The organism is Loktanella sp. Alg231-35 (genome assembly GCF_900143545.1).
GTDB lineage: Bacteria > Pseudomonadota > Alphaproteobacteria > Rhodobacterales > Rhodobacteraceae > Yoonia.
Map to the genome: position 1 here is coordinate 1 of NZ_FREV01000006.1, position 54,912 is coordinate 54,912.

The 54,912-nt window shown below is 55.8% G+C and carries 62 protein-coding genes, 1 tRNA gene, 1 pseudogene and 1 riboswitch (1 of these 65 only partly in view); of the genes and pseudogenes, 36 read left to right on the plus strand and 28 right to left on the minus strand.

The genetic code is table 11. The annotated features are described in order from the left end of the window. Positions 1-223 precede the first annotated feature (223 nt). The 3 genes from DHN10_RS14580 (at position 224) to DHN10_RS14590 (ending at position 1,353) form a co-directional block, all read left to right on the plus strand. Positions 224-649 carry a hypothetical protein gene (locus DHN10_RS14580; RefSeq protein WP_108816092.1) on the plus strand — a complete coding sequence of 142 codons (426 nt, stop codon included), beginning with the start codon at positions 224-226 and terminating at the stop codon, positions 647-649. A 59-nt stretch (positions 650-708) separates the two neighbouring features. After that, positions 709-957 carry a hypothetical protein gene (locus DHN10_RS14585; RefSeq protein WP_108816331.1) on the plus strand — a complete coding sequence of 83 codons (249 nt, stop codon included), beginning with the start codon at positions 709-711 and terminating at the stop codon, positions 955-957. A 75-nt stretch (positions 958-1,032) separates the two neighbouring features. Next, positions 1,033-1,353 carry a hypothetical protein gene (locus DHN10_RS14590; RefSeq protein ID WP_108816093.1) on the plus strand — a complete coding sequence of 107 codons (321 nt, stop codon included), beginning with the start codon at positions 1,033-1,035 and terminating at the stop codon, positions 1,351-1,353. Positions 1,354-1,416: 63 nt separating this feature from the next. Here DHN10_RS14590 and DHN10_RS14595 read toward each other — a convergent pair whose 3' ends face one another. Continuing rightward, positions 1,417-1,653, minus strand: a complete 237-nt coding sequence (locus DHN10_RS14595; RefSeq protein ID WP_108816094.1) for a hypothetical protein — start codon at positions 1,651-1,653, stop codon at positions 1,417-1,419. Positions 1,654-1,829: 176 nt separating this feature from the next. Between DHN10_RS14595 and DHN10_RS14600 the strand changes: the two genes are divergently transcribed. The 7 genes from DHN10_RS14600 to DHN10_RS14630 all read left to right on the plus strand — a co-directional run bounded on the left by DHN10_RS14600 (position 1,830) and on the right by DHN10_RS14630 (position 7,404). Further along, positions 1,830-2,483: a hypothetical protein gene (locus tag DHN10_RS14600; RefSeq protein WP_108816095.1), complete on the plus strand. Its 654-nt coding sequence runs from the start codon at positions 1,830-1,832 to the stop codon at positions 2,481-2,483. 193 nt (positions 2,484-2,676) lie between these two features. After that, positions 2,677-3,036 (plus strand): hypothetical protein, encoded by a 360-nt coding sequence (locus DHN10_RS14605; protein WP_108816096.1) that lies wholly within the window; start codon positions 2,677-2,679, stop codon positions 3,034-3,036. Further along, positions 3,036-5,108, plus strand: a complete 2,073-nt coding sequence (locus DHN10_RS14610) for a type IV secretory system conjugative DNA transfer family protein (protein WP_199910688.1) — start codon at positions 3,036-3,038, stop codon at positions 5,106-5,108. The genes DHN10_RS14605 and DHN10_RS14610 overlap by 1 nt, the downstream gene beginning before the upstream one ends. A 20-nt stretch (positions 5,109-5,128) precedes the next feature. Next, positions 5,129-5,977 carry a replication-relaxation family protein gene (locus tag DHN10_RS14615; RefSeq protein WP_108816097.1) on the plus strand — a complete coding sequence of 283 codons (849 nt, stop codon included), beginning with the start codon at positions 5,129-5,131 and terminating at the stop codon, positions 5,975-5,977. A gap of 150 nt (positions 5,978-6,127) precedes the next feature. Further along, positions 6,128-6,313, plus strand: a complete 186-nt coding sequence (locus tag DHN10_RS14620; RefSeq protein ID WP_108816098.1) for a hypothetical protein — start codon at positions 6,128-6,130, stop codon at positions 6,311-6,313. Positions 6,314-6,502: 189 nt separating this feature from the next. Next, on the plus strand, positions 6,503-6,847 hold the full coding sequence (locus DHN10_RS14625; RefSeq protein WP_108816099.1) for an H-NS histone family protein: 345 nt from the start codon (positions 6,503-6,505) through the stop codon (positions 6,845-6,847). Positions 6,848-6,930: 83 nt separating this feature from the next. Further along, positions 6,931-7,404, plus strand: a complete 474-nt coding sequence (locus tag DHN10_RS14630; protein ID WP_159087012.1) for a UPF0149 family protein — start codon at positions 6,931-6,933, stop codon at positions 7,402-7,404. Positions 7,405-8,099: 695 nt separating this feature from the next. Here the strand turns inward: DHN10_RS14630 and DHN10_RS14640 are convergent. From DHN10_RS14640 to DHN10_RS14660, 5 genes are all read right to left on the minus strand, one after another. Then, the gene (locus DHN10_RS14640; RefSeq protein WP_108816102.1) at positions 8,100-8,834 is read right to left on the minus strand and encodes a class I SAM-dependent methyltransferase; all 735 of its coding nucleotides are present in this window, start codon (positions 8,832-8,834) and stop codon (positions 8,100-8,102) included. A 1-nt stretch (position 8,835) separates the two neighbouring features. Further along, complete coding sequence (locus DHN10_RS14645; RefSeq protein WP_159087013.1) at positions 8,836-9,777, minus strand: hypothetical protein; 942 nt, start codon at positions 9,775-9,777, stop codon at positions 8,836-8,838. 403 nt (positions 9,778-10,180) lie between these two features. After that, entirely contained in the window at positions 10,181-10,498 is a 318-nt protein-coding gene (locus DHN10_RS14650) for an antibiotic biosynthesis monooxygenase family protein (protein WP_108816104.1), read from the minus strand. Positions 10,499-10,803: 305 nt separating this feature from the next. Beyond that, positions 10,804-11,328 carry a TlpA disulfide reductase family protein gene (locus DHN10_RS14655; RefSeq protein WP_108816105.1) on the minus strand — a complete coding sequence of 175 codons (525 nt, stop codon included), beginning with the start codon at positions 11,326-11,328 and terminating at the stop codon, positions 10,804-10,806. Positions 11,329-11,380: 52 nt separating this feature from the next. Continuing rightward, on the minus strand, positions 11,381-12,139 hold the full coding sequence (locus tag DHN10_RS14660) for a hypothetical protein (RefSeq protein WP_108816106.1): 759 nt from the start codon (positions 12,137-12,139) through the stop codon (positions 11,381-11,383). 87 nt (positions 12,140-12,226) lie between these two features. On the opposite strand from DHN10_RS14660, the gene DHN10_RS14665 reads away from it, so the two are divergent. Continuing rightward, complete coding sequence (locus DHN10_RS14665; protein ID WP_108816332.1) at positions 12,227-12,769, plus strand: MarR family winged helix-turn-helix transcriptional regulator; 543 nt, start codon at positions 12,227-12,229, stop codon at positions 12,767-12,769. Next, positions 12,766-13,458 (plus strand): MOSC domain-containing protein, encoded by a 693-nt coding sequence (locus DHN10_RS14670; RefSeq protein ID WP_108816107.1) that lies wholly within the window; start codon positions 12,766-12,768, stop codon positions 13,456-13,458. The genes DHN10_RS14665 and DHN10_RS14670 overlap by 4 nt, the downstream gene beginning before the upstream one ends. A gap of 231 nt (positions 13,459-13,689) precedes the next feature. Here the strand turns inward: DHN10_RS14670 and DHN10_RS14675 are convergent, their stop codons facing one another. Both DHN10_RS14675 and DHN10_RS14680 read right to left on the minus strand, forming a co-directional pair. Continuing rightward, complete coding sequence (locus DHN10_RS14675) at positions 13,690-14,769, minus strand: ABC transporter substrate-binding protein (RefSeq protein ID WP_108816108.1); 1,080 nt, start codon at positions 14,767-14,769, stop codon at positions 13,690-13,692. Further along, positions 14,756-16,498 carry a chloride channel protein gene (locus DHN10_RS14680; protein WP_108816109.1) on the minus strand — a complete coding sequence of 581 codons (1,743 nt, stop codon included), beginning with the start codon at positions 16,496-16,498 and terminating at the stop codon, positions 14,756-14,758. The genes DHN10_RS14675 and DHN10_RS14680 overlap by 14 nt, the downstream gene beginning before the upstream one ends. A 473-nt stretch (positions 16,499-16,971) precedes the next feature. Here DHN10_RS14680 and DHN10_RS14685 point away from each other — a divergent pair, with 473 nt between their 5' ends. The 3 genes from DHN10_RS14685 to DHN10_RS14695 all read left to right on the plus strand — a co-directional run bounded on the left by DHN10_RS14685 (position 16,972) and on the right by DHN10_RS14695 (position 21,370). Next, positions 16,972-18,855, plus strand: coding sequence for an SLC13 family permease (locus DHN10_RS14685; protein ID WP_108816110.1), 1,884 nt, complete (start codon positions 16,972-16,974; stop codon positions 18,853-18,855). A 45-nt stretch (positions 18,856-18,900) separates the two neighbouring features. Then, positions 18,901-19,692: a polyphosphate kinase 2 gene (ppk2, locus tag DHN10_RS14690; RefSeq protein WP_108816111.1), complete on the plus strand. Its 792-nt coding sequence runs from the start codon at positions 18,901-18,903 to the stop codon at positions 19,690-19,692. Positions 19,693-19,777: 85 nt separating this feature from the next. Continuing rightward, entirely contained in the window at positions 19,778-21,370 is a 1,593-nt protein-coding gene (locus DHN10_RS14695) for an FMN-binding glutamate synthase family protein (protein ID WP_108816112.1), read from the plus strand. Between the two features lie 401 nt (positions 21,371-21,771). On the opposite strand, the gene DHN10_RS14705 is transcribed toward DHN10_RS14695, so the two are convergent. Further along, positions 21,772-21,960, minus strand: a complete 189-nt coding sequence (locus tag DHN10_RS14705; RefSeq protein ID WP_108816333.1) for a helix-turn-helix transcriptional regulator — start codon at positions 21,958-21,960, stop codon at positions 21,772-21,774. A 208-nt stretch (positions 21,961-22,168) separates the two neighbouring features. Further along, positions 22,169-22,244, minus strand: a tRNA-Thr gene (locus DHN10_RS14710). A 194-nt stretch (positions 22,245-22,438) separates the two neighbouring features. Between DHN10_RS14710 and DHN10_RS14715 the strand changes: the two genes are divergently transcribed. Beyond that, entirely contained in the window at positions 22,439-23,320 is an 882-nt protein-coding gene (locus tag DHN10_RS14715) for a hypothetical protein (protein ID WP_108816334.1), read from the plus strand. 2 nt (positions 23,321-23,322) lie between these two features. Here DHN10_RS14715 and DHN10_RS14720 read toward each other — a convergent pair whose 3' ends face one another. Continuing rightward, the gene (locus DHN10_RS14720; protein ID WP_108816114.1) at positions 23,323-23,580 is read right to left on the minus strand and encodes a DUF2312 domain-containing protein; all 258 of its coding nucleotides are present in this window, start codon (positions 23,578-23,580) and stop codon (positions 23,323-23,325) included. Between the two features lie 109 nt (positions 23,581-23,689). Here DHN10_RS14720 and DHN10_RS14725 point away from each other — a divergent pair, with 109 nt between their 5' ends. Next, positions 23,690-23,905 carry a hypothetical protein gene (locus tag DHN10_RS14725; RefSeq protein WP_108816115.1) on the plus strand — a complete coding sequence of 72 codons (216 nt, stop codon included), beginning with the start codon at positions 23,690-23,692 and terminating at the stop codon, positions 23,903-23,905. Here the strand turns inward: DHN10_RS14725 and DHN10_RS14730 are convergent. Continuing rightward, entirely contained in the window at positions 23,902-24,951 is a 1,050-nt protein-coding gene (locus DHN10_RS14730; protein WP_108816116.1) for a phosphotransferase family protein, read from the minus strand. The genes DHN10_RS14725 and DHN10_RS14730 overlap by 4 nt on opposite strands. A 97-nt stretch (positions 24,952-25,048) precedes the next feature. On the opposite strand from DHN10_RS14730, the gene DHN10_RS14735 reads away from it, so the two are divergent. Continuing rightward, complete coding sequence (locus tag DHN10_RS14735; RefSeq protein ID WP_108816117.1) at positions 25,049-26,278, plus strand: acyl-CoA dehydrogenase family protein; 1,230 nt, start codon at positions 25,049-25,051, stop codon at positions 26,276-26,278. On the opposite strand, the gene DHN10_RS14740 is transcribed toward DHN10_RS14735, so the two are convergent. After that, positions 26,251-26,568 carry an ArsR/SmtB family transcription factor gene (locus DHN10_RS14740; RefSeq protein WP_108816118.1) on the minus strand — a complete coding sequence of 106 codons (318 nt, stop codon included), beginning with the start codon at positions 26,566-26,568 and terminating at the stop codon, positions 26,251-26,253. The genes DHN10_RS14735 and DHN10_RS14740 overlap by 28 nt on opposite strands. Before the next feature lie 86 nt (positions 26,569-26,654). On the opposite strand from DHN10_RS14740, the gene DHN10_RS14745 reads away from it, so the two are divergent. From DHN10_RS14745 to DHN10_RS14760, 4 genes are read left to right on the plus strand one after another with little or no spacing between them, the layout of a single operon-like run. Continuing rightward, positions 26,655-27,518 carry an MBL fold metallo-hydrolase gene (locus tag DHN10_RS14745; RefSeq protein ID WP_108816119.1) on the plus strand — a complete coding sequence of 288 codons (864 nt, stop codon included), beginning with the start codon at positions 26,655-26,657 and terminating at the stop codon, positions 27,516-27,518. Between the two features lie 25 nt (positions 27,519-27,543). Beyond that, positions 27,544-27,969 (plus strand): YeeE/YedE family protein, encoded by a 426-nt coding sequence (locus DHN10_RS14750; RefSeq protein WP_108816120.1) that lies wholly within the window; start codon positions 27,544-27,546, stop codon positions 27,967-27,969. Then, the gene (locus DHN10_RS14755; protein WP_108816121.1) at positions 27,969-28,400 is read left to right on the plus strand and encodes a DUF6691 family protein; all 432 of its coding nucleotides are present in this window, start codon (positions 27,969-27,971) and stop codon (positions 28,398-28,400) included. Before DHN10_RS14750 ends, DHN10_RS14755 begins: the two co-directional genes overlap by 1 nt. Before the next feature lie 9 nt (positions 28,401-28,409). Next, positions 28,410-28,835, plus strand: coding sequence for a TIGR01244 family sulfur transferase (locus tag DHN10_RS14760; protein WP_108816122.1), 426 nt, complete (start codon positions 28,410-28,412; stop codon positions 28,833-28,835). 61 nt (positions 28,836-28,896) lie between these two features. Here the strand turns inward: DHN10_RS14760 and DHN10_RS14765 are convergent, their stop codons facing one another. From DHN10_RS14765 to DHN10_RS14785, 5 genes are all read right to left on the minus strand, one after another. Continuing rightward, positions 28,897-29,922, minus strand: a complete 1,026-nt coding sequence (locus DHN10_RS14765) for a FliM/FliN family flagellar motor switch protein (protein ID WP_108816123.1) — start codon at positions 29,920-29,922, stop codon at positions 28,897-28,899. Positions 29,923-29,967: 45 nt separating this feature from the next. Next, complete coding sequence (locus DHN10_RS14770; protein ID WP_108816124.1) at positions 29,968-32,664, minus strand: ATP-binding protein; 2,697 nt, start codon at positions 32,662-32,664, stop codon at positions 29,968-29,970. Continuing rightward, positions 32,661-32,945, minus strand: a complete 285-nt coding sequence (locus tag DHN10_RS14775) for a hypothetical protein (protein ID WP_108816125.1) — start codon at positions 32,943-32,945, stop codon at positions 32,661-32,663. Before DHN10_RS14775 ends, DHN10_RS14770 begins: the two co-directional genes overlap by 4 nt. Beyond that, positions 32,942-33,310, minus strand: a complete 369-nt coding sequence (locus DHN10_RS14780) for a response regulator transcription factor (RefSeq protein ID WP_108816126.1) — start codon at positions 33,308-33,310, stop codon at positions 32,942-32,944. Before DHN10_RS14780 ends, DHN10_RS14775 begins: the two co-directional genes overlap by 4 nt. Positions 33,311-33,390: 80 nt before the next feature. Next, positions 33,391-34,695 (minus strand): short-chain fatty acyl-CoA regulator family protein, encoded by a 1,305-nt coding sequence (locus DHN10_RS14785; protein WP_108816127.1) that lies wholly within the window; start codon positions 34,693-34,695, stop codon positions 33,391-33,393. A 206-nt stretch (positions 34,696-34,901) separates the two neighbouring features. Here DHN10_RS14785 and DHN10_RS14790 point away from each other — a divergent pair, with 206 nt between their 5' ends. The 9 genes and pseudogenes from DHN10_RS14790 to aat all read left to right on the plus strand — a co-directional run bounded on the left by DHN10_RS14790 (position 34,902) and on the right by aat (position 42,987). Beyond that, a complete protein-coding gene (locus tag DHN10_RS14790) occupies positions 34,902-36,248 on the plus strand; it encodes a substrate-binding protein (protein ID WP_108816128.1) in 1,347 nt (448 codons plus the stop codon). 128 nt (positions 36,249-36,376) lie between these two features. Further along, positions 36,377-37,408 carry a branched-chain amino acid ABC transporter permease gene (locus DHN10_RS14795; RefSeq protein WP_108816129.1) on the plus strand — a complete coding sequence of 344 codons (1,032 nt, stop codon included), beginning with the start codon at positions 36,377-36,379 and terminating at the stop codon, positions 37,406-37,408. 4 nt (positions 37,409-37,412) lie between these two features. Beyond that, positions 37,413-38,612, plus strand: coding sequence for a branched-chain amino acid ABC transporter permease (locus DHN10_RS14800; RefSeq protein ID WP_108816130.1), 1,200 nt, complete (start codon positions 37,413-37,415; stop codon positions 38,610-38,612). Positions 38,613-38,624: 12 nt separating this feature from the next. Further along, positions 38,625-39,143 (plus strand): annotated as a pseudogene (locus DHN10_RS20200) (ABC transporter ATP-binding protein); the annotation flags it as partial. Positions 39,144-39,248: 105 nt separating this feature from the next. Beyond that, positions 39,249-39,383: a hypothetical protein gene (locus DHN10_RS20205; protein WP_373412707.1), complete on the plus strand. Its 135-nt coding sequence runs from the start codon at positions 39,249-39,251 to the stop codon at positions 39,381-39,383. A gap of 67 nt (positions 39,384-39,450) precedes the next feature. Beyond that, the gene (locus DHN10_RS14810) at positions 39,451-40,200 is read left to right on the plus strand and encodes an ABC transporter ATP-binding protein (protein ID WP_108816132.1); all 750 of its coding nucleotides are present in this window, start codon (positions 39,451-39,453) and stop codon (positions 40,198-40,200) included. Between the two features lie 274 nt (positions 40,201-40,474). Further along, the gene (gene accB / locus DHN10_RS14815; protein WP_108816133.1) at positions 40,475-40,969 is read left to right on the plus strand and encodes an acetyl-CoA carboxylase biotin carboxyl carrier protein; all 495 of its coding nucleotides are present in this window, start codon (positions 40,475-40,477) and stop codon (positions 40,967-40,969) included. 11 nt (positions 40,970-40,980) lie between these two features. After that, positions 40,981-42,330, plus strand: coding sequence for an acetyl-CoA carboxylase biotin carboxylase subunit (accC, locus tag DHN10_RS14820; RefSeq protein WP_108816134.1), 1,350 nt, complete (start codon positions 40,981-40,983; stop codon positions 42,328-42,330). Positions 42,331-42,405: 75 nt separating this feature from the next. Further along, on the plus strand, positions 42,406-42,987 hold the full coding sequence (aat, locus tag DHN10_RS14825; RefSeq protein WP_234417158.1) for a leucyl/phenylalanyl-tRNA--protein transferase: 582 nt from the start codon (positions 42,406-42,408) through the stop codon (positions 42,985-42,987). Here aat and DHN10_RS14830 read toward each other — a convergent pair. The 5 genes from DHN10_RS14830 to DHN10_RS14850 form a co-directional block, all read right to left on the minus strand. Next, positions 42,951-43,415, minus strand: a complete 465-nt coding sequence (locus DHN10_RS14830) for a DUF2155 domain-containing protein (RefSeq protein ID WP_306419270.1) — start codon at positions 43,413-43,415, stop codon at positions 42,951-42,953. The genes aat and DHN10_RS14830 overlap by 37 nt on opposite strands. Positions 43,416-43,425: 10 nt before the next feature. Further along, the gene (locus tag DHN10_RS14835; RefSeq protein WP_108816136.1) at positions 43,426-43,809 is read right to left on the minus strand and encodes an NADH:ubiquinone oxidoreductase subunit NDUFA12; all 384 of its coding nucleotides are present in this window, start codon (positions 43,807-43,809) and stop codon (positions 43,426-43,428) included. Between the two features lie 61 nt (positions 43,810-43,870). After that, positions 43,871-44,254, minus strand: coding sequence for a RidA family protein (locus DHN10_RS14840; RefSeq protein WP_108816137.1), 384 nt, complete (start codon positions 44,252-44,254; stop codon positions 43,871-43,873). Positions 44,255-44,258: 4 nt separating this feature from the next. Continuing rightward, positions 44,259-45,524 (minus strand): ATP-dependent Clp protease ATP-binding subunit ClpX, encoded by a 1,266-nt coding sequence (clpX, locus tag DHN10_RS14845; protein ID WP_108816138.1) that lies wholly within the window; start codon positions 45,522-45,524, stop codon positions 44,259-44,261. Between the two features lie 217 nt (positions 45,525-45,741). After that, complete coding sequence (locus DHN10_RS14850) at positions 45,742-46,362, minus strand: ATP-dependent Clp protease proteolytic subunit (RefSeq protein ID WP_108816139.1); 621 nt, start codon at positions 46,360-46,362, stop codon at positions 45,742-45,744. A 133-nt stretch (positions 46,363-46,495) separates the two neighbouring features. On the opposite strand from DHN10_RS14850, the gene DHN10_RS14855 reads away from it, so the two are divergent. The 3 genes from DHN10_RS14855 (at position 46,496) to DHN10_RS14865 (ending at position 48,105) form a co-directional block, all read left to right on the plus strand. After that, positions 46,496-46,813, plus strand: coding sequence for an ArsR/SmtB family transcription factor (locus DHN10_RS14855; RefSeq protein ID WP_108816140.1), 318 nt, complete (start codon positions 46,496-46,498; stop codon positions 46,811-46,813). Next, entirely contained in the window at positions 46,810-47,259 is a 450-nt protein-coding gene (locus DHN10_RS14860) for an SRPBCC domain-containing protein (protein ID WP_108816141.1), read from the plus strand. Before DHN10_RS14855 ends, DHN10_RS14860 begins: the two co-directional genes overlap by 4 nt. A gap of 84 nt (positions 47,260-47,343) precedes the next feature. Then, positions 47,344-48,105 (plus strand): fumarylacetoacetate hydrolase family protein, encoded by a 762-nt coding sequence (locus tag DHN10_RS14865; protein ID WP_108816142.1) that lies wholly within the window; start codon positions 47,344-47,346, stop codon positions 48,103-48,105. A 22-nt stretch (positions 48,106-48,127) separates the two neighbouring features. Here DHN10_RS14865 and folE2 read toward each other — a convergent pair whose 3' ends face one another. Continuing rightward, on the minus strand, positions 48,128-49,231 hold the full coding sequence (gene folE2, locus DHN10_RS14870; protein ID WP_199910696.1) for a GTP cyclohydrolase FolE2: 1,104 nt from the start codon (positions 49,229-49,231) through the stop codon (positions 48,128-48,130). A 173-nt stretch (positions 49,232-49,404) separates the two neighbouring features. Next, positions 49,405-50,580 (minus strand): O-succinylhomoserine sulfhydrylase, encoded by a 1,176-nt coding sequence (metZ, locus tag DHN10_RS14875; RefSeq protein WP_108816337.1) that lies wholly within the window; start codon positions 50,578-50,580, stop codon positions 49,405-49,407. 63 nt (positions 50,581-50,643) lie between these two features. Continuing rightward, positions 50,644-50,721: riboswitch (SAM riboswitch) on the minus strand. A 101-nt stretch (positions 50,722-50,822) separates the two neighbouring features. On the opposite strand from metZ, the gene DHN10_RS14880 reads away from it, so the two are divergent. Beyond that, entirely contained in the window at positions 50,823-51,530 is a 708-nt protein-coding gene (locus DHN10_RS14880; RefSeq protein WP_108816338.1) for a glutathione S-transferase N-terminal domain-containing protein, read from the plus strand. Between the two features lie 59 nt (positions 51,531-51,589). Beyond that, positions 51,590-51,919, plus strand: coding sequence for a PilZ domain-containing protein (locus tag DHN10_RS14885; RefSeq protein WP_159087014.1), 330 nt, complete (start codon positions 51,590-51,592; stop codon positions 51,917-51,919). Positions 51,920-52,015: 96 nt separating this feature from the next. Here DHN10_RS14885 and DHN10_RS14890 read toward each other — a convergent pair whose 3' ends face one another. From DHN10_RS14890 to ftsY, 3 genes are all read right to left on the minus strand, one after another. Further along, positions 52,016-52,630, minus strand: a complete 615-nt coding sequence (locus DHN10_RS14890) for an inner membrane-spanning protein YciB (protein ID WP_108816144.1) — start codon at positions 52,628-52,630, stop codon at positions 52,016-52,018. Between the two features lie 92 nt (positions 52,631-52,722). After that, on the minus strand, positions 52,723-53,634 hold the full coding sequence (locus DHN10_RS14895; protein WP_108816145.1) for a DMT family transporter: 912 nt from the start codon (positions 53,632-53,634) through the stop codon (positions 52,723-52,725). Between the two features lie 32 nt (positions 53,635-53,666). Next, on the minus strand, positions 53,667-54,912 hold the 3' portion of the coding sequence (gene ftsY, locus DHN10_RS14900; RefSeq protein WP_108816146.1) for a signal recognition particle-docking protein FtsY. The gene runs 77 nt beyond the window's last position; only the last 1,246 of its 1,323 coding nucleotides appear in the window; the start codon falls outside the window, past its right edge — the gene reads right to left on this strand; it ends in the stop codon at positions 53,667-53,669.

Consider the following 54,912-nt stretch of genomic DNA (forward strand, 5'->3'; position numbering starts at 1 on the left):
GTCTGGGGCAGCTGCATTGCGTCGATTTGACTGTGCAACACTATTCCCAATTTTGGTGCAGGCGGTCGGATAAGCCAATGAATCCAGCGGCTTGCCTGCGCTGAATATTAGCCTAGATGCTGAGATTCCTTCGCGCAATCACAAAATAGCCTGCAATCTCAACAGTGTACAAAATTGGGAATAATGGTGCAAATCCAGCACCGTGGATTGTGGATATTTGAGAATGGTTTTTGGAGAGTTTGCTGTGCGTGGCGGGGGTGAACCTCCGCATCGGTGGGGGCGTAATCTTGTCGGTGCGGCGGTTCTGGCGCTGGCGCTCATTGCCAATTCGGCCAAAGCGGATCCCCTGGAGAATGATGATGTTGCAGTTGCTTTGCAGATGTCCCTCAGCGGTGCAGTCAGCCAAGGAACACCGGTCGCAGCCAATCCCCGTATTGTGGATGTATACTACCGCACCCCCACAGAAATGACGGTGTTCTTTGTGGCCCGCAACCGCCAGGGCCGCGTGGTGCCGGGCATGGTACGGGCTGTGTACACGGCAAGTGAACGGTGGCTCTGGACCTCCGGGAATTTTACCTCTGGTGGCATGGGTGGCTACGGGTTCAGGAACCCAACCCCCTTTGGTGGGCGCTATCAGCCGGTGCCGTGACGCAGGCCGATCAAAACACGCCCATCATTCTCATTCTTCTTTCAACAAAGGGTTCGCTCATGAAACCACTCGCAATCATCGCCAATATCCTCATTCCGGGTGTTGGTTCGTTTATCATTGGCAAGGTTGGAGCCGGAGTCGCGCAGATCGTGATCTGGGGTTTTGGCCTGATGCTCACCCTCGGCACGCTGGGCATCGGCGGGATCATCGGCCTGCCATTGATGCTGGGGGCCTGGATCTGGGCCATTGTGACCGCTGCGGGTGGCAATCAGCCGGTGCAGGTCACGGTTGTGAACAAGCAGGAGTAAGGTGCTGCGGCAGGAATTGCGCCTGTCACACATTATTCCAAAACATCAAACCCCAAACAATCATTCGAGGACCATATGACCTTCACCAAACCCATTCTCTTTGCAGCCTTCTTGTTCACCACAGGCTGCTTCGGCGATGACTTTGCCAAGATGACCCTCACGGACGAACGCCTGGCTTCAGAGGCTGGCGGCGTGCTGGGCATCAACCCGGCCAACTTGACTGTCACCGAGCGCCGCTCGTCCTATGGCAGCGGCACATACTTCACCGTACGCGCCCGCAATGGGCGGGTGTATAACTGCGTGATCACCGGTGGTGGACCGCTGGCCTTTGGTCTCACCAATCCGCCAGACTGTGCACGTGATGGTCAGCCGATCCAGCGGCGAGGGCTGTTTTAGAGGTTGGAACGCAGAAAGGCGCGGTGTCCCGCGCCTCTTTCTTCATGTTTGTGAGTCAGAATCCTATCCCCTGAGCACCTGCACAATCTGGAAGGTGATGGCGGCATTGGCGGCCAGCTGCCCCACCATCATCACGGCAATCCACATGATCAGCTTGCGGATATCATCTTTGCTCGCAAGCGTGTGCCGCGCTTCTTCGCGTGTCAGAAACGCATCCACCGCCGCTTTAGCGCGGGTCTTGTCGATGCCTTGTTCAATGAGGATGTCGTAGAGTTCAAACGGTGCGGTGGTCGTTGTCATATGCGGTTGATTGTACCATGGATCGGGCGGCCTGTCGTGCCGCAGATGCCGAAAGCATTCTTTGCCACGGCGCGGCTTACACAACCCTAGCGCAAGTCATCTCATCATAAAACAATTGACTCGGCACAATGCTTGGTTGCACCGTGGCGGGGTATTTTGAATGAGTAGGAATTGATATGCGTTCATATGACACCGCCCGTGGCGTTTTTAGCTTTCTTGGATTTTGTGCTGCTGCCCTAATTGGTCTGGGCGTCATCGTCGCGTTCCTTGGCGGCTTTGCCACACAATCACTTGGCCGCAATGCAGGCGCACTTCAGTTCTTCCTGGGTGCGATGCCCGGCATCATGATGGCGGCCGTTGGCGTGGTCGGCCAGTGTATGGTGCAGATGGGCCGGGCCTCGGTTGACACGGCAGAATACGCCCAGCAATCCCTCAAGGTCTCCCGCCAGCACATGGAGCTCTCGCAGCAGTTGCTGGAGCAAGGCAAGACAACTGCAGCCTCATTTGCATCGCTCAATCTGCAGCACGTGGCACAAACGTCAGGACCGGCCAGCGGCGGCGCTGACGCAGGCGCGAGCTATGCAGACCAACCAGCAACAGCCATGGCCAGCGTTCCGGATCAGGGCGCACCCGCGGCCTTGCCTGCCGCAGCTGCTACCGCTGCACCATCCACCAAAGCCATCACCCATGAAGAGCAAGTCCCGCTTCCACCACTGTCCTCGGACATCACATATAAGGACGGTAAGTTCGCTGTGGGAGACCGTCAGTTCGCCACAAAGGGTGAGGCCCTGGCATACCAACAATCCCTTGTTCCAGTGGCCTCAAAATGACCCCCATAGGGACCCCCAACCCCTATGGGGGTCATGCATGGGGACCAGCGCTGCACATAGATGCGCATTGTTGCACAAAACCCCATGATCAGCTGCCTGACTTCACCTGCTCTCGCAGCTGAATTCCCCACCCTCCCGTGCATTGTCATTCCCTTATCACCAGTTTGACGTCTCAAAGGAAAACCCCACCACCATGCGCGTCTCGATCAAACATGACACCGTCCGCCGTGGGGCCATCTTCAAGAAGACATTCTATGAAGTCTGCGTGACTGTTCTCTTGTCTCATGAAGAGATCCAGATCGTGCGACAGCGCAACCTGCTTGAGACTAAGTTGATGGACCGCAGGCCAGCCAACGCCAAGGTCGATGACCGAGACGAGAAGTTTGCGCTCTATGTGAAGCATGTGATCAACGGCAAGATCGACCGGTTTTTATGTGCCACGCCAGCGGATGCCAAGCGATACGAAGAACGGATGCTGGATACACTCTCGCAACTCAAGCTCTGGATCAGCGACAATGCAGAAACCAGTGAAGGCATTGTGGTGGAGTTCTGATGGGCAATCTCTCTGATCAAGTCTCTGGGCTGGTGATCAGCGCGATCATTGTTGGTCTGTGCCTGGTGGCCGCGCTTCTGATCACGCCAATCTTCCTGCTGGGGGCCGCCGGGTATGTTGGCGTCCGGCTCTATCTTGAAAGTCCAGCCCGTGCCGAGCGTCTGGCCCAGGAAGAAACCCAAACACTCTATCGCCACGCACGTGCTGGAAACGTCCTTTTGAGCGATGCAGAACAAGATGCAGCACTTTGCGCCCACTGGCCAGCATCAACACCAGAGCCACTGCGGATACAACTTCTGGAGGTGGGGCGGGCATTGTTTGAAGCGGAGGGTCTGAGCCCAGACATTCCGCCACCACCGGTCCTGTGCAACACGGTGGAAGGTGGTCGCTATCGCGATCTCTTGGCCAAACAAGGACAAGCGCGCAATGATCCGCAGATGGTGCGATCCGCACTTGACGTGATCAGTGAGGCACTCTCGCCTATCGCCAAAGCAGCACCGCCCATGAACGGCGATGTGCTGGTCTCGGTCTCCCAGTTCCTCACCCCGCACAATCTGGTGGTGGATCAGATCGTGACCCCGTTTTTTGCGGACAACGGATACAATCACTTCAAGGCGCTGCGAGATCAGCTCGACAACAACTTGCGTCAGACCCATCGCACCAATCCGGTCTTTCCGCGCGACTATCGTGGTGATGATGCGGTGGACACATATCTTAAAGGCACACTGCTGCGTGATCTGTTTGATCTGCGAACGCCATTTGAAATCCCCGAGCAACTGCGCTTTGAGCACACGCATATTGTGGCGGGCAGTGGCCACGGCAAAACCCAGACGCTGCAGTATCTGATTGCCAAGGATCTGCCGGATGTGGCGGCGGGCGCGAAGTCAGTGGTGGTGATCGACAGCCAGGGTGATTTGATTGGCAACATCCTGCGGGCCAAGGTGCTGGCGCCAGAAGACATCGTGCTGATCAATCCCGAGGACATTGCCTATCCGGTCTCCCTCAATTTGTTCTCGGTGGGGCAAGAGCGCATGGATGACTATTCCCCGCTGGAACGCGAGCGTCTCACCAATTCCATCATTGAGCTCTATGACTTTGTGCTGGGCTCGCTGCTCTCTGCAGGCATGACCGCGAAGCAAAGCGTGGTGTTCCGATACGTGACCCGGTTGATGTTCCATATCCCGGATGCCACGATCCACACCTTATGTGATCTGATGGAACCCGGCGGCACCGAGAAATACAAAGAACACATCGCAAAACTGGAAGGCACGCCACGCCGGTTCTTTGAGACGGAATTTGAGAGCAAGGAATTTGTGGCCACCAAGACCCAGGTCCTGCGCCGCCTCTACGGGGTACTGGAAAACCAAACCTTCGAGAGGATGTTTGCCAATCCAGAGAGCAAGTTCGATATGTTCAGCGAGCTCAATGCAGGCAAGCTGATCCTGATCAACACATCGAAGTCACTGTTGAAAGAACAAGGCACAGAGATCTTTGGCCGGTTCTTTATCGCACTGATCGCGCAAGCGGCCCAGGAACGGGCTGTCCTGCGCCAGCAAGACCGCTTGCCCGCCATGATCTACATCGACGAAGCGCAAGACTACTTCGATGCCAACATCGGCGTGATCCTCTCCCAAGCCCGCAAATACAAGGTTGGGATGGTGATGGCGCATCAATACCTGGGACAGCTCTCCAGCGGCCTCGCGGAAGCCTTTGAGGCCAACACCTCGATCAAACTGGCCGGTGGTGTCTCGGCCCGCGATGCCCGCACATTGTCGAGCCAGATGCACGCGACACCGGAACTCATCCAGCAGCAACCCAAAGGATCCTTTGCCACCTATCTGCGCGGATTGACCGACAAAGCCGTGCCAATTGCCTTCCCATTCTTTGAACTAGAGAAGTTGCCAAGGACCACAAAAGAAGAGCGTGCGGACATCCTGCAACACAGCCGTGACAGCTACGCGCAACCATGGGAGAACAAGCCAGAACATAGCGACCCAGAGCCTGAAGAGGCTGAAATCATCCCACCAAAAAAGGATGATGATGATCCGCTTGGGCCTAGTCCGGAGTTGTAGCGGGGTGGCAGATTGCGGGTATGAAATATGCCCCGCCAACACCGCCACACATCAGAATTGATCTCAGCCCGACGGACCGCGAGTTGCGCTGGTTTGCGCAGATGGATCGGCACGGACCGCAATCGTCTGAATTTTTGTATGAATGCACCCGCGATACACATCGTTGCCGCGACACCGCGCTGCGCCGGATGCAGGCGCTGCGCGAAGCGGGTTATCTGCGCCTGCCGCCACAGCAACGCCAGATCGCCAAGGCGGACTTCAACCCATATGTCTATGATCTGACAAAGCTGGGGTGGGACATCCTTGCCGATCATCATGAGCTGGAAAAGCATTGCCGTCCCACCGGACATTGGTGGCATGGGTTCTGGGTGTCCGCGATATCAAGTGCGATTGAGATCACCGCAACCCGTGCGGGGCTCACATATGTCCCTGCAGCGCGTATTTTGGCCCTCAGAGGCGTTGATATGGCCATGCCGGTGTCTGGGTCCAAAGTGATCCCCGATCAGCTCTTTGCGCTGAAATACCCCGATGGGTATCGGGCCTTTGCACTTGAGGTGGATCGCGGGGCGGAGCCGGTGCGATCAGAAGCGGCCCGCAAGTCACTGGCGCGGTCGACGGCGCAGTATCGCGAGGTGCTACAGGAAAAACTGCATCAGCAACACTACGGACTCAAAAGCAACCTCATGGTGCTTTGGGCCTTTACCAACTGTCGGCGACAAGCGCATTTTGCAGGTCTGCTGACCAGCCGAGATCGCAGGCTCGTTCATACCGCCGTTGATGCTCTCTTCCCCCGTTGGGCAAGCACTGCCCAGACAGTGGCCGAATCCTGGGAAAGTACCATGGGAAAGCCGTTCCGGCTCCTTGGCTAGGTGAGAGATCAGGGGTCGATGAAACAAATTGTGATGCCTGCACCATAGCTGAACATGGGGCGACATCGTGGAAATTACCTAAACATACCAACCTTTTACGACTGCGCTGAAACCTGAGATTGTGACGGCACGCAACAAAAGGAGAAGACCATGGCACGTAAAAAGAAGAAGTCATCATTCTGGGATCTAAAGCTGGGGTTCAAGAACCTTGGCGGACATTTGGTACAGACCGGGAAGGAGCTCTCAAGCATACCAGCCTATGCCGCACGTGAACTTACCGGTCAATCGCACCACAAACAGGTGAAGGCTAAACTAAAGAAGGGCTGGTTTGAATAACGGCCTTTCTTAGGCTGGTACAATCAATGATTTCAAAGGTGGCTGGAGCGCAATCCAGTCACCTTTTCTTATTGCGATCATCTATGCTTTATCACGCTAACATTTGCTCGCATGACGCGAACTGCGTGTCGATTCACTCACCTCTATGTTTTGTGATGTACTACATCCAGAAATGGTAACGACGATCCAATGAAATACGATCTGAAATCACTCAACCGCAAAGAGCTTGAGAAACTCAAAGCCAATGTCGAGAAAGCACTGGCGCGGATGGAAAAGAAAGAAATGAAGGAAGCGCTGGCGGCAGCTGAAAAGGCCGCCAAAGCTTATGGCTTTGACCTGGCTGAGATTACCGGTACAGCGGCGGCACCATCCAAGGCAAAGCGCAAGGCAGCGGCCAAACCTAAGAAACCCGGTGTCGCGAAATACGCCAATCCGGATGACAAGGCACAAACCTGGACTGGCAAAGGGCGACGTCCTGAGTGGTTTGTGGCAGCCATGGCAGCGGGAAAAACGCCAGAAGATTTGGCGATTTAATACCAATCTCAATTGTTGGATTTGAAAAAGCCTCGTGTGCATTTGCCACGAGGCTTTCTTCGTTTAGAAGCTGGAGCAATTGATTGACCAAGTTGAGCCGCGCGATGACCGACATTCTGACCGAACTTGATGCCTATCTGTGCTCCGAAGACAGTCCGCCGGATAGTCTGGGTCTGTCTGATTTGGATGGGTTCCTGACAGGCGTGGTGTGTACGCCGTTTCCCGTTGCGAACTGGGTGGATGTTGCTTTTGGTGCAGGGGCAACCGTACCGCGGCGCATCATGGAGATGGTGGAGCAGCGGCTGGCCGAGATTGAAGCCGGCCTGTCGTCCACAACGCCGGCATTGGAGCCCGTGTTCTGGCAAGCGCCAGAAGGTCATGCCATCGCCATGGATTGGTGCGAAGGCTTTATGGAGGCTGTGAAGCTCAACGTCACCACATGGGACGAGTTTGGCCAGTCAGAAATTGGCGCGAAGCTGATGTCGCCGATTCTGGTGCATATGTTTGATGATGACGGCAACTCGATGTTTGCAGGAGCCATCCACACATGCGGTTAATCTCTGATACCGTCGCCGCAGCGCAGCTTTCTCAGACCGTCATTCGTTCTTCTGATTGCTCAGCGCCAAATGCACTACGTTCAGCGCGCATTGACTGCTGAACTCGTAGCCTCTTGAACAGCCATAAAGCCCTCAAAGAGGGTTCCATTTCCCGAGGGCTGATCACCAAGATAAAGTGAACGCCAATGCCATTTGCCCTCAGGATCTCGCCACAGATCTGCGATCCTTTTGCTGCCGCATACTGGACGATCAGCGTGTACCGAAACCCCATCGTAGATTGGCACTATGCGAAACCCTTCGGGCAAGATTCGATTCAGAAGGTCGCGGATTGATATAGCAATGAACATGATTAGAATTCCTCCTATGACTGCCCTGACACTATAGCATTGTGCAGCTGGCGATTGCGGCGAACCAACAGGACCAAAGAAGCGGCCCATTACTGCCGTTCACCTCATACTCCCAATGCTGCGATCGCAGCCCGCATTGCCGACATTCGCCGCACCGTCGAAATCCTGACCCACCCGGACTCACAAATCGCGGACTTTTTAGACTTTTGCCGCAAGGGCGAAATTGAGCAAGAACCAGAGCGAGTTTCTGCTTTGGCAGGTCGAAAGGGATTTGCCTGACAGGCGTGCCCATTAGTTCACCGACAAGACTGCTAAACCTCGCTGTTTCATTAGCGCCCTGCGTCGACTCTAAAGCCCTTCGAGATACGCATTTGGGTCAAGCAGCTCAATTTTTCTAAAGTAACTGTCGGGTCCGTCTTCGACCAAATCAATAGGCACGAATTCCGCAATGATTTGTTCGAAATTTTGGTGGAGAATACTGTTCTCAGGGTCGAGTCCGGAAACACAGCAAAGACCCGTGCGAGTTGCCTTCAAAACGTCTACCTTCAAATCGGGACGGAACTTCATTAACGCAAGTACTACTTTCCAAACATCGCCTGTCCATGCCGTGCCGATTTTCAGGTAATTCTCATCCCTGGTGGTCATCTCGCCGTTAAACGGCACAACGTCATGTAAACAGATTATCCCGTCGCGCGACATTGTCTTCTCGCAAGTCATAAAGTCTCTTAACGCATACTCAAAATGATGCATGCCATCAATGAACGCGAGATCAGGTACAAGGCCGTTTCGTTCCAAAAAGCCAGACGCGAAAAAATCATCAGATGTCTTCCTGAAGAAGTACATGTCACCTGTGCTTGAAAAGTCGCTGGACTTTAGATTGAAGACGGGATCAATCGCGACAAAATTGCATTTTCTGGGAATAAGAGATGTCCCTGATCGGGACCCAATCTCAAGGTACAACTCAGGGTTCATGTGAGCTTCAATACCTGCCAAGACATCCAAGTAGTGCAGACCGTCAACGACTGGATAATTGGGGTCCTGTTCGACTTCTTCCTTTACGGAACGCCTTTTGAAAAGGGCCATCCTATCCAACTCCTGCAATGCGTGACATATCTTTGAGAGACTGTGCTAATGCTGGCCCAGATGTCAATTCTTTGATCCGTGCCACGGCCTGCAGTGCGTCTCGCCAAGTATTTGTTCCAAAGGAAGATCTTGCCTTTTCGAAGGCCTCCAGAATATCCTCTTCCGAATTGTCGTCCATCAGGTACGGATAGTCTGTTCCCAACAGTGCCTCTGCGTCCCAGACTTGCCTGCTTGTAATTATGTTTGAACAGCACATTGCTGCTGTCACACCTTTTGTGAACGGTTTGACTATGAATTCTGACTTCTCTTGGCTCCGTCTGAAACAGTAATGCAGCGAGTATTGAGACAGCCGTTCCAGATTCTTTTGGAATTCTCGTGTGCTGCTAGCGTCTAAAATCTCAATTTCATCCTGCAGAATTTCAGGTATTTCTGTCATCGCAAGTGTACCAACATAAGCAGCGGAGAATTTCGGTGCCGGTGTTGACCTCATTTTCGTAAGCTGCGCGCTCGCGTTATGCAAAACCACGCTCGTGGGGCCCGGCGCAAACTCACCCTTAACTTGAAGGCTTTTTAGAGCCGCCTCCTGAGCATACGAGGTGCAGACATGAATATCGGCAATCTCCGACCGGATTTGTCGGGGATTACCATCGACATAATCAAAGCAAACGGCTCTTGCTCTATTCTTGAGAATATGGGCTGCCTCAGGATCAATTCTTTCAATTGATCGTTTGGTCATGAAATAGATTGCGTCACGCGGGACCATGCGTGCCCAAATACGCTGCGCGGTCGGGTGTCTTGGACCGGGGATAACCATTTGTCGCGCGCAAAGGTTTGGTCCCATATGTGGAGCGACCAATTCAAGCAGATCGTGACCGCGCATTTGGGTGCTGCCAGTCTTTCGGTCTCCAAAACGCCGAACGAAATAGAGTGCCACTGCGGCCACCATGAGCTCCTTGCTGAGGATTGATGTCGCGTTGGCCAATGGGACACATGGGGCAGGCAGACATTCTGACATTGACTGTTTAAGAGGCGGTCCGGATCACGTCAATCCGAACGTTTTACGAATGAGCAGTGATAGCTGTTGCAAACACACCGGACTTGCGAGGGAGAGGATGATTCGGTTGGCAGATCTGGGCTCCTCGCCGCCATTAGATCGGTCGCAGCATATTTGCCGGACAGGTGCACCGCCGCCAGCAGACGGCCCATACCTGCCATCCAGCATGGGCGTTAGATGCTGCGTCTGCAGCCTGAATTGCCGTCATTCGCAACAGGTGCGAAAATCTGGAAGATTCAGACTAACAGCCTACAAGCGAAGCGATCACTCGTTCTTCGAGCACCGACGGCTCTCAGAAAACCCCCGTCACCTCATACATAACCGGCTCGAAGCGTGTGGCAAGCCCTGCAATCTCGCGGTTCCGTGCTCGCATTTCTTCACTACGCAGCATCGCCTGAAAGTCCTCTCGCTTCGCCCATTGCGAATAGTTTGCTATCCGCGTCTGTGCGTCGTTAACGTGCAAGCCCGCGGCGATGAAGCCGGGCTGGTGAGAGATGAAGTCGCGATAGGCGCCCTGCAACTTTTCCATTAGATCGGCGCAAGTGCCTGGGGAGCATTCGAACGTGGTGATGACGGTCTGACATATGGCGGTTGTATCAATCTTGAGCATCGGGTCCTCCTCCCTTGCAGTTTAGCAGTTATCGCAACTTCTTGCGCGGCTGCATGTTTGCTCGGCGTCGATCCAACGGTTTTGAGGCAATGAATGGGCACGAAGGCTGGGTAGAATTGGATTGCTTGCAGACTTCGAAGGCAGCGAAACGTCTTGATTGCAGGTTCCCGGTGCCAAAGGATATACGGCCCATTCCTGCCGTTGGTCGAAGCCTAGCAATGCTGCAGTCGCAGCCCGCTTTCCGGCCATTCGCTGCAAACGCGAAAGCGAGATGATCTCTGCGAGCTTGTTATGTCCTATTAGGTCTAAATGGTGCAGCCGTCTTCTCCACAACCTGGCTGAATTGAAACGTCCGAAGCTGTTAAGCTGGTCTCGCGTTCTTGACCGAGTAAGGTAGCGATCTCTGCACCAAGCAACAATTCTGATACGTCACCAAAATGGTGAGCCCGTAACGATCCGGACTTGTCGAATATCAACATGCTGGGTGTTCCACGCATTTGAAACGCCTGCATCGTTTTTGGCATTGGGCCTTCGCCTGGGGCATCGACGCCCACGGGGAACGTGATCCGATATTCATGCAGAAAGGCTTTCAGGGATACAGGGGTCATCGCGTCATGATGTTCAAAAACTGTATGAAGACCCAAAACGGCAACCTTTTCCTTTGGAAAGGCAGCGGCAACCTTCTGCGCTAGCGGAATTCCGTGAAGCACACAGCCGGGACAGAGCATTTGGAACGCTTCAACCACGATCACCTTGCCGAGCAGGGATGCAAGAGTGATATTCTTGTCAGTGTTGAACCATTGTGAGACGTGCAATTCTGGAAGTGTCATCGGGCAATCCTAATAGATTGAAGGAGCCGCCTTGGCGGCTCCACCATGTAGATCAGTTGACTTTACCGGGCAGAGAAAGATCACCCGAAGCCACGTCAAATACATCAACAACACACAGCAGAGGTGAGTGAATGTTCGCGTTCACGCGCAATGCAGAGGTCACGCCATCGTATGCTACCCCTTCGAGTTCGACATCGCTGCGGAAACCCACGTTGATTGCAATTTCCGGCCCATCGAACAGCGGCGTGAATCCCGGGCTGTCGAGGAAGATAGGAAACCCAGGCCAGGTTGCTGGAAGTTGTGGGGTTTCGCCCTCCGGTATGTCGCGAACCGCAAGTGCGCCGGGACCGCAAGCTTCAGTTGGGGTCAAAACGACCCAGTGACTGTGCCATATGATGCCGTCATTCGACGGGTCACCATCGTTATTTTCATCATAGAGTGGCGTGTCATCAAAGTCTGGATGGCTTGTTGCCGCCATAGCGAGAATGCCGGTTCCGCCTTCGAACCCGACAGCGGATGGATCAAGCGACGTGGGCCAAACATAGGACAGTACGTTCGATCCGCCGACTTCGCCTGTGGCTTCGGGGACATCTGCACCTGCGATACCGTTTGTAGTCATATGAAAGGTGACAACGTTGCCATTGCGATGGGCATGTGCAGCCAGGATATCAAATGAGGCAACCTTTGCCGTATCCGCTTCGGACCGAATTGCGCCTTCCTGATGGATGGCGTGATCGTGGTTGTCATCCGCCCAGGCCGAGGTTCCTGCCAAACAAACAGCAGTGGAGAGCGTGAGGAGCGAGTGTTTCATGTCATATCCTTTTGATTGATTTCGACTCACTATTAATAGCGACTCGAAACTATTGCAATGGTAATTTCGAGTCGCTATAATATGTGGATGGCAAATGAAACCCACATCCGCGACCTCATCAATCGACTGGCAAGACTGGATTCGGCTCAGGGCTGGACCGGCGATCTAAATCCGACACAGCTTGCAATGCTTAGCTACCTCGGACAGGCGAACAGGTTTTCGAAAAGCCCTTCGCATGTAGCAGAGTACCTTGGCACGACCCGAGGCACGGCAACCCAATCGCTGAAGTCGCTTCAGCAAAAAGGATATGTTGCGGAGCGGCGTTCAGAGGTCGACAAGCGCGTGATCAGCTATGAGTTGACAGTAACCGGGCGCGAAATGTCACGTAGCCCGGCCCCGCTCCAAGCAGCGGTTTCATCCCTTAGCACCAAAGAACGGCAAACCTTTCATCAGCTCCTGCAAAGCGCGCTCTTGGATGTTCTCGCCAGGAATAAGGGGCGAGAATTTGGGCTGTGCAAAAACTGTCAGCATCATCAGGAAAGTAACAAAGGCCCGTACTGCGCATTGCTGGATGTTGAGCTGACACGCGATGAGGCTGACCAGATTTGCTATGAACAGGTGAGCGGGTGACGGAAGATCGTCTTCTGGCCCGGATTGACGGGCTTTTCCTGGGAAAGATCGAGCATCACTGGAAGGGGCGTGACCCTTCTGCGATTGGTAAGACTGCCGCTTCAGGCCTGCACCAAATTGACGAAAATGGGTTTGTTGAAGATGCCCAGGCTGATCTGGAAAACCACGGCGGGCGAGACAAGGCGATCCATCATTATGCCGCGGATCACTACCCCAGTTGGATCACTGAAGGCGGAATCCCCGACAACTCAGTTCCTGCGGCATTCGGAGAAAACATTTCAACGCGCGGTTTGACTGAGGACATACTATGTATTGGGGACATTCTGCGCTTGGGAACGGCTGTCGTGCAGATCAGCCAGGGCCGACAACCCTGTTGGAAAGTGTCAGAGCACACGCAGAACACGCGCATGGCTTACCTCTTTCAAAAGACTGGCCGAACCGGTTGGTACTATCGCGTCTTGGAGAATGGCAGGGCAAGTATCGGCGAAGATGTGCATCTATTGGAAAGACCACAGCCTGAGTGGTCGGTAAAGCGCGTCACAGCAGCCCGACTGACACGACGCGTTTCGACGGAAGACGCTGCAATTCTGGCGATCATGCCTGAACTTGCTGACGGGTGGCGAACCGCCTTTGCTAAAATGGCCTCCGGCGACAGAGCTGAAGACACCTCCGGACGGCTCAAGGGATAGAGCGGACCTTCGCTGTGATGTTTCGTCTTGGTGGGTAGGGCTTGCTGCCTACGTTAGATCGACCGCAGCATGTTCGCCTAACCGCCCGATCGCTACTGGCAAGGATGGCCCACAGGAGACATTCGCCGGACAGATTTCCGCCGCACTGCAGCTTTCGCTTTGCGGACATTCGTGCAAGGCGCGGCGTTTTGTCGACTGAGGTGCCTTTTGTTGGTTGAGCTGCCAACGACATCAGCCTTCGCGCAGCCACGCCTCAAACCGCCTTCTGCGAAAGTCCTTGGTACGCGCATACCAAAGACTGTCGCCGTAGAGTGCCCGATCGACATATTGCGGGGCATTGGGAAGGTGGTCACGCATTGGCACACCTGTGGTTTCATGCAGGCCGACGCGTGATATAGCAGATGTGCGTGTTGGCCCGTACGGGATCAATTCGGCCAAAGCGGCAAGTTGTTCCGGCGCGGTCGCGAACCTAACGAATTGCCGCGCCAATTCTTGCTTTTGCGAACTGCGTAGAATTGACCACGTTTCATAGCTGATCACTTGACCATCCCAGACGATCGTTATTGGCATGCCGTCATCTTGGGCTGCGGAAAAGAACCGTCCGTTATATCCGCTTGCCATGACGGCGCGCTCATCATTCAGCATTTCTGCAGGCGTATCAACGGTTTCCCACCAAATGATCGATCCGCGCAATGTCTCTAACCTGCGAAAGGCAAGGCGCATACCTCGCTCGGTGCTCAACAGGTCATAGACCTGATCGATTGGCACGCCTTCAGCCATCAACGCCCACTCTAGAATGACATCGGGATCGCGGAGGAGCGCACGCGTGCCGGGAAACTTCTCAAGATCAAAGAAGTCGGCAATGCTTTCAGGTTTTTCACCCAGAAAGGCGCGGTCATTGTAGGCGAAAACAGTTGAGTAGACATTCTGAGCAATCGAACAGTTCCGAAACGCGCCGAGCAGGAAGTCATCCTCAACCGGGATGGATTGATGCGCCACCGCGACTTGATCAAAGCTGATCTGTGACAGCAGTCCGGCATCGCATGCAGTAATCGCTTGATCTTCAATCATGTCGATGACGTCCCAATCGCCTTGGGCAGCACCGTTGCGCACGGCATCAACACCGCCTGAATAGGTCACATTTTCGATAGTGATGCCGGTTGCCTTGGAAAAGGGATCGAATATCGCCTGGCGTTGCGCTTGCTCATACACGCCGCCCCACGAAACGATAGTCAGCGTTTCATCGGCCCAGGCAGCGCTGGCTGCCGGACCTGTCAGAAGGATCATGAGTAGATACTTAAGCCGTTGCATTTTCTTCCCGCCTTAGACGCCGCACCGCGTTTAGATATGACTTGATGACAGTGGCTTGCGTCACAACGCCGAGCAGTCGTTTAGTTTTCGTCTCGACTATGGGAATGACGTCTCCGGCGAACCCTTCGAGCGCACGCATCGCCTCTGCCAGTGTCGTTGAATCATCAAATTGCAAAGCAGGGGGGCGCATCCAGGCAGACACAGGATCATCAAGATCGCCTTCATACCCCAGCACATCCAGAACCCCGACCAATACACCGGTTGCATCCAGGACAAATGCCTCATGCCATTTGGTGTCATGAAGCTGCGCAGATACGTTGCCGACGGCACAATGCGGTGCGCATTGGACAAAATTGCCGTCCAAAATGTCAGACACCCGTTGCGTCGATAACCATGCCCGATCCCGACCATGTGATAGATCAATGCCCCGACGCGCCAGTTGCACATCGAATAGAGAGCGACCAAAGACCCGGTATGCAACCAGGTTTGAGAAGACAACGGCCACCATGGCTGCGATCGTCAGGTCGTAGTTTCGTGTCAGTTCGAAGACGATAAGGATTGTTGTCAAAGGCGCGCCGATAACGGCACTTGTGACTGCCATCATCCCGCAAATCGCGTAGGGAACGACGCTGGATGTGACAACCAAACCAGTGGCATCAACGAGCATCCAACATAATGCGCCGAACAGAATACCGATCAATAAGGCGGGGCTAAAAACGCCACCCGCAAAACCAAAGCCAATGCAAATTGCGGTTAGCGCGATTTTGGCGGTCACCAATAGCGCCAGTTCCCATGTGAAAAACGCGCCTTCAATCGTCGCAAAGCGCAGGGTCTCATTGCCGACACCCATGACATCCGGCAGCCATAATGCCGTCAGGCCAACGGCAAGCCCTGCGAATGCTGGGCGATACATAGGCCCAATTGGCATCTTCGCGGCAAGCGTCGCACTACGCAAAATCAAGCGCATAAATGCAACGGCGATAAACGAAGCGAGCAGTCCCAGCAGCGCAAAAAGCGCAAACTCATGCCCATGTTGGACGCCTGCAAAGTCGACCAAGAACAAGGCCTCTCGCTCGAACATTACATTGGCAACGATGTATCCGGTCGCCGCTGCCACCGTTGTCGGCGCAAATGCCTGCATCGAATAATGCCGTAAGATGACCTCATGGGCGAATACCAGACCTGCAATAGGGGCATTAAAAGCAGTAGAGATCGCTGCCGCAACACCGCAAGCCATCGCGATGGAGGAGAAGTTTGAAATCCGCAGACTCAGCCGGTCTAATACGCTACCTGCCATTGAACCAAGATAAACCAGCGGGCCATATTGTCCGACCGAAGCCCCAAAACCCAAAGAGATTAAGGAAGCCAGCGTCGATAAAATTCCTGCTTTTGGCGTTGGGGGCGGCAATGCCAACTGAACACTCTTAATAACATCAAGCGGCCCCAATGGCCGTCGTTCGGGTGACATTCGCAGCAGTCCCCCGACGATCAACCCGCCAATCGTCGGAACCAATATAGTCGCCGCCGCTAACAGCCAGCCAGCGCCGTCGAACTGGACCCGGGTCCGCGGTGAAACAAGCAGCACGTTGTTTAGCCATATGACCACTTCAACAAACGCAATCGCAGCAAGTGAGACGATCAACCCGATGACAACCGCCGAGACAGTCATTGCAAAATTCCGGTAGGCCGCACTACCAATCGGTGCCGAGTTTGATTTCTGCTCAAGCATTCATTGAATGTCTCAAGGTTCTGCCTTCAAAGCAACTGCCCAAGCGATTGGCCAAGGGGACCGTTTTCGTTGTTGTTGTCTGTAGGCTCGTCGGACCGGACTTTCGCTGCAGGTGCAACACCTTGATCCTCTCGAACTTACACACCGCGGGACTTTTCGGTCATTCGTTTCTTTCACTTCGCTGGCGCAGCATCTTCTCGCAGTCGCGGCACATTCGTCTTCGCAACTCAGCGCGTGTCGCCAATCCGGTCACTTGTGGGCGTAGACCCATCAGAGCAATCGAACCGATTGACCAATTGGTACTCAAATTTTGCGCCTGCTGGGTCGCATCAGCGCCCGCTTTGATTGCTCGTCGGAAACAAAAGACCTGACAAACGCGCGCAATTCGGTCCAGACTGGGTGCTTATATACTGGCGTTCGATAAGATTTACGGTTTTGAACAGTAATCATCACTCGGACCAAAGCGGGGAGTGATGGAAACACTAGCCTTTACAAACGAAATGGCTGTCGTGATTGGCTTGTTGTGCTTCACCGTGTTTCTGTTCGTGTCCGAGATCATCCGCATCGACCTGGCTGCACTGCTGGTCTTGGTACTTGTCGGGATCCTGAGCTATGTGCCGGGCTTGGAAAGGCTCGCCGATGTTACGCACCTGTTTGATGGTTTTGCGTCAAACGCGGTCATTTCGATCATTGCCGTTATGATCGTCGGTGCCGGCCTTGACAGAACCGGCATCATGAACAAAGTCGCCGCGGCGATATTGAAACACGGGGGCACATCGGAAACGCGGGTTCTTCCCATTGTGTCGGGAACCGTGGGGTTCATCTCCAGCTTCCTTCAGAATGTCGGCGCCGCAGCGTTGTTTCTTCCGGTGGTCAGCCGCATATCGGTCCGCTCTGGCATTCCGCTTGGTCGCCTGCTGATGCCGATGGGGTTTTGCGCAATTCTGGGAGGAACAATGACGATGGTCGGGTCGTCGCCCCTCATTTTGCTGAACGACCTCATCATCACAGCCAACGAGGGTTTGCCTGACGAATTGAAGATGGAACCCTTCGGTTTGTTTTCTGTAGCACCCATTGGCGCCGCGCTCATTGTGACCGGAATTCTCTATTTCCTGCTTCTGGGGCGTTGGGTGTTGCCTGGGTCTTCCAGCTCAACAATCGCGGCGTCGGGCCAGGGTACGGCAGAGTATCTGGAAAGAGTTTATGGTCTTCATGCCAATGTTTTTGAAGTTGATGTTCCGGCTGACAGTGCGTTGGTCGGTCAGATCCTTGCCGACATCAACAATGAAAACAACATCTACATCATTTCTACCTTCTATCGGGGCAAAGCCTCAATGATCCAAATCCTGACGGCAGAAATTGCTGCCCCATGTCGGCTTGCAATCGTCGGAAGCGAAGGCGCCATGCGCGATTTCGCGGACCGTTTCGGATTGATTGTTCGACCGGAACTGGACGTGTTCGTTGAAGAGTTCGCCTCTACCAATGCTGGTGTCGCAGAGCTGGTCATCCCACCGGACTCCAGCCTCATCGGCAAGAGCCCGAGAGATATCTTGCTACGAAAGACCTATGGTCTGGGCCTGATGGCAATTCACCGCGGCGAAGAAACGCTCAGCCACGTCAAGACCGAAGATCACGAGGCCACGCAGATCGGGCTCGTGCCCTTTCGGGCGGGGGATATGCTTGTCGCCCATACCCGCTGGGATAATCTGACCCGGCTCAAGCGTGATCGGGATTTCATCGTTGTCACAGCGGATTTTCCGCAAGAGGAATTGCGGCCGCACAAGGTTGGATGGGCGCTGCTATTCTTTGCGATCTCGCTTTCACTGATCCTCTTTACCGATATCCGGCTGTCGCTTTGCCTGCTCACCGGCGCTGTGGGCATGCTTCTGTCGCGTGTTCTTAGCATCGACGAAGCCTACCGTGCGGTGGGGTGGAACACGGTCTTTCTATTGGCAAGCCTGATCCCGCTCGGACAAGCCGTGCAGAATACCGGAACTGCCGAATGGATCGCGCAGCAAATCCTGACAATCCTTGATGGCTGGCCAATCTGGTCACTTCAGACTGGCGTTGCAGTCCTTGCGACCGTGTTCTCGCTGGTCATGTCAAACGTCGGGGCCACCGTGCTTTTGGTTCCCCTGGCCGTCTCTATCGCAGTGGCAGCCGGCGCAAATCCGGCGCTCTTCGCACTGACGGTGGCCATATCCACCTCGAATTCCTTCATTATTCCGACGCATCAGGTGAACGCGCTCATCATGGGCCCCGCGGGTTACAAGGTCATCGATTTTGTAAAGAGCGGCGGCATCATGACGATCCTGTTCCTGATCGTTTCTTTGGTGATGCTGAATATCGTGTTCTGACAAACAGGGACGACAAAGAACCTACGAAACTAAGGGGAGACTAAGATGACGAAAATTTCAAACTCGGTCTACGAAGCTGAACTCGCGCGATTGCAAATCGAACTCGTCAAACTTCAGGAATGGGTCAAGCATACCGGACAACGTATAGCGATCATTTTTGAGGGGCGTGACGCGGCAGGCAAGGGCGGCACCATCAAACGGATTACCGAAGCCATGAATCCCCGGATCTGCCAGGTTGTTGCACTTCCGGCCCCGACAGAGCGACAGAGGTCGCAGTGGTACTTTCAACGATACGTGGCGCATTTGCCGGCAGCGGGCGAAATCATCATATTCGATCGCTCTTGGTACAATCGCGCAGGTGTTGAACGCGTGATGGGGTTTTGCACAGACGACGAGTACAAAGAATTCATGCGCAGTTGTCCTGAGTTCGAACGCATGCTGGTCCGATCGGGCATTCAGCTGATCAAATACTGGTTTTCAGTGAGTGACGAGGAACAGGAACGTCGCTTTCAGAAACGCCTGACGGACCCCACCAAGCAGTGGAAACTCAGCCCTATGGATTTGGAAAGCCGTAAGAAATGGGTCGACTACTCCAAGGCCAAGGATGATATGTTCTCTCATACAGACATAAAACAGGCGCCCTGGTACGTGGTGAATTCCGACGTGAAGAAACACGCGCGTCTGAACTGCATCAACCATCTTTTGTCGTTGATCCATTACGAGGAAGTCGCACATCCACCGGTCGAACTTGAAGAGCGTCCTCCTCAGCGCGGCTACGTCAGGCCACCGATGGGTGATCAGACATTCGTGCCAGAAGCGCATCTCGATCTCATTTAGGTGTTCTGGCTTTTGGTTTCGGCAGATCGATTTTGTAACGTAGCCGTGATACAAAGCTTTTCCTCAGACTGATTGGAGTTTCAGAATGCGTTACGTCCCCTTGGCAATTGTTCTGCTTCTGGTTCCGGTCGGCCTTCTGGTGGCACTTATTGCCCCTTTTTTCGGAGGTATGATATCTGCACTCGCTTTGTTGTTGGGTCTGATAGGTCTCTACGACCTCTCCCAGAACAAAAGCGCGGTGCTGAAGAACTACCCCTTGGTTGCCCGCCTGCGGTTTCTGTTCGAACATTTTCGACCGGAAATTCGCCAGTACTTCCTGGAAAGCGACCATGAGGAAACGCCCTTTTCGCGCGAACAGCGTGCGTTGGTTTATCGACGTGCCAAGGGAATGGAAGGCCTTAGGCCATTTGGAACGCTGCGGAATGTAAACGAAGTCGGGCATGAATGGATCAACCACTCCATGATGCCATCGCATCTTCCGACCAAGCCCTTCACCGTCCTGTTTGGCGGCCCGGATTGTACGAAGCCCTACGAAGGGTCAGTCCTCAACATTTCCGGTATGTCGTATGGCGCATTGTCCCCCAACGCCATCGAAGCACTGAACCAGGGTGCAAAGGCAGGCGGGTTTGCGCATACCACCGGGGAAGGCTCAATCTCAAAGTACCACCGCAAACACGGCGGTGACTTGATCTGGCAGGTCGGGAGCGGTTATTTTGGCTGCCGCACTGCCGACGGGCAGTTTGACCCCGAAAAATTTGCCGCAACCTCCGCTGACGATCAGGTGAAAATGATCGAGATAAAGCTGTCTCAGGGCGCAAAACCGGGGCATGGCGGCATTCTGCTCGGCGGAAAAGTGACCGAGGAAATTGCCGCGGCGCGGGGCGTAGAGATCGGTGTTGACTGCATTAGTCCAAGCGCGCACAGCGCCTTTTCAACGCCGTTAGAGCTTTGCGAGTTCATCGGCAAACTTCGATCATTGTCGGGTGGCAAGCCCATTGGATTCAAGATCTGTGTCGGCCACCCGTGGGAGTGGTTCGCCATCGCCAAGGCAATCAAGGAAAGCGGGATTGCGCCCGATTTCATTACCGTCGACGGGGCAGAAGGTGGAACCGGTGCAGCACCTGTCGAATTTGCAGATCACAAGGGCGCACCACTGCGCGAAGGGCTCATGCTGGTTCATAATACACTTGTCGGACTTGGTATCCGGGACCGGATAAAGCTGATCGCTTCCGGCAAGTTGATCAGCGCCTTTGACATGTGCCGGGTCTTTGCACTGGGAGCGGATAGCTGCAATATCGCGCGCGGTTTCATGTTCGCATTGGGCTGCATTCAAGCTCAGGCCTGCCATACAGGGAAATGCCCAACGGGTGTCACGACACAGGACGCCGGGCGTTACAAGGCACTGGTCGTCGAAGACAAAGCCACAAGAGTTGCAAACTTCCACAAAAATACGCTGACAGCTCTTCGTGAGGCCGTTGAGTCCTCCGGATTGTTCCATCCTACGGAATTCACACCGCACCACCTAATGATAAGGATCAACAGCCGAGAAGCGCGATCAGCTGCCAGCCAATACCTATGGTTAGCGGCTGGAGACCTGAAGTCGAACGACGCGGTTCACCCAGCATTCGCGAAGTATTGGGATCGAGCGCAACCGAACTCATTCACAAGTGCAACCTAGCGGCCCAAACCTGGCGGTGACCGAAGATGAGGTTGCGCGCTTGTGACAGTTGCGACGCCCCTCAATTCCGCCGCCACAATACATTTTCTACAGCCGCCCCTTCGGCTGGATCTACCCGCGTTGCGGAGGCCTTTCATCAAGTTCGACCGGTTCGTGGGCAATCTCTTCAGAGGGAAAGAGCAAGAGCAGATCGCTGATGCATTTCAGCTCAATCAGCCCAGCATTGGAATCCGCTTAACTGACGATCCACGTTGACTCCGACCTGTGTCCGGGGTTCGCTCAATGTCCGCTTTGACGCTGACGCGTGTTGGAACTGCTAATGCAGCGAAGGTCCGCTCTCCGCCACCCATGTCGGGTGGCCAGATTTGCAACCCCGGCCACCCAGCTCCCTTTCAGGAGTGTCAGTTCAGCACTTCGCGTTTCGCCAGACGTTGTTCGAGCCACTCCAGCACCTCACTTTCAACCCAACCCACGCGGTTTAGGCCCAGCTGTACCCGTTTGGGGAATAGGCCTGCCTTCTCCAGACGTGCGATGTGTTGCGGTGAGTACAAGACCAACTCCGTGACCTGGCGTTTTGAAAGTATCCTCATCACGATCTCTCCATGATTGAAGAGCATCGCGATGCTCGGGTTTCGACAAATTCCCCGAGGAGTGTTCAGAGTAACGGTTGATTCTGATCTGACCAAGGCAGAACATTGCAACACGCTGTTTCGCATTCTGCGCGGTGGACCAAAAGGTGGCCTCACAAAATGCAAAAGTGCTTAAGTATCTATTTTAGATATATAAATTCCAATTATATGGTGCCCCCACACGGACTCGAACCGCGGACCTACTGATTACAAATCAGTTGCTCTACCAGCTGAGCTATAGGGGCACTGGCGCGTCTTTGACGCGGATCGGATGAACCGAATGCGCGGCGTATAGCAGCAGAAATTGCCGCTTTGCAATGGTGTTTTCACCCTCAGATGCGAAAAATCAGACGGACATCGCACCCATCGTCGCAAACCCGCTTTCATGGCCCGCAAATCACCCTATGATGCCCAAACCCGCAGCACGACGAGGCCCCCCATGCAGATTGCATTTCATATCGGCGCAAACTGCACAGATGAGGATCGGCTACTCAAATCGATCTTCAAGAATGCTGATGTGCTGCTCCAGAACGGTATCGCCGTGCCGGGCCCCGGTAAATACCGCAAGCTGATCCGCGAGACGCTCCAACAGCTTGACGGTGCCCTGCCCACACCCGACACCCGCGACATCCTGATTGATGCCATCGTCGAAGATGACAGCATTGACCGGATTGTGTTGACCAATGACAATTTCATCGCCGTGCCCAAGCGTGTTTTTGATCACGGGCTGTTCTACCCGCAAACCGAGATGAAATTGCGCGGACTGGCGCAGATCTTTGATCAGGACGCTCTGTCGCTGTTTTACGGTATCCGCAATCCAGCGAGCTTTCTGCAAGAGGTCGCAACCCGTGCTGGTGTCGCTGATATCGCGACCTATCTTGGCCTGCTGACGCCAGACGAATTGCGCTGGTCTGACGTAATTGCCCGGATCAGACGCGCGGCCCCCAACGCGCTGCTTACTGTGTGGTGCAATGAGGATACGCCACTCATTTGGGAACAGCTGATCCGGCTGCACACCGGCCTGCCACCAGAGGCCGCTGTCACCGGCCAATACGACCTTCTGGCGCAGATTGTGACATCTGAGGGGATGGAGACATTGGCGCGCCGGGCGGCAGAGGCACCGCCAGCGTCGGAACTGTCGCTACAAAACCTGATCGCTGATGTGATAGAGGAATTCGCCGTTCCCGGGCAGATCGAAGATGCCATTGAATGGCCAGAGCTGGACGCCCAGACGGTCGCCGATTTGACCGAAGCCTACGAAGAAGACCTTGAGGTGATCGCACAGATGGAAGGTGTGACCCTCATCCTGCCATTCACCTGACGTTACATGCCCAAAGCGGCCTTATACATGTCCATGACCGCTTCTTCCTCGGCCAGATCATTGGCATCGCGCTTGCGAATGGCCACGATCTTGCGCAGCACTTTGGTGTCATAGCCACGACCCTTTGCCTCGGCCATCACCTCTTTTTGTGCGTCAGCGATGTCTTTCTTTTCTGCCTCAAGCCGCTCGTAGCGTTCCACGAACTGACGCAGCTCTTGTCCGGCTACGGTGCTGCTGGTCTCGGTCACGGAATCATTCATTGCGGCTCTCCTGTCAGGTTGGCCAATCCCTAGCCCCTGCCCCCTGCCCCTGCAACCCTTGCACAGCCGATTACAGCGCGGTACCCCGCATGAAACGAATGGAGCGGATATGGAAATTGTTATCTGGATCGGCGCGGCCTTGTCGGCCATTGGCCTGTGCGGGATTGTCTATAGCATTGTGGCTGTGGCCCGCGCCAAACGCGCCGACCTTAGCGATGAGGATTTGCGCGCCCGCGTCTCTGCCATTCTGCCCTTGAACCTGATTGCACTTTTTGTGTCGATGATCGGTTTGATGGCCGTGATCATCGGTGTGATGCTGGGCTAAAGCTCTGCCCCTTCATGGATGACAATCGTGGCCATGGCCGCCAAGGCTGGCACCGCGGCCCCGTATTTACGGGCCATTTGTGGGTTTGAAGCATTGCCAGCGGCAGCCCGTGCAGCGACGCCAGCAAGGATTGCCGCCAGCCTGAAGAAGGCAAAAACCAGATAGAACGGCCAGTTGTCGATCCCGTTCAACCCTCGGCGGCGCAGGTAATCGGCCACATATTGCGCCTCGCTCGGCAGACCCAAGGCCGCGCGATCAACGCCCGCCAAGCCGCGCATATCGCCCTGATTTGGCAAACGCCATTGCATGCATTGATAGGCAAGATCGGCCATGGGGTGACCCAGCGTCGAAAGTTCCCAATCCAGCACGGCGACGATCTGCGGCGCTTCGACAGCAAAGATCATGTTGTCCAACCGCCAATCGCCATGCACCAGCGACACCTGCCCATCATCGGCCGGCATATTGGCCCCCAGCCAATCCATGATCTGCGCCATCGCATCGCTGGGCGCGTCAACCGAGGCACGGTATTGGCTGCTCCACCGGTCCAACTGACGCGCAAAGTAGTTGCCGGGTTTGCCATAATCGCCCAATCCGACGCTTTCGGCGTCCACATCATGCAACGCCGCCAAGGTCTGATTCATCGCATCATAAAGCGACGCGCGCTCTGTTTTCGTGCAATCGGGCAATGCGGGATCCCAGAAAATTCGCCCCGGCAGATAGCGCATCACAAAGAATTCGCGCCTGCTGGGTGATGTCGCAGCCTGAGCCAGATGCAACACTTCGGGCACGGGCACATCCGTCGGTGCCAGCGCCTGCATCACCCGAAATTCGCGATCAACAGCATGCGCGGACGGCAACAAACGTCCGGGGGGTTTGCTACGCAAGACATAATCGCCGCTTTTGGCCCGCAGGTGAAATGTTGGATTAGACTGGCCGGTGCGGAATTTGTTTACATCAATCAGCCCGTCAAATTCGCCGATAGTGTCGGACAGGTAGCCGTCAAGCTCTGCCAGATCGATACCAAGGTCTTTTGCCGCTTCTTTCATGCCGCCATTAGCCCCGCTGATGCGCCGTGACGCAACCCATTGATTGACACCCGCCTGTGGCGGTGCACGATGACGCGGATATTGCGGAGGACAAATGATGGACCTAGGACAAACCGAGCGGCTGATGCCGGTGCTGGCAGCGGTCAAGGCGATGATCAGCGATGAAATCGCGCCGCTGGACGATGCGTTTCTGGCAGAGGTTTCAACCGGAGACCGCTGGGCCTTTACCCCGCGCCAAACCGAAATTCTTGAAGGGCTCAAGTCGAAGACCAAAGAACGCGGCCTTTGGAATTTCTGGGACACATTTCGCGACGGCCCGCAACTGAACACGGTTGAATATGCCTATCTGGCCGAAGAAATGGGCAAGAGTCATCTCGCCGCCGAGGTCTTTAACTGTAACGCGCCCGACACGGGCAATATGGAGGTCTTTGCCCGCTACGGGACGGACGCGATGAAAGAACGCTGGCTTAGACCTTTGATGGCTGGCGATATCCGTTCCGCCTATCTGATGACAGAGCCAGACGTGGCCAGTTCTGACGCCACCAACATCGCGATGCGCTGTGAACGCGATGGCGATGACTATGTGCTGAACGGTCAGAAATGGTGGGCGACCGGTGCCGGTGATCCCCGCTGTGCCGTGCATATCGTGATGGTGCGCACGTCCTACAACGGGCCAAAGCATCAACAACATTCTATGATTGTAGTGCCTGCCGATGCGCCGGGGGTTGAGAAACTCCGCGCGATGGAGGTTTACGGACATGATGATGCACCGCACGGGCATATCCACTTTCGCTATTCGGACGTGCGCGTGCCTGCTGAGAACCTGCTTTTGGGCGAAGGACGCGGGTTTGAGATTGCACAGGGCCGTCTTGGGCCGGGGCGTATCCACCATTGCATGCGGGCGATTGGACAAGCGGAAAAGGCACTTGAGATGCTCTGTGAACGCTCTGTTTCGCGCGAGGCCTTTGGCAAGCCATTAGCGCAGCTTGGCGAAAACTTTGATCTGATCGCCAAAGCGCGGATGGATATTGAACAGGCGCGGCTGTTGTGCCTGAAAGCCGCCTGGATGATGGATCAGGGTGACAAACGCGCAGCCGCCCCATGGATCAGCCAGATCAAGGTTGTGGCCCCGCAGGTTGCCCTCGATATCACTGACAAAGCCATCCAGATGTTCGGAGCTGCGGGCGTGTCACAAGACACGCCACTGGCGCGCCAATGGACACACTTGCGGACTTTGCGCTTGGCCGATGGCCCAGATGCGGTGCATCGGCGTCAGGTGGCAAGGGCGGAACTGGCGGCTTATGTGGTGGGGCAGAACAGTTCGTAAATGCGTTCCAGCAATGGGCGCACGCGTGGATCGGACAGCCGGTAATGCATGCTGCGCCCGTCACGTTCGCAGGCAACCAGACCTTCATTGCGCAAGCGCAAAAGCTGACCTGAGACATAAGATTGGCTGGCGCCAATCGCCGCTTCCAGCTCGCTCACGGTCATCTCACCGGGGACAAGCGCGCATAGAATGCGCAAACGACCGGGGTTGGCCAATGACTTGAGCACCTCCGCCGCTTCGGTCGCGGCCGCATCTATCGGATCGGCCAATGTTTGGTTCGGATCTTCCATTTTCACAAGCTACTACCGTTGTTAATACATTTCAATATTGAAATGTTTTGGAAAGTGATTATTCTCCCTAACGAAGGAGATTCGATATGACACCCCATGTGCAAGCATTCTTCGACAAAGACACCAACACAGTTTCATACGTGGTGCGCGAACCACAGGGCAGCGCCTGCGCAATCATCGACAGCGTGCTGGACTATGATCAGGCCGCCGGGCGCACCGACACCCGCTCTGCTGATGAAATCATCAGTTGGGTCAAGGCCGAAGGCCTGACAGTCGCGTGGATATTGGAAAGCCACGTACACGCCGATCACCTGTCTGCCGCGCCCTATTTGCAGGAACATCTGGGCGGCAAGATCGGGATTGGGGCGAATATCACCATTGTGCAGGATACCTTTGGCAAGGTCTTTAACGAGGGTACCGCGTTTGAGCGTGACGGGTCACAGTTTGACGGTCTTTTTGCGGATGGCGACAGCTTGCACATCGGGCAGATGCGCGTGGATGTGATGCACACGCCGGGGCATACGCCCGCCTGCCTGACCTATGTCATCGGTGATGCGGCATTTGTGGGTGATACACTTTTCATGCCCGATTTCGGCACAGCAAGATGCGATTTTCCGGGTGGATCTGCCGAGGATCTTTATGCATCGATCCAGAAAATCCTGTCACTGCCCGATGAGACCCGGATATTTGTGGGCCACGACTACAAAGCCCCCGGTCGGGACGAATTTGCCTGGGAAACCACTGTGGGCGAGCAAAAGGCGCTGAATGTGCATATCGGTGAAGGCCGCCCATTGGAGGATTTCGTGCATATGCGCGAAGCGCGGGATGCAAAGCTGGGCATGCCCCGGCTGATCTTGCCATCACTGCAAACCAACATGCGTGCGGGGCATTTCCCCGAACCCGAAGACAACGGGCAGCGCTATTTCAAAGTACCGATCAACGAGCTTTGATCGGACAACACGTTAAGGACACATCATGCCAATGGATTGGATTATGGGGCTGGCCGGTGGCCTGCTTATCGGCGGTGCGGCTGCGCTGTTTTTGCTTGTGAACGGGCGGATCATGGGGGCGTCGGGCATTGTCGGCGGTCTGGTTGATGGCAGTGGGCGGCACGATTGGCACGAGCGGGCCGCGTTGATTGCCGGGCTGATCAGTGTGCCCGCCGTTGCCGCAACGATGCTGGGCGGTGCCCAAACCTATCTGACCACAAATTGGGCCGTGATTATCATCGCCGGATTGTTGGTTGGGGTCGGCACTCGGCTGGCCAATGGGTGCACATCCGGCCATGGGGTATGCGGCATTTCGCGGCTGTCGTTGCGCGGGATCGTCGCGACCGCGTTCTACATCGGTGCGGGTGGCCTGACCGTTGTCATTTTCAAACATGCTCTGGGGGTGATCTGATGCGTGTGATTGTCTCTTTTTTGGTCGGCGGGCTTTTTGGGCTGGGGCTGCTGGTGTCGGGCATGACAGACACCACAAAGGTGCAAGGATGGCTGGATGTCTTTGGCAATTGGGATCCCACATTGGCCTTTGTGATGGGCGGCGCAATTGTGCCCATGGCCATCGCGTGGCGGCTTACCCAAGGGCGCAAGCCTGTACTGGCAGACGCATTTCCCGCACCACCGGAGCCGCGGTTGGGGCGCAATCTGGTAATCGGGTCAACGCTTTTTGGGATGGGATGGGGGTTGGCGGGCCTGTGCCCCGGCCCGGCCATCGCCTCACTTAGCTTTGGCGGTTTTGGCGGCGTCATCTTTCTGGTGGCGATGTTGGCGGGCATGTTGGTAGCGCCACCATTGCGCAACCGGCTGGACCAGCAGGCCATAGCGGTCTAAGACCTCGGCATGGATATTCGCCAGATAAGCCCGACCTATGCTGTCTCTCCCCAAATTGGGGTCGAGGACGTGCCCGCCATTGCTGCCGCAGGTTTCAAAACCATCATTTGCAACAGGCCGGATGCGGAAATTCCACCCAGCCATCATGCTACCGTCATTGAGGCCGCTGCACAGGATGCGGGCCTGGCCTTTGTGGTGAACCCGGTCACGCATCAGGGGCTGAACATGGATATGGTGCAGCTTCAAAGGGCAACAATGGACGGCTCTGACGGGCCGACATTGGCCTATTGCGCATCTGGTACGCGGTCCTCCGTTGTCTGGTCGCTGGGTCAGGCGGGCGACATGCCCACGGACGAGATTATCGCCGCCACCACTGCCGCCGGTTACGATCTAGGTGGGATGCGCGCGCAGTTGGACACACTCGCGGGCCAGTAGGCGCGACCCCTCCTCATCAAGCGTGATCTTGCTCGCGGACAGGCGCCCCCATCATCTGCGGTCAAGGCGGATTCGCAACATCCGCGTCAATCGCATTAATCATCATGTCCGTCGGTGGTTCCGTTGATGTGTCCATACCATCATACCCTCCGGCTGAGAGTAGATCGGGCACCTCTTGTACCGCGCCTTGCGCAAACTCTGTCAGTTGTGGCGGTGGTGCAGGTTGCAGCCGCACGGCGCGCATCCCGCCCAGTTGTCCCAGCTTAGCCACTGCGACGGTTGCACCACCATCCACTGCGCGAAGCTGTACCGTATCGACGGTGCACCCCGGCAGCGGCAAGACCTGATTGACAGTGAGCCCCTGAATGGTTGCAAGCGGCACCGTGAAGCGATGAAGTTGCGCCTCCAACGTGGCAGGGGCGGCTTGCACCGTGTCGAGAAACGTTGCATCCCAGTCAACTGGGTCCGGGTCAACCGCCACCTCCGGCGCGGCTGTTTCCACCAGCGGCAGGGCGATCACGATCTGCCCTTGCCGTTCGGCAACGCCCAGATCAACGTTCATACGCACGATCCGGTATTTGCAATCCGTCAGCATCAGCCCGGCCGAGCGCACACCCTTGAACCGATCATCCAACTCGACCCCATCAGCCCATCCTTCCAACGGGGTGCCGATGACCGCCGCCGGAAATGCCGTTAGAAAGGTAGTCAAAAGCGGCTCTGACAAGATGCAATCGGTCAATGTTGGCGCGCGGTCGGTTGCAGGTTGATCAATCAGCGCGCCGACGGTTTGCATTTCGACAATGGCAGCGCGCAGTTGCAAATCAACGCTGACAAGTCCCTCGCGCGTGCCCGCCCGCCCCAGACCGATCAGCAACAGATCGTCCGACAACGCACCCAACATGTCATCCAGTGTGGCCGTTTCTTCAGCGCCACTGGTCACCGTCAGAACAAGACCAATTGCGCTATCGGCAGATTTCGTGAGTGCCAACCGCGCGGCACGCGAAGAGGTCAGCGGGTTGTCCGCTCCCTCATCGGTCTGCGGGCGGATCATCCGCCGCAGAAGTGTCGCTTGCGTGGTGTCTGTCATGGGCCTGCTACATGCACATCTTTGACATGCCTAACATCCCAAGGGTTACGTTTCTTCTAACGCGATCGGATTTTTCGCAAGCGGCAGCGTGACACGGAAGGCACCGCCTGTGGCACCGGCAAGATAAGCGATATCGCCCCCAAGCCGCTGCATAACCTCGCGGCAGATCGCAAGGCCAAGCCCGGCACCTCCGGCCTTGGATCCATCCGTCAACCGCGAGAATTTCTCAAAGATCAGCGCCTGGTTGTCGGGCGCGATTCCGCTGCCGTTATCTATAAAATCCACGAACCGCCCTGTGGCTGAGCTCCGAACTTTGATGGTTAATTCCGGGGTATCTGCGTCGCAGTATTTGCGCGCATTAGAGATCAGATTGATAAAGACCTGCCCCAGCCGGTCAAGATCAGCGGTCAGGGCAAAATCTTCATCTGGGCGATGGCGCATGATCGTCAGCGCGCCATCATGCGCGTCTGACGCGCGCACGGCCCGGTCCAACAGATCCGACAGATTTCCGGTCTGTTCGTGCAAGACAACCTGTCCGTTTTCAAGCACCGCCAAATCAAGCAAATCATCCAAAAGTCGGGTCAGGCGGACCGCCTCATCATGGATGATCCCCGCATAGCGGCCTTGTTCTTTGGTGGTCATGCCGCCTTCGCGCAGAATATCCGAAAAAGACCGGATTGAGGTCATTGGCGTGCGCAATTCGTGGCTGATCTGGCTAAGAAAGGCATCTTTCTGGATCGAGAGGGCCGTCAGTTTGGCATTGGCCTCGCGTAGGGCGCGGGCGGTGCGTTCCTGTTCATTCGACTTTTCCTCTAGCCGGTTGGAATATTCAAGGATTTGCGCGGCCTCATCGGCGACGGCAATCAGATCTTCGACGGACACGCTGCTGCCGCCGATCAACTGCCCAATCATCGCATGGGCGGTCGCCGCCCCCACAGTGCCCGCCAATTCCCGTTCAAGCCGCTCAATGAACTCCAATGTGACTTCCGGCAGATAGCCGACTTTGCCCTGCGCCTTGGCCTCTTGTTCAAAGACCGCCTGCGCCTCACTGCTGCCCATGATCCGCTGCGCCATGATCAACAGATCTTCTGCCCCGGCCGCCGCTGCGGTCCATGTGGGTGCAGCATTGGAATGATCAAACACATTGACGAATTGTGCGCCTTGCAACCGCTCTAACGGGGCTGGAAACGTGACCAATGACCCTAGCACAAACATCCCGGCATTCAGCAACATTGACCACAGGATACCATGCACCAGCGGGTCCAAATCCGAGATGCCAAACAACGCTTGCGGACGTAACCAGCTAAGCCCCCATGGTCCGTTGAGCATCACAGCTTCACTGATAAAGGCGTCGGTGCCAAAACTGGGCAGAAACAGCGACCAAAGCCAAATCAACAGCCCGGTGATCAGCCCCATTGCAGCCCCAACGCCTGTTGCCCCGCGCCAGAAGATACCGCCAATCATGGCGGGCAAGATCTGGACGGCCCCGGTGAACGAAATCAGGCCAATTGCCGCAAGTGCTGTACCGCCGCCAGACGTGCGGTAATAGAGAAACCCAAGCGCCAAGATGGCCGCGATCGAGACGCGTCGCGACAGCAGGATCACATGGCGCACATCACCCGAGATTATCGCCTGTTGTGAGCCCTGAAAGCGCAACCAAAGTGGCACAACCATGTGGTTGGACACCATCGTGGCCAGCGCCAGCGTGGCGACAATCACCATGGATGTGGCCGAAGACAGCCCGCCCAGAAAGGACAACACTGCCAGCCCGCCCTGCCCTTGGTTCAACGGCACCGTGAGCACGAACAGATCGGGGTTGCTGCCAGCAGGCAAAAGATCAAGCCCGATCACCGCGATGGGCACCACAAATAGGCTCATCAAAAAGAGGTAAAGAGGGAACGCCCAACTGGCGATGTGCAAATGGCGCTCATCCGCGTTTTCGACAACCAACACCTGAAACATGCGCGGCAAACACAGGAAAGCCGCCGCTGACAGGAAGATCAGCCCGATCCAGCGGCCAGAGTTCTGATCCCAAAGATCGATCTCTGAAGCGTCAATGCGGTCAAGCATCTCAGCCGGCCCGCCAGCCACACCCCAGACAACAAATACGCCAACGGCAACAAGTGCCAGCAGCTTTACCACTGCCTCAACCGCGATGGCCATGACGATACCGTGGTGACGTTCATTGGCATCCAGATTGCGTGTACCAAACAGCACGGTAAAGACTGCGAGCCCGATGGCCACCCAAACGGCCGTGCGATTGAAATCCGCCTGTTCCCATATCACCCCTTCGACTTGCGCAAAGACGGCAAATGACAAAGTGACCGACTGCAGCTGCAAGGCGATGTAGGGTGTACCCGCGATCACCGAGATCAGCGTCACAATGATCCCCAATTGCGTCGATTTGCCAAAGCGCGACGACACAAGGTCGGCAATCGACGTGATGCGTTGCGCGCGGCCAATCCGAACCAGACGACGCAGAACCCACCACCAGCCAACCATGACTAGCGTGGGGCCGATGTAGATCGTGACGAACTCCAGACCCGAGCGTGCGGCATAGCCAACTGCCCCGTAGAACGTCCAAGCGGTGCAATAGATGCTTAGCGACAGCGTGTAGATGATCGGCGATTGCAGCCAGTTGGAATGGCCTGCAATGGCCCGGCGCTCTGCCAAAAATGCGACAGCGAACAGGACGATGACGTAGCCCAGCGCAACCGCTATCAGGAAATTGAAGGACATCATTCCTTTTCGGCGCCCTCGCCCTGTGGCGTTTCAGGATTTGGCCGCATGCGGCTGGTCAGGGCCGCAGCAAGCACAATCAGCAAAACCCAGACGCCAAAGACATAAAGCAGTCCTGCCGACCCGATATTGGCCTGATGGTTTTCGGATGCCGCAGGCCAGGTCAACGGGATCGCCCACAGCAGAATGCCCACAACGGGCAAGAGTTTTGCCGCATCGCGCAGCCGACGCTGCCGGTAATTCGCCCTGTGTAGGAAGACCTGCGATGGGGTTGCCCGGCTCATGCTCCGATCAGATCACGGACAAAATCGCGGACCTCTGAGTTGGAAAAGGGCTTGGTCATGAAATGATTGGCGCCAAGCCGCAGGGCCAATTCGCGATCCTTTTCCTGACCACGTGCAGTCAGCATCATGACAGGCAGGTCCTTGGTGGTATCATTGCCCCGCAGATCACGCAGAATGTCAAAACCGCTGCGTCCGGGCAGCATGACATCAAGGATGATCATGTCCGGCGGAAAGCCCAGCACTTTATCCATGGCGGTGGTGCCGTCTTCATGCGTGTGAACAGTCCAGCCATCCCGTGACAGGATAAAGCTGATCGCCTCGATGATATTCGGCTCATCTTCGATCAGAAGGACCCTTTTGCCCATCTCATCGCCTCCCCTTCCGTCGCATCACGCTTTTGCGTAGCGCCCCCTGCTGTCGGACTATGGGGCAATCGTGAGGCAAGTCAAAGTGCTGTTTGCACCGAGACCCCGGAAACTGCGGGTTCGCGGCGGCTGGCGCAGTCGCTGCGTGGGCAAATCCGGCAGGCAACGCCCACTGGCTGCGGTGCGCCTAGGTTGGTTTCGGGGTCCGGTACAACTAGCATGATGCTTTGCACCGCAGGTGGCACATCAAAATGCGTGGCGTCGCGGACTGTTGCGACGGCATAGCATAAGGCGTGCGAGGCATTGACGCCGGGCAATGCCACCTCAAGCCTGATCGGCTGACCTGGACGATTGAGTGCGAGAAAGAGCGGCCACAACGGACAGGCTCCGCCCGCGCGTGGCATGGAGAACCCCGGCACCGGTTTGACAAAGGTCAACACACCCGCGGCATCACAGACCGCAAGCGCCATCGGCGGGTGCCCGGCCTCAGGCGGCAGGCATGCCAAGCGCCGCAGCACACGAGGCAAGGGTTGAAAAAAGTGCTGCGCGATGGCCGCTGGATCATAGGCGTGTGCGCGGCAGGCCTTTTCGAACTTGGCCAAAGGAAGTGCTACCGCGTCTTCTGCATACACCTCTGCATGGGCTTTCAACAGCGCGGCTGATGCTCCGGTCAGGCCGGATGCCTTCACAAATGCCCCGGTATCAGCGCCGCCCTTTTCCAGCGCGGGTAAATGAAATCCGGATTGGGCAAGCCAGCTTTCCATCTGCTCAAAGGCAGACATTGCCGTATCGCTCTGGGCCTCGGGCGCTTGCAGATAACTGATCAGCGCCTCGCTGCTTTCCGCAAGCCGCAGACTGTCGTCGTGGATGTTGTGGTGAAACCGACGCTGCCAATCGTCATCCAGGTGTTCTGGGCCCACAAGAATGGACGATGACGAGCGGATCGCGCTGACGGTCGAAATCACCTCATGCAATGCCGCTGCCAATGCAGGATCATGGGTCATCCGGTCGCTAAGGGCCTGCACTTGCGTCTGAAGAGCAGTGATGCGGCGCGACTGGGTGGCAATAAGCGCGCTCCAGCCGGGATATCGGGCCGCACATTCCTCGGCCTTTTCAACTTCAACGTCTGGCCCCAGCAAGGCGGCGGCGTGGCGCATTTCGTCCAGAAGCGCTGCATCGACCCCATCAATCAGCAGGGACGCATCAACATCCAAGGCGCGGGCGATGTCCGCCAATATCTTGCCACCGATTCTGCGGCGATTGTGCTCGATCAGGTTCAAATATGAGGGTGATATCCCCACTATTTCCGCCACCACGGCCTGCTTCAACCCTCGGTCGAGGCGCTTTTCGCGGATGCGTGACCCTGCAAGTTGCTGTGCTGGCATGGTGAATTCCCCCAACAGTTTCAGTGGCTTTCTGCACCTGCAAGAAAACCGATTTACAAAGTTAACACTTTATCTGTGCATGAATTTACAAATAAGTCTAGTCGTCTCAATGGTTTGTTGCTGGTTAAGGGGTGCGTAACAGAGACTGATCCCATGTTGATTGGGCGAGGAGGCCCAGCCGACAGAAATCTTTAGGGAGGATATTAATGTCCAATTCGAAATTTTCACGTCGTGGCGTACTTAAGACCGGTATGGTTGCAAGTGCTGGCCTCGCTTTGCCGCAGTATTTGCGTGCTGACAGCCATGCTGGATTTACCAATGCACCGGGCGACAGCGAAGTCATTCTGGGTTTCAACGTCCCGCAAACCGGTCCTTACGCGGACGAGGGTGCAGACGAGTTGCGCGCTTATGAGTTGGCGGTTGAGCACCTGAACGGTGGCGGCGATGGCGGCATGCTGGGCACGTTCTCATCGAAGGCGCTGGACGGTACCGGTATTCTGGGCCGTGAAGTTAAGTATGTCACCGGTGATACGCAGACGAAGTCCGACGCCGCACGTGCTTCTGCCCGTTCGATGATCGAAAAAGACGGCGCAGTCATGATCACAGGTGGTTCGTCCTCCGGTGTTGCTGTGGCTGTACAGGCGTTGTGCCAAGAGGCTGGCGTGATCTTTATGGCGGGTCTGACCCACTCCAACGACACAACAGGTAAAGACAAGCGGGCCAATGGTTTCCGCCACTTCTTTAACTCTTACATGTCTGGTGCGGCGCTGGCCCCTGTGCTTGCTGCCAACTACGGAACCAACCGTAAGGCTTATCACCTGACAGCTGACTACAACTGGGGTTACACCACAGAAGAAGCCGTGAAGTCTTCGACAGAAGCCATGGGTTGGGAAACTGTGAACGCTGTGAAAACACCGCTGACACAGACAGACTTCTCTTCCTATATTGCGCCTGTTCTGAACTCTGGTGCCGACGTTCTGGTTCTGAACCACTACGGCGGGAACATGGTGAACTCGCTGACCAACGCGGTTCAGTTTGGTTTGCGCGAAGCACAAGCCAACGGCCAGAACTTCGAAATCGTTGTTCCGCTCTACTCTCGCCTGATGGCGAAAGGTGCGGGTGCCAACGTGAAGGGCATCTTTGGTTCAACAAACTGGCACTGGTCGTTGCAGGATGCAGGTTCACAAGCCTTCGTTCGTTCGTTCGGCACTAAATACGGCTTCCCGCCGTCACAGGCTGCGCACACAACTTATGTGCAAACCCTGCTTTATGCGGATGCGGTCACACGCGCCGGTTCGTTCAACCCATGTGCGGTTGTCGAAGCTCTGGAAGACTTTGAGTTCGACGGTCTGGGCAACGGCCCAACGCTGTACCGCGGCGCTGATCACCAGTGCTTCAAGGACGTGCTGGTTGTGAAGGGTAAAGAAAACCCAGAAAACGAGTTTGACCTTCTCGAAATCGTTGAAGTCACACCAGTTGATCAGGTTACATATGCACCTGATCACCCACAGTTCGCTGGTGGTGCATTGGGTACATGTAACCCAGGCGCTTAAGCCAACATTTCGTCAGGCCACCCCTTTGGCGGCCTGACATCCCCCTATTTTCTCAATCGCGCCGGTTACTTGGCTGCGATTTGATGCAGAGCACCCTGCTCTCTCCCAAACCGATCAGAGGTCACCTCATGGACCAGTTCATTCTTCAAATTCTCAACGGGCTTGATAAGGGCTCGGCCTATGCGTTGATTGCGCTGGGACTGACACTCATCTTCGGCACGCTCGGCGTTGTTAACTTTGCGCATGGTGCGCTTTTCATGCTGGGCGCCTTCGTCGCTGTGACGATGAGCAAGCTGCTCACCCTTAGCCACAAGGTTGTGGATGAAACCCGCACTGATTTTCTGGGCAATCCGCTACAGGTGGATGTGCCCTATATCTATGACTGGTTCGGCCAAGCCACAGGCGATGTGATCATCGACTGGGCGGTGCCCATTGCGATCATCGCAGCCATCCCAGTGATGATCGCCATCGGCTTCATCATGGAGCGTGGTCTGATCAAGCACTTCTACAAGCGCCCACATGCCGATCAGATCCTTGTGACTTTTGGTCTGGCCATCGTGATCCAGGAAATCGTCAAATATTTCTACGGTGCCAACCCTATTCCAACACCTGCCCCGTCGGCCTTTGTCGGCAGCTTCGATTTTGGCGTAGCACTGGGATTTGATCCCAATGCGATCATCTACCCCTATTGGCGTCTGGTGTATTTCTTCTTCTCGATCGGGATCATCGCTGCTGTGTTTGCCTTCCTCCAATTCACCACCTTCGGGATGGTCGTGAGGGCCGGTATGGCCGACCGCGAAACCGTGGGCCTGTTGGGCATCGATATCGACAAACGGTTCACGATTATGTTCGGGATTGCCGCGGCCGTCGCAGGTTTGGCAGGGGTGATGTATGCGCCCATAAACTCGCCCAACTATCACATGGGAATGGATTTCCTTGTGCTGAGCTTTGTTGTGGTTGTTGTGGGCGGCATGGGATCGCTGCCCGGCGCCGTCGCCGCAGGTTTCCTGCTGGGTATTCTGGAAAGTTTCGCCTCCATGTCAGCGGTGATCGACATCCTGCCAGGCATCAACCAAATCATCATCTACCTTGTTGCAATCATCATTCTGTTGACGCGTCCACGTGGCCTGATGGGCCGCAAAGGCGTGATGGAGGAATAAGCCAATGCTCGGATTAGAGAAAAAAGACTTCCGGCTATTGCTGATCGTGATCGGTCTGACGATGCTGGCCCCCTTCATCCTTAACCCCTTCCCTGAAGGGTCAGAGATGGCGCAGTTCAACGCAGGCTACCCTGATCTGATGCAGCGCTTTGTGATCTTTGGTATCTTCGCCATTGGGTTCAACATTCTGTTTGGTCTGACCGGCTATCTTTCGTTTGGTCACGCGGCATTTCTGGGTGCAGGTTCCTATGCTGCGGTCTGGATGTTCAAGTTGCTTAGCATGAACGTGCTGCCAGCCATCGCGCTTAGCGTGCTGATCGCAGGCCTGTTTTCGTTGATCATCGGTTATGTGTCGCTGCGCCGCTCAGGCATCTACTTTTCGATCCTGACACTGGCCTTTGCCCAGATGTCTTTCGCCCTGGCCTATTCGGTGCTGACACCGATTACCGGCGGTGAGACGGGTTTGCAGCTTGCGCTTGATGATCCACGTATCTTTGGCGCATCGCAGACGGCAACAGGCAACATTCCGGTGCCAGCCTTGTTCGGATTAGAGATGCGGGCAAGCTATGAGTTTTCGATTGGGAACTGGCTGTTCACCTTCAACGCAGGCTATTACCTTGCTGCGATCTTTCTTATCGGGTCATTCTATCTGGCGATCCGCATCTTCCGCTCACCTTTCGGGATGATGCTGCGGGCGATCAAATCCAACCAGACAAGGATGAGCTATACCGGCCTGAATGCGCGACCCTACACGCTGGCGGCCTTTGTGATCTCTGGCATGTATGCAGGTCTGGCCGGTGGTCTTATGGCCTCCATGGACCCACTGGCGGGTGCCGAACGGATGCAATGGACGGCATCGGGCGAGGTTGTCCTGATGACCATCCTTGGTGGTGCGGGAACGCTAATTGGTCCCGTTCTGGGCGCAGGCATGATCAAGTATTTCGAGAACATCTTCTCAAAAATCAATGACACGATCTTGCATGGCTGGTTTGCCTTTCTGCCTGACGGCCTTGAGAATTTCGTTGTTGCGATCATTCACCCGTTCATCGGCAAGGGCTGGCACCTGACGCTGGGCCTGGTGTTCATGCTTGTCGTGATCTTCCTGCCGGGCGGTCTGGTGCAGGGCGGGCAGAAAATTGCTGCCATGTTCCAGCGCAAGAAACCGGAAGACGCGAAATCCAAAGCCACTGAACCGGCTGAATAAGGAGTAAGACTGATGGGAATTCTTGAAGTCAAAGGCATCAACAAACGGTTCGGCGGTTTGCAGGCGCTGGGTGATGTGAACCTCAGCGTGGCCGAGAACACGACGCACGCAATCATCGGCCCCAATGGCGCTGGCAAATCCACCTTGCTGAACGTGCTAGTAGGTAAGCTGATCCCGGACAGCGGATCGGTGATGTTCGACGGGCAATCGGTGCTGGGGCGCAAGCCACATGAGATCAACCAGATGGGCATCAGTCGTGTGTTTCAAACGCCTGAGATCTTCAGCGATCTTAGCGTGTTTGAAAACGTCATGATCCCCTGCTTTGCTAAACGCGACGGTGCGTTCCGTATGCATGCCATCGAAAGCATCTTTGCTGAAAGAGGCATTCAAGAACAGGCGGATGCCATTTTAGCTGATGTGAACATGTTGGAAAAGAAGGACATGATCGCCTCAAGCCTGTCACGTGGTGACAAACGGCGTCTGGAAATGGCCATGTGTCTGGTGCAGGACCCTAAGCTGCTGCTGCTGGATGAACCAACGGCGGGTATGGCGCGTGCGGATACTGAAAACACGATCAATCTGCTAAAGGAAATCCGCCAGAAACGCGGGATCACCATGGCTATTATCGAACACGACATGAATGTGGTGTTCTCGCTGGCCGAACGGATCACTGTGTTGGCCCAAGGCACACCGCTGGTCGAGGACACACCGGACAACATCAAAGGCCATCCCAAGGTGCGCGAAGCCTATCTTGGCGAGGCACAGGTCTAACCGCCAATTTTTGGCACAAAAATTGTCCACAGACTTTCGTCGAAAGTCTGTCACCCCGGAGACAAAAATGAACGCACCTTTCAACAAAAACGCCAATAACGCCGCAACCCACCCCGCTTACCTCAGCGTGTGGGAGATCGAGGCATATTACGGCGAAAGCTACATCGTGCAGAATATCAGCTTCAACATCCATGAAGGTGAAATTCTAGCGCTTTTGGGCCGGAATGGTGCCGGCAAGACCTCGACCCTGCGCACGATCGCCCGTCTGGACGATCCAGAATTGCGCCACGGTGAAATCTGGCTTGATCACCAGCCACTGCACGAGATGAAAAGCCATCAGGCTGCCACCGCAGGCATTGCATTGGTGCCAGAGGATCGACGCATTATTCCGGGGCTCACCGTGGAAGAAAACCTGCAACTGGCCCAAATCGCCCCCCCCAAAGGCTGGTCACTGGACCGTATTTATGACCTTTTTCCACGCTTGGGTGAACGCCGCAAGCAAGAGGGCGTCACCCTGTCAGGCGGCGAGCAGCAGATGCTGTCGATTGCCCGCGCGCTGGCTCGTGACATCAAAGTGCTGCTGCTTGATGAACCTTACGAGGGCCTCGCCCCGGTTATCGTTCAGGAAATTGCCAAGACATTGGGCATCATCCGCGATCAGGGTATCACCACGGTGATTGTGGAACAAAACGCTGTAGCCGCATTGAAACTCGCCGACCGCGCCGTGATCCTTGATACAGGCACCGTCGTCTACGACGGGTCGGCAGCTGCGGTGCTGGAAGATGCCCAGTTGCGCGAGCAGTATCTGGCGATTTGATCAAGAGTGGACCGATAAGTTCAAATCTGCCGCAAGGGCGGGCATTGCGGTTCTTTGACGTCCCCATGTCGCCCTAGGACGCCGCGGACGACGCTGTTCAAGCGGTCCAGTCGGACGCCGAAACCGCCACAAATAGCGTGCCAGAGCTAGCCTGAGGCATTTTGGACTGACCCCGCTTTCCACCCTCGCGACCTTGCCCTATAAGCATGGTGATGATTTGTGACGTCACGTCGCAAAGACGCCAAAAAAATACGAGTAATGGGCCGAGGACACTATGAGCAAGAAAACTTCTCACGATAGCGATGTCAGCTTTATTCAGGCATTGGCAGAACTGTTGCGCGAAAATGACCTGACAGAGTTGCAGGTCAAGCGAGATTACGCCGAAAACGACAGCCTGAACGTCCGGGTCAGTCGTAAGATGCAGACCATTGTCCAGCAAAGCATGCAAGCTGCACCTGTCGCCCCGGCAGCAGCAGCTGCCGCTCCGGCAGCGCCAGCCGCTCCGGCCTCTGACAATGTTGACCCGGCAAGCCACCCAGGTGCGGTGACATCCCCCATGGTAGGCACGGTCTATATGGCCGCAGAACCTGGCGCCGCCAATTTTGTCAGTGTTGGCGCATCGGTCAAGGAAGGCGACACGTTGCTGATTATCGAAGCCATGAAAACCATGAACCATATTCCGGCCCCGCGAGCGGGCACAGTGAAGCGGATCATGGTCGAAGACGGCGGCGCCGTTGAATTTGGCGCACCACTTGTGATCATCGAATAAGGGCCGGCCCAATGTTCGATAAAATCCTTATTGCAAACCGGGGCGAGATTGCCCTGCGTGTCGTGCGCGCTTGCCGCGAAATGGGTGTCAAATCTGTTGCGGTACATTCCACCGCTGATGCTGATGCAATGCATGTGCGTATGGCGGATGAGGCGATCTGCATCGGCCCGCCTTCCTCAACCCAAAGCTATTTGTCTTTTCCAGCGATCATTTCGGCCTGTGAAATCACTGGCGCGCAGGCGATTCACCCCGGCTATGGCTTCCTATCTGAAAACGCCGCATTCGTGCAGGCCGTGCAGGATCACGATCTGACGTTCATTGGACCCACGGCGGAACATATCCGCGTGATGGGTGACAAGATCACTGCCAAGGACACGATGAAGGCTTTGGGCGTACCATGCGTGCCCGGCTCTGACGGCGGCGTACCGACCCTGAAAGATGCGCAGCGCATTGGCGAAGAAGTCGGCTATCCGGTGATCATCAAAGCCACCGCGGGTGGTGGCGGACGCGGTATGAAAGTGGCCCAAACCGCCGCTGACATGGAACAGGCGTTCCACTCTGCGCGGGCCGAAGGCAAAGCCGCCTTTGGCAACGACGAAGTCTATATCGAAAAATACCTGACCACCCCACGTCACATTGAAATTCAGGTCTTTGGTGACGGCAAGGGCAATGCGGTCCACTTGGGCGAACGTGACTGTTCGCTGCAACGCCGCCACCAGAAGGTGTTTGAAGAGGCCCCCGGCCCCTGCATCACCCCCGAGCTACGTGCAAGGATCGGCAAGGTTTGTGCCGATGCGGTCGCCAAGATCAACTACATCGGTGCGGGCACAATCGAGTTTCTGTTTGAGAACGATGAATTCTATTTCATCGAGATGAACACCCGTCTGCAGGTTGAACACCCGGTTACCGAAGCCATCTTTGGTGTCGATCTTGTGCGTGAACAGCTGCGCGTTGCATCAGGGATGCCCATGTCCTTTGGCCAGGATGATCTGGACATCAACGGTCACGCGATTGAGGTGCGGATCAACGCCGAAAGGCTGCCCAACTTTGCCCCCTGCCCCGGCAGGATCACGCAATATCACGCGCCGGGTGGGCTTGGCGTGCGGATGGATTCGGCGCTTTATGACGGCTATAGCATCCCGCCCTATTACGACAGTTTGATTGGCAAGCTGATCGTGCATGGTCGCGATCGCCCCGAAGCGCTCGCACGTCTGGGCCGCGCCTTGGGTGAATTGATCGTTGACGGTGTCGATACCACAATACCGCTGTTCCACGCGTTGCTGGCCGAAGAGGCCGTGCAAACCGGTGAATACAACATTCACTGGTTGGAACATTGGCTTGAAGAAAACTTGCCCTCTTAAGGCCCCGTGAAGGACAGCGACCCCATCCTGACACCGGCCCTGCTTTTGCAGGCCTATCAGGTAGGTGTGTTTCCCATGTCCGAAGGACGCGACGACCCAGAGGTGTTTTGGGTTGATCCCAGGATGCGCGGCGTGTTCCCCCTTGATGGGTTCTATATCTCGCGCAGCCTTGCCCGGACGTTGCGGCGCGGGCAGTTCACCGTGACCAGTGACACGGCCTTTGCTGCGGTTGTGTCGGGCTGTGCCGACAGGGATGAAACTTGGATCAACGACACGATCTTTGACCTTTATCTGCGCCTGCACCAGCAAGGGGCGGCGCATTCGGTTGAGGTTTGGGAAGGCAGTGAACTGGTCGGTGGCGTCTATGGTGTCACTATTGGTGCTGCATTCTTTGGTGAAAGCATGTTCAGCCGCAGGACGGATGCCTCAAAGGTGGCGCTTGCCTATCTGGTGGATCGGCTTGTTCTGGGTGGGTTCACGCTGTTTGATACCCAGTTCATCACCGAGCATCTGGCAAGTTTGGGCGCGGTCGAGATTCCACGCGACACCTATCGGGATCTACTCGCTGATGCGATCAACACACATGCCTCATTCACAGAGACGGGACCCATCCCGCCTGCTCAGGATGTGATACAGCGCAACGCCCAGACGTCGTAACGCGGGTGATCCATCGCATTCAGCGCCGGTGCGGTTGCGATGATCCAGCCTGCAAAAAGCGGTGTGCTTTCTTTGCGATCAACAACTTCGACGCGGACAAAAGCATCGCCAGAGGGGTTTTCGACCGGGTAGCGGCATTCGTTCAACGTCACCGCAAGAAAGCCCAGCGCCGCCATTTCACCGTTTTGCAATGACAGGTCTTTGACCTCGCCGGTCAGCTTGTCCAGCACGCGCAATTCGCCGCCTTCGGCAACCGAGACCTGCTGCGCCTGCGCTTCGGTCGAGGTGGTCAGGAATTCTTCGGTCACCTCATTGGGTGTTGTGACCAACTCGCCGATCAGTTCCTCCAAAGGGGTCACGACAATCTCATCTTGGGCCGCCAAGGGGGCCGCAAGCATCAAAAACAAGAATGTCAAACTAGACCGCATTTGCTGGTCCTTACTCGGGTGTCCACGCCTCATAATCGGATCTTTCAGCCGGGGCTGATTTGCGGATTGAACCCGCTGGCGCATAGGCCGCCATTGTGCCGGTCAGATTCTCCTGATGCGGCTTTTCCCAATCCTTGCGCTTCAGCGCGGCCTCGGTTGGTGGTTCGTCCCAGGTGCGGTGCAACCAGCCGTGCCAATCGGGGCTGACGCGGGACGCTTCGTTTTCGCCGTTGTAGATTACCCAGCGGCGGCTGTCGTCTTTGTTGCGATAATAGACGTTGCCTTCGGCATCTTCGCCAACTTTCGTGCCATTCCGGCTGGTCCAAAGCTGGGTGCCAAAGGATTGCCCATCCCACCAGGTAAAGATGCGTTTGATGTTGTGACCAAGGCCCATGTCGCGTCTCCGGATTGCGTTGCCTATCCATGCACCAAGCACGGCAAAAGGTCCAGTCTGCTCAAGCGGGGACTCGCGCAGTCACTTCGATTTCGATCTTCATTTCGGGATTTTGCAGCCCTGCCGAAATCATCGTCGCGGCTGGCTTTGCCGTGGCAAACGCCTTGGAGGTAACGGGCCAGCATTTGGCCCATTCCGCATTGTCCGGCACGATGTAATTCACCCGCACAACATGGTCGAGCCCGCTGCCCGCGTCTTCCAAGGCCTTGGCGATGGTGGCAAGCGCGTTGCTGCATTGCTCTTCGATGCTGTCGGGCATGATCATGCGGGCGTAATCGTATCCCGTCGTTCCCGCCACAAAGACCCAGCCATCAGCGACAACTGCACGGCTATAGCCGATCTGTTCCTCGAATGGTGATCCGGTGCTGATATGACGAACGGGCACGGGCCTAACTCGCTGTTGCAGGCTCTTTCTTTTTGCCTTCATCGTGGATCATCAGGGGCGCCACCTCGGATGTGACGGCCTCTTCGTTGACTACCACTTCGGTCACGGTATCCATGCCGGGCAGATCGAACATCGTGTCGAGCAGGATATCTTCCATGATCGACCGCAATCCACGCGCACCTGTCTTGCGTTCAATCGCACGCTTGGCGATGGCGCTCAGCGCGTCCTCTGTGAAGGACAGCTTCGTGCTCTCAAGATCAAAGAGGCGTTGGTACTGCTTGACCAATGCATTCTTGGGCGCAGTCAGAATTGTGATCAGCGCGTCTTCGTCCAGATCGGTCAGCGTCGCAATAACTGGCAGACGACCAACAAATTCCGGGATTAACCCGAATTTCAGCAGATCTTCTGGTTCCAGATCGGTGAAAATTTCACCAATCCCGCGGTCATCGTCTTCGCGTACGTCAGCACCAAAGCCCATGGCAGAACCTTTGCCGCGCTGCGCGATGATTTTGTCCAAACCAGCGAAAGCACCGCCACAGATGAACAGAATGTTTGTCGTATCCACTTGCAGGAATTCCTGCTGCGGATGCTTGCGCCCACCCTGAGGTGGCACAGATGCAACCGTGCCTTCCATGATCTTTAGCAGCGCCTGCTGCACGCCTTCACCCGACACATCACGGGTAATCGACGGGTTGTCGGACTTGCGCGTAATTTTATCAACTTCGTCGATATAGACGATGCCGCGCTGCGCGCGTTCGACGTTGTATTCAGAGGCTTGCAAGAGCTTGAGAATGATATTCTCGACATCCTCACCGACATAACCGGCTTCTGTCAGGGTCGTTGCGTCGGCCATTGTAAACGGCACATCCAAAATGCGCGCCAACGTCTGTGCCAGCAGCGTCTTACCGCAACCAGTTGGCCCGATCAGCATGATGTTCGATTTCGCCAATTCGATATCGGATTTATCGGCGTGGTTCAGGCGCTTGTAGTGGTTATGAACAGCAACCGAGAGCACTCGTTTCGCATGCGACTGGCCAATGACGTAGTCATCCAGCACGCCACAAATCTCGGACGGTGTTGGCACACCGTCACCGGCCTTGAGGCCCGCTGTCTTGGTTTCTTCACGGATGATATCCATGCAAAGTTCAACGCACTCATCGCAGATGAAAACGGTCGGCCCGGCAATCAGTTTGCGCACTTCATGCTGGCTCTTGCCACAAAAGCTGCAGTAGAGCGTATTTTTGCTGTCTGTGCCGCTGCTATTCGCCATTTCAAACCTCTTGGCCCCAAGGGCCGTTCACACTTCTTCGGGCTGTATTTTTCTAACATTAGGACAGCCCGCCAAGGTCCACAATGTCAAAATGATCTTGCACACAATGTGCCTTACAACACGCTAACGGTACGTTGCAATTGAGTCGAAATTCCGTCGGAAAAGAAACAAACGCGGCAGTTACACCGCGTTTGTTCAGGAATCCGCAAAACTGTGATTAGTCGTCAGCTTTTGTCCTGTTTTCAACGATTTCGTCGATCAGGCCCCATTCTTTCGCTTCTTCAGGTGACATAAAGTTGTCACGCTCAAGTGCGGCTTCGACCTTTTTCAGCGTATTTCCGGTGTGGCGCACGTAAATCTCGTTCAAACGCGTTTTCAATTTCTGCGTCTCGGCGGCATGGATCATGATGTCAGTCGCCTGCCCCTGATACCCGCCAGATGGCTGGTGAACCATCACACGGCTGTTAGGCAGCGAGAACCGCATGCCTTCGTGACCGGCGGTCAACAAAAGCGAACCCATTGATGCGGCCTGTCCGATCACCAGCGTGCTGACTTTGGGACGGATGTACTGCATCGTGTCGTAGATCGACAAACCAGATGTCACCACGCCGCCGGGGCTGTTGATGTACATGCTGATTTCTTTCTTGGGGTTCTCTGATTCAAGGTGCAGCAACTGCGCCACGATCAGCTGGCTCATGCCATCATGTACGGGGCCATTCACGAAAATGATCCGCTCTTTCAGCAGACGAGAGAAAATGTCGTAGGCGCGTTCACCCCGTGCGGTCTGTTCGACCACCATTGGGACAAGGTTCATATAAGTCTCGGCGGGGTCTTGCATATTTACTGCCTCATGTTCGGACGGGACCGTCCTAGTTCAAATATCCTGACAGAGTCTTAGTGTTCGGTGTCAGGGGCTTCAAGGGCCGCAAGGAAACGTTTGACGAATCGTAAGCGGTGACTTACGGTAAGTCATGGATTACCAAAGTGCAATAACCGCCCTTGCCGACCCCACACGTCGAATCATCATTGATCGTTTGCGCGGTGGCGCCCTGCCTGTGGCGGCTATCGCAAAGGACATGGATGTCAGCCGCCCCGCCGTCAGCCAGCACCTGCGTGTGTTGTCAGATGCCGGGCTGTTGACCGTCACCCCATCTGGCAACCGCAGGCTCTATGCGATCGCACCAGAGGGTGTGGATGAGCTGCGGCGCTATCTGGATACGCTCTGGGATGATGCCCTGACCGCCTTTGCCCGTGCCGCCGAAGAAAAAGCAAAAGGAAAAACCAAATGAACGATCCGATCCACAAATCCCTTACTGTGCCCCTGACTGCGGCAGAGGCATTCGCGTTGTTCACCGATGACATCGATACTTGGTGGCCGAAGGCCTCGCATTCCGTGAAGGGTGAGAGATCAAAACTGACCTTCCCGACTCACAAAGGCGGTGAAATCATCGAAACCGACGAGGATGGTGAGACCGCCGTTTGGGGCAAGCTGATCGCCTATGATCCGGGCAAGTACCTTGCGATTTCTTGGTTTCCGGGCCGCAACGAAAAGGACGCAACCGTTGTAACAGTGACCTTTACGCAAACCGCAGACGGCACGCTATGCGAATTGACGCATGGTGGGTTTGACATCTTGGGTGATACGGCGGACGCCGTTAGCACCAGTTACCTCAAGGGGTGGGATATGGTTCTTGGCTGCTACGCAAGTGCGGCCAAGATCCCAGTGCATGCCTAAGGCGCGACGCGTCATAACCCCTTGTCGTGCATAACTTAAAGTTGCATCCTTGCCCTTGGTATCGTTTTCAACGGGAGCGCGGCGATGGAATGGGCACGTATCAAAACGGCAGATGGTCAGGTTCTGACTGGAATTGTCGCCGACGGCCTGCTGCACCCACGCAGCGCATTTGGATCAGACCAGGACGCAGGCCTGCCTGTCGCGCTGGACAGAGCAACAATGCTACCGCCCTGTATACCGGGCAAATTTATCGGCCTTTGGAACAACTTTCACGCAGCAGCCACCCAAAACGGACTGACCCCGCCTGAACATCCTTTGTTCTTCCTCAAACCGCTGTCATCGCTTGCCGGACCCGGCAGCACCGTCACCCTCCCCCCTGACATCGGGCGTGTGATTTACGAAGGCGAGTTGGGGATTGTCATCGGCCAGACCTGCAAGAATATCAGCGTGGAAAGGGCACAAGACGCCATCTTCGGCTACACCTGTGTCAACGATATCACTGCGCTGGAAGTGCTGAACGCCGACCCGTCGTTCCCACAATGGGCCCGCGCCAAGGGTTTCGACGGCTTTGGCGTGATCGGCCCGGTTATTCAAACCGATGTGGACTGGCAGGATCTAACCATCAAAACGCTGGTCAACGACCGCGAGCGGCAGTCCTACCCTGCATCTGACATGATCATGCCACCGCAAGAGATTATCAGCCACCTTTCACAGGACATGACCCTGCACCCAGGCGACGTGATTGCCTGCGGCACATCGATTGGCGCGCGGCCCATAAGGGCCGGTCAGAACGTCACAGTCTCTATTGAGGGCATCGGCGATTTGCCCGTCACCATAGGGACCTGACCCTAGCCGCAGCCCAATAGCGCTATCCGATGTGGAACAGAGACTGAAACAGCCTTGGATCCAGGCTTTCTGCGGCAAAAGTTTCGCCCTCGGTCAGCACTGACACAGCATCATGGCTGTGCAGACTTTCCTGATGACTGGCAATCACGCGGAAATCTGACACGCGGGGGTCCAGCTGCAATTGTTCTGTGAACAGGCGCGCTGCATCTTCGACAAAGATCGGGTTCGCCGCGTTTAGTTCCGCAAAGGCCTGTTCGTCCTCGCGCTTGACCATCACCTGCGTTTCGGTCGGCACGGCTGCACGGGCACGGTCGATCAGGTCTTCGAACCATAGCAGGTCGCCGCCCTGTTCCAGCAGCACTGAAATGCGGGCCACAGACCGCTGTGAATGCGGCGTGGCAAGCTGACCACGGAACTGGCGGGCATGTTCGGACAGTTCCAGTGAACATGGGCAAGTAGAGGAATAGACATAATCGAGATGCACGATCTTTTTGCGCACACCTGCGCTTTCCACCAGTTCCAGCGCGATGTCGTAGTATTGATAACCAGACAGTCCAGACCGCAAGCTGTCGACCTTCATCGGAAAGCTGAACCGCATCTGGATGCGGGCGTCAAAGCTCTCTAGGTCGGTCTTATAGGCGTCCAAGGCCTGTTCTATCACCTCAAAACTAAAGGTTTCCTCGGCATGCTTGTAGAAGGTCCGCATGATGCGGGACATGTTGATGCCCTTTTTCTCGGCCTCCAATGACACCGTGCCGGTGACAGAAGTTTCAAGCGTCAGATCACCATTGTCGCGGGTATGAAAGCGGATCGGCAGGCGGAAATTCGAGATGCCAACGTGCTGGATTTGCTGCCTAGCCCCACGAATAAGGCTGGATGGGCCGTTCTGCAGATCGGGCATTGACGCTTTATAGGCGTCGTCCACCTCAAAATCCTCTGGGTATGCGCGGGCCAGTGCGGGGTAGTTTGAGATTTCCTGCCCAGGGATCAATCTTGAGACCAGTGGATCAAGCGTTGCTACTTCCTCGGCGGTGACATCGCCAGCCCAACGGCGCAACAGTGCCAGCGCCGCCTCAGCCTCTTCGCGCGTCGGTTCATGGTCTATATCGGGTGAATGGACATTCATATCACTGCCCTCAATCGGTGCGTCTGAACCCCCTACATGGGGCGCATCATCGGAATGTCCAATGATATCGAGGTAGATACGACGCAGGTCCGGGCGCGGATCACTCATCAGAACGGCCTTTCATGGCTCAAGCACATGAATTAAAGCACCTTTCCAGCCCTGCGTCACCCTCTTCACGATATGGCGATTGCACGCCGCAAGTCGGCCAGAAGATCACCTGCATCCTCAAGACCGACGCTCAACCGGATCAACCCCGGCGTGATGCCAAGGCTATCTTTGGTTTCGTCAGACAAGCGCTGGTGGGTCGTCGTGGCCGGATGTGTGGCAATTGATTTCGCGTCACCCAGATTGTTGGAAATCGTCCAGATGTCCAATGCGTTGAGCAAGGCAAATGCCGCTTTCTGGCTGCCTGCATCAATCGACAGGACAGTACCACCCACCCCCATCTGTGTGGCCGTGAGCGCCGCTTGTGCGTGGCTGTTGAGGCCGGGATAGATCACATTTGACAATGTGCCGTCCGCCTCAAGCCCTTCGGCCAGAACCTGCGCCGTTGCCGCCTGCGCGCGGACCCGCAAGTCAATCGTCTCTAGGCCCTTCAGCATCACCCAGGCGGTAAACGGAGACATCGATCCGCCGGTATGCTTCATATAAGGTTCGACCGTGCCGCGAATAAATTCCTTGGTGCCCAGAATGACACCGCCCAGCGCACGCCCCTGCCCGTCAATGTGTTTCGTCGCAGAATAAACAACCACGTCAGCCCCCTGCGCAATCGCATCCGAGAACACCGGTGTTGCAAAGACATTGTCAACAATCACCGTGGCCCCAGCCGCATGGGCCAGCTTGGAAACTGACGCAATATCAATCACCTCTAACGTGGGATTCGAGATGCTTTCGAAGAATACAGCCTTAGTATCAGGCCTGATTGCGGCCTCCCAGGCTGCAAGGTCGGTGCCATCGACAAAGGTCACCTCGACCCCAAAACGGGTCAGCACCTCTTCGAGAATATACAGACAGGAGCCAAAAAGTGCGCGCGCCGACACAACATGATCACCGGCACGCAACATCGATGTCAGCGCGCCATTGACGGCGGCCATGCCAGAGGCGGTCGCAAAGCCATCCTCCGCCCCTTCAAGCGCCGCAATGCGGTCCTCGAACATCGCAACGGTTGGGTTGCCATAGCGGGCATAGATAAATTCATCTTCGCCGGCCTCGATAAAGCGCGCTTCGGCGGCCTCGGCTGTGTCATAGACAAAGCCCTGCGTGAGAAAGATCGCTTCGCTGACTTCATTGTATTGACTGCGGCGGATGCCGGCATGCACGGCCTTGGTGCGTTTGTTCCACGTGTTCATTGTCATTCCTCGCGCGGCGTTTGCGCATTAAAAAACCCCGACACCGGGAAAAGGTATCGAGGCATGAAAAACCTGCAACCCTCTTTAGCGGCATATTTAACGTGGCCCGCAATCCGGTAACAAATCGCCACGCGGCAAGGCATACGCCGCCGCCAAGATGAGGTCAAGAAGCGCAATGCAGACACTTGTTCTTTTGCACGCAGCTGCCATTCTGGTCAAAACCACTGCCGGAAGGGCGCGCCATGACCACACCAATTGACCTCTATTTCTGGCCCACACCCAACGGGTGGAAGGTGTCAATCGCGCTTGAGGAGTTCGACCTGCCTTACACCCTGCACCTTGTTGATATCGGGGCCGGTGATCAGTTCAAACCAGCGTTTCTTGAGATATCGCCAAACAACCGCATGCCCGCGATCATTGATCATGATGGGCCGGATGGGGCTCCGATCTCGATCTTCGAATCCGGTGCGATCCTGCAATATCTGGCACGCAAGACAGGACAATTCTGCGGCAGCACAGAGCGGGAGCGTATCGCCGTGGATCAATGGCTCATGTGGCAAATGGGTGGTTTGGGCCCGATGGCTGGACAGGCGCATCATTTCCTCAAATATGCCCCTGCGATGGATCCGCCCAATGACCTGCCCTACGCCAAGGACCGCTATCGGAATGAAACTGCGCGGCTCTATGGCGTGTTGGATCGTCAACTGGCCAGACATGAATTTGTTGCGGGGGATTTCTATTCGATTGCGGATATGTCGATCTGGGGTTGGGCGTCGCTTTGGGAAGGGCAACAGCAAACGCTGGACGACAAACCGCATATGGCGCGGTGGCTTGCACAGGTCAGTGCCCGCCCGGCTGTGCAACGCGGACGCGCATTGGCGGCAGAGAAACGCGGCGATTTCCGCAAGGATGGCCAAGCGCAGAACACACTCTTCGGCAAACGCACGTAACGAAATGTTAGGCAATCGCCACTAGAACCCTTCTTGTTCAATTAGAAGGAGTGTTCTCCGTGCAGTATCGCCCGCATCGTTACCTAACCGAATTTCCGGTTAATCTGCGCACACCCATTGGGCCACAAAAGGTTACCGTGCTGGATGTGAATACAACCGGTGCACGCCTGATTGGCATTCAAGGGATCAAACGGGGTGATAAACTGGGCATCAACGTTCTGTCCCACCATGTGGAAGCGCTGGTGCGTTGGGTAAGCAATGATCGGGCGGGTATCGTGTTTCGCCCCCAAATCACCGAAGATCAGGTCGACACTCTGCGCCATCGACGCGATGCGCGACACGTGATGCGACGCGGTGCGATTGGATTTCGCGACGCCGAAATGCGCTAAAACAATTCGAATGCCACGGATTCACCCGCTACCGTTCGCCTGACAGCTCAAACGCAAGTGGTGTTGCACGGTGTCTCAAGGTAAATTCGAAACGTTCTAGTCTTCGGTGGCCGTCTTTTCATCTTCGATGAAATACCGCTGCAATCCGATAACCTGCACCCAGATGAACACCATCAAGACAATGGGAAATGCAAAAGTTTCCAGCTTCACCCAGGTCTCTGTCGACTGCGTGCGCCAGATAACTTCGTTAGCGATAGCGAGTGCAGCAAAGCCAAGGCACAAACGACGTGTAAAGATCATCCAGCCTTCTTGCTGCATCGGGATGAATTCCTCCATCACATATTGCAGATAGCTTTGACCACGCAGCAAGCCGATACCGAGCAGCGCAGCCATGACGCCGTAGACGATGCTTGTCTTCATTTTGAAGAAACGTTCATCGTTGAAATAGGCGGTCAGCCCGCCAAAGAAGATCACCATAAACGCCGTAAAGACCTGCATCCGGCTCAACTTGCCTGTCAGCATCCAAAGGATGCCCATGGCCACCAGCAGGATCGGAACAAAAACCAATGCCGCGATGATAAAGCCGGTGTATTCCGTGCCCGCAATCGTGAAGGCATCATCCTTGATCCGCAGATAAAGCAGAAAGAATGCAACCGTCGGGCCCAGTTCAAGCACTTGCTTGAGTATCGGATTGATCGTCTTCTCAGCCATGCGTGTTCTCCCTATGGCGTTTCGCATTTGACTTGAGGCATCGGCGTTGGCGAAAGGCAGCGATGGGTGTTTCAAGTTTGGCGCGAATTGCTCTAGCCCCCCATTTCCACGATGACGGCGCCAAGTGCAACCACGCTCATCAGAATCAGGCGGCGCGGTCCCACCTTCTCGCCCATGATGAACCAGCCAATGAAAGCCGCAAAGATGATCGAGGTTTCGCGCAACACGGCCGCTTCGCCGACTTTGTCCAATCGCGTCGCCATCAAGACCCCGCCAAAGCTGACCCATGCGATCAAGGCCCCGATGAACCCGCGCAGAACAAGCGGGGCCAGCACCGGTTGGGACGCCATCCGGCGGTAACGCAGCGTTGCAAGAATTGGGAAATCAATCGCCGTGAGGAAAAAGAACCAGGCCAAAAACGTAAAGGGATCAGGGGATTGGCGGATCGCAAAGGCATCATAGGTTGTGTAAAGCGCCACCAGAAAACCGCCCATCAGCGCCCAGAACAAACCCAGTTTCAGTGTGCGCGGGTCTAACACCTCTTCTGAGATATTTCGCGCGGCCAGCAACAGAATACCCCCCGAAAGGCAGGCCACGCCGACCCATTGCACAGCGGTAAAATGCTCTGCGAAAAACAAGGACGCGGCGACGACAGTGACCAACGGCCCGGTGCCCCGCACCACCGGGTAAACCACGGTGTAGGCAGCGCGTTCATAGGCCAGAGCCATCGTCACCTTATAGGAAAAATGAACAACGATCGCCCCACCCAGCAGCACGAACATCCACGGATCGGGCCAAGGCACGACAAACAGCGCTATCGGCGCAGAAAGCACACACAGCCAGCCATCAATGGCACCACGCGTCAGCCAGGGATCATAGCGCCCCTTTTGCATCGCACCGAAAATCGCATGCGCCACAGCAGAGACCAACGCCAAGACCGTCGCCAGCCGCGCCCCTTCCGGCGTTCCCGAAATCGACACAAGCCAGGCACCAAGGTCATTCATTGCAACGAGACCTTACTGCAGGAGCATCCCAATCACCCGTCCAACCCGACAAGTGCTGCTGCAAATTCTTCGGGGTCAAATGGGGCCAGATCATCAATCTGTTCGCCCACACCAATCGCATGGATCGGCAGACCAAATTGGTCCGCAAGTGCGACCAGAACGCCGCCCTTGGCAGTGCCATCCAGCTTGGTCATGACCAGCCCGGACACATCGGCCAATTCCTGAAAGACCTTGACTTGCTGCACCGCATTCTGACCTGTTGTCGCGTCAAGAACCAGCAAGGTGTTATGTGGCGCGTCAGGGTCTTTCTTGCGAATGACCCGCACGATCTTGGCCAGTTCCTCCATCAGGTCGGCCCGGTTTTGCAGCCGTCCAGCTGTGTCGATCATCAACAGGTCCGCGCCATCGGCCTGCGCCTGCGTCATCGCATCAAAGGCGAGGCTGGCAGGATCAGACCCTTCGGGCGCTGTCAAAACAGGCACGCCCGCGCGATCACCCCAAACTTGCAACTGTTCAACCGCCGCCGCGCGGAAGGTATCGCCCGCCGCAATCACAACCTTCTTGCCAGCCGCGCGGAATTGGCTGGCTAGCTTGCCGATTGTTGTGGTCTTGCCTGATCCGTTGACGCCAACGACCAGAACGACCTGTGGTGTCTTGGCATAAAGCGGCATGGGGCGCGCGACCGGGTCCATGATCCGGCTGACCTCATTGGCCATTAACTCTTTGATTTCACGCACGGACAGCTTTCGGCCAAGGCGCCCTTCGGCCATGTTTGCAGTCACGCGCAGTGCCGTATCCACGCCCATATCGGCGGTGATCAACAGCTCTTCAAGCTGCTCAAGCATGTCGTCATCCAGCACGCGCTTGATCACCGTTTTCGGCTCTGCCCCGCCAAAGAACCGCCCAAGGATGCCCTTCTTTTCGGGCTCTGGTGCGGCCGTGTCCTTGGAGAATGGCGCGGTGATGTCGACGTTAAGCTGAATTGGCGCCGGGTCGTCCTGAACTTCGGGATCAGTCGCAGGTTCTGGTTCGGACACCGGGGCGCTCTCGCCCTCGAATTCCTCATCCGGTTCATAAACCGCTGGCTCTGGCTCTGGCTCTGGCTCTGGCTCTGGCTCTGGCTCTGGCTCTGGCTCTGGCTCTGGCTCTGGCTCTGGCTCTGGCTCTGGCTCTGGCTCTGGCTCTGGCTCTGGCTCTGGCTCTGGAAGACGCTCCTCGGCGACAGGTGCTGCGGCAACCTCTTCTTGGGTCACGTCCTCTTCTTCGCCGCCATCCTGC

Excerpts from the sequence above, each read along its gene's own strand:
- folE2 (WP_199910696.1), bottom strand. The coding sequence starts at position 49,231 with ATGAATGTCCATTCACCCGATATAGACCATGAACCGACGCGCGAAGAG.
- ppk2 (WP_108816111.1), top strand. The coding sequence starts at position 18,901 with ATGACGAAAATTTCAAACTCGGTCTACGAAGCTGAACTCGCGCGATTG.
- DHN10_RS14760 (WP_108816122.1), top strand. The coding sequence starts at position 28,410 with ATGGATATTCGCCAGATAAGCCCGACCTATGCTGTCTCTCCCCAAATT.
- DHN10_RS14860 (WP_108816141.1), top strand. The coding sequence starts at position 46,810 with ATGAACGATCCGATCCACAAATCCCTTACTGTGCCCCTGACTGCGGCA.
- DHN10_RS14750 (WP_108816120.1), top strand. The coding sequence starts at position 27,544 with ATGCCAATGGATTGGATTATGGGGCTGGCCGGTGGCCTGCTTATCGGC.
- DHN10_RS14610 (WP_199910688.1), top strand. The coding sequence starts at position 3,036 with ATGGGCAATCTCTCTGATCAAGTCTCTGGGCTGGTGATCAGCGCGATC.
- DHN10_RS14590 (WP_108816093.1), top strand. The coding sequence starts at position 1,033 with ATGACCTTCACCAAACCCATTCTCTTTGCAGCCTTCTTGTTCACCACA.
- aat (WP_234417158.1), top strand. The coding sequence starts at position 42,406 with ATGTCCGAAGGACGCGACGACCCAGAGGTGTTTTGGGTTGATCCCAGG.
- DHN10_RS14685 (WP_108816110.1), top strand. The coding sequence starts at position 16,972 with ATGGAAACACTAGCCTTTACAAACGAAATGGCTGTCGTGATTGGCTTG.
- DHN10_RS14755 (WP_108816121.1), top strand. The coding sequence starts at position 27,969 with ATGCGTGTGATTGTCTCTTTTTTGGTCGGCGGGCTTTTTGGGCTGGGG.
- DHN10_RS14650 (WP_108816104.1), bottom strand. The coding sequence starts at position 10,498 with ATGCTCAAGATTGATACAACCGCCATATGTCAGACCGTCATCACCACG.
- DHN10_RS14695 (WP_108816112.1), top strand. The coding sequence starts at position 19,778 with ATGCGTTACGTCCCCTTGGCAATTGTTCTGCTTCTGGTTCCGGTCGGC.
- DHN10_RS14780 (WP_108816126.1), bottom strand. The coding sequence starts at position 33,310 with ATGGGCAAAAGGGTCCTTCTGATCGAAGATGAGCCGAATATCATCGAG.
- DHN10_RS14680 (WP_108816109.1), bottom strand. The coding sequence starts at position 16,498 with ATGCTTGAGCAGAAATCAAACTCGGCACCGATTGGTAGTGCGGCCTAC.
- DHN10_RS14730 (WP_108816116.1), bottom strand. The coding sequence starts at position 24,951 with ATGAAAGAAGCGGCAAAAGACCTTGGTATCGATCTGGCAGAGCTTGAC.
- DHN10_RS14595 (WP_108816094.1), bottom strand. The coding sequence starts at position 1,653 with ATGACAACGACCACCGCACCGTTTGAACTCTACGACATCCTCATTGAA.
- DHN10_RS14600 (WP_108816095.1), top strand. The coding sequence starts at position 1,830 with ATGCGTTCATATGACACCGCCCGTGGCGTTTTTAGCTTTCTTGGATTT.
- DHN10_RS14675 (WP_108816108.1), bottom strand. The coding sequence starts at position 14,769 with ATGCAACGGCTTAAGTATCTACTCATGATCCTTCTGACAGGTCCGGCA.
- DHN10_RS14580 (WP_108816092.1), top strand. The coding sequence starts at position 224 with ATGGTTTTTGGAGAGTTTGCTGTGCGTGGCGGGGGTGAACCTCCGCAT.
- DHN10_RS14605 (WP_108816096.1), top strand. The coding sequence starts at position 2,677 with ATGCGCGTCTCGATCAAACATGACACCGTCCGCCGTGGGGCCATCTTC.
- DHN10_RS14890 (WP_108816144.1), bottom strand. The coding sequence starts at position 52,630 with ATGGCTGAGAAGACGATCAATCCGATACTCAAGCAAGTGCTTGAACTG.
- DHN10_RS14835 (WP_108816136.1), bottom strand. The coding sequence starts at position 43,809 with ATGGGCCTTGGTCACAACATCAAACGCATCTTTACCTGGTGGGATGGG.
- accC (WP_108816134.1), top strand. The coding sequence starts at position 40,981 with ATGTTCGATAAAATCCTTATTGCAAACCGGGGCGAGATTGCCCTGCGT.
- DHN10_RS20205 (WP_373412707.1), top strand. The coding sequence starts at position 39,249 with ATGAATGTGGTGTTCTCGCTGGCCGAACGGATCACTGTGTTGGCCCAA.
- DHN10_RS14620 (WP_108816098.1), top strand. The coding sequence starts at position 6,128 with ATGGCACGTAAAAAGAAGAAGTCATCATTCTGGGATCTAAAGCTGGGG.
- DHN10_RS14785 (WP_108816127.1), bottom strand. The coding sequence starts at position 34,695 with ATGCCAGCACAGCAACTTGCAGGGTCACGCATCCGCGAAAAGCGCCTC.
- DHN10_RS14705 (WP_108816333.1), bottom strand. The coding sequence starts at position 21,960 with ATGAGGATACTTTCAAAACGCCAGGTCACGGAGTTGGTCTTGTACTCA.
- DHN10_RS14720 (WP_108816114.1), bottom strand. The coding sequence starts at position 23,580 with ATGAATGATTCCGTGACCGAGACCAGCAGCACCGTAGCCGGACAAGAG.
- DHN10_RS14615 (WP_108816097.1), top strand. The coding sequence starts at position 5,129 with ATGAAATATGCCCCGCCAACACCGCCACACATCAGAATTGATCTCAGC.
- DHN10_RS14800 (WP_108816130.1), top strand. The coding sequence starts at position 37,413 with ATGCTCGGATTAGAGAAAAAAGACTTCCGGCTATTGCTGATCGTGATC.
- DHN10_RS14880 (WP_108816338.1), top strand. The coding sequence starts at position 50,823 with ATGACCACACCAATTGACCTCTATTTCTGGCCCACACCCAACGGGTGG.
- DHN10_RS14625 (WP_108816099.1), top strand. The coding sequence starts at position 6,503 with ATGAAATACGATCTGAAATCACTCAACCGCAAAGAGCTTGAGAAACTC.
- clpX (WP_108816138.1), bottom strand. The coding sequence starts at position 45,524 with ATGGCGAATAGCAGCGGCACAGACAGCAAAAATACGCTCTACTGCAGC.
- DHN10_RS14850 (WP_108816139.1), bottom strand. The coding sequence starts at position 46,362 with ATGCAAGACCCCGCCGAGACTTATATGAACCTTGTCCCAATGGTGGTC.
- DHN10_RS14715 (WP_108816334.1), top strand. The coding sequence starts at position 22,439 with ATGCAGATTGCATTTCATATCGGCGCAAACTGCACAGATGAGGATCGG.
- DHN10_RS14725 (WP_108816115.1), top strand. The coding sequence starts at position 23,690 with ATGGAAATTGTTATCTGGATCGGCGCGGCCTTGTCGGCCATTGGCCTG.
- DHN10_RS14770 (WP_108816124.1), bottom strand. The coding sequence starts at position 32,664 with ATGATGTCCTTCAATTTCCTGATAGCGGTTGCGCTGGGCTACGTCATC.
- DHN10_RS14640 (WP_108816102.1), bottom strand. The coding sequence starts at position 8,834 with ATGGCCCTTTTCAAAAGGCGTTCCGTAAAGGAAGAAGTCGAACAGGAC.
- DHN10_RS14665 (WP_108816332.1), top strand. The coding sequence starts at position 12,227 with ATGGCAAATGAAACCCACATCCGCGACCTCATCAATCGACTGGCAAGA.
- metZ (WP_108816337.1), bottom strand. The coding sequence starts at position 50,580 with ATGAACACGTGGAACAAACGCACCAAGGCCGTGCATGCCGGCATCCGC.
- DHN10_RS14855 (WP_108816140.1), top strand. The coding sequence starts at position 46,496 with ATGGATTACCAAAGTGCAATAACCGCCCTTGCCGACCCCACACGTCGA.
- DHN10_RS14830 (WP_306419270.1), bottom strand. The coding sequence starts at position 43,415 with ATGCGGTCTAGTTTGACATTCTTGTTTTTGATGCTTGCGGCCCCCTTG.
- DHN10_RS14655 (WP_108816105.1), bottom strand. The coding sequence starts at position 11,328 with ATGACACTTCCAGAATTGCACGTCTCACAATGGTTCAACACTGACAAG.
- DHN10_RS14775 (WP_108816125.1), bottom strand. The coding sequence starts at position 32,945 with ATGAGCCGGGCAACCCCATCGCAGGTCTTCCTACACAGGGCGAATTAC.
- DHN10_RS14745 (WP_108816119.1), top strand. The coding sequence starts at position 26,655 with ATGACACCCCATGTGCAAGCATTCTTCGACAAAGACACCAACACAGTT.
- DHN10_RS14790 (WP_108816128.1), top strand. The coding sequence starts at position 34,902 with ATGTCCAATTCGAAATTTTCACGTCGTGGCGTACTTAAGACCGGTATG.
- DHN10_RS14810 (WP_108816132.1), top strand. The coding sequence starts at position 39,451 with ATGAACGCACCTTTCAACAAAAACGCCAATAACGCCGCAACCCACCCC.
- DHN10_RS14740 (WP_108816118.1), bottom strand. The coding sequence starts at position 26,568 with ATGGAAGATCCGAACCAAACATTGGCCGATCCGATAGATGCGGCCGCG.
- DHN10_RS14765 (WP_108816123.1), bottom strand. The coding sequence starts at position 29,922 with ATGACAGACACCACGCAAGCGACACTTCTGCGGCGGATGATCCGCCCG.
- accB (WP_108816133.1), top strand. The coding sequence starts at position 40,475 with ATGAGCAAGAAAACTTCTCACGATAGCGATGTCAGCTTTATTCAGGCA.
- DHN10_RS14735 (WP_108816117.1), top strand. The coding sequence starts at position 25,049 with ATGGACCTAGGACAAACCGAGCGGCTGATGCCGGTGCTGGCAGCGGTC.
- DHN10_RS14660 (WP_108816106.1), bottom strand. The coding sequence starts at position 12,139 with ATGAAACACTCGCTCCTCACGCTCTCCACTGCTGTTTGTTTGGCAGGA.
- DHN10_RS14865 (WP_108816142.1), top strand. The coding sequence starts at position 47,344 with ATGGAATGGGCACGTATCAAAACGGCAGATGGTCAGGTTCTGACTGGA.
- DHN10_RS14895 (WP_108816145.1), bottom strand. The coding sequence starts at position 53,634 with ATGAATGACCTTGGTGCCTGGCTTGTGTCGATTTCGGGAACGCCGGAA.
- DHN10_RS14795 (WP_108816129.1), top strand. The coding sequence starts at position 36,377 with ATGGACCAGTTCATTCTTCAAATTCTCAACGGGCTTGATAAGGGCTCG.
- DHN10_RS14585 (WP_108816331.1), top strand. The coding sequence starts at position 709 with ATGAAACCACTCGCAATCATCGCCAATATCCTCATTCCGGGTGTTGGT.